Here is a 54,990-nt window from a genome sequence, read left to right as displayed (position 1 = left end):
TTTGTGCTCATGCCGCCTTCGAAGCCACCCGGTCCGGCATCCAGCAAGGCATTCAGCAGCTTGCGCTGGCGCGGAGCGAGTTCTTTGTCGCGATGCGCGAACCAGAATCTGGCCTTTGCCAGCGACTCGTCAATCACCAGCGAAGCCTGCTCGCAGGCGATCCGGACCTGCGTCACGAACCAAGTAACCCAGCCGGTCACATCCAGGCTGCCATGCTGCGCCAGTTCCAGCTGCCGGTAATAATCGTCGCGCTGTTCCTGCAGGCGTTGCGAGATACGGATCAGGCGACTGCTGTCGCCGCTGTCGCGCGCCAGCACCAGGTCGATCAGCACGCGGCCGACACGGCCGTTGCCGTCCTCGAAAGGGTGGATGGTTTCGAACCAAAGGTGGGCCAGGGCAGCCTGGACCAGGCTGTCCGCTTCCTGCTTGCGATTCAGCCATGCGAGCAGCTGCTGCATTTCAGCCGGAACCGTCGCCGAGGGGGGCGCTTCGTAATGGATGTTTTCGTGGCCGAGGCGGCCGCTGACGATCTGCATCGGTTCGGCGTGGTCGCGGTAAGCGCCGACGTGGATCTTGCTCATGCCGGAAAAGCCGGTCGGGAACAGCGCCGCCTGCCAGGCTTGCAGGCGCGCATCGCTTAAAGGAGCGGCGGCATTGCTGATGGCGTCGTCCATGATGTCCAGCAAGCCATCGACATGACGAGCGGCTTGCGGCCCCTTGCTGCCGGCGACCCCGAGCCGGCGGCCGACCGATGAGCGCACTGCCTGCAAGTCCAGCCGCTCGCCTTCGATGGCGGCGGTGGCCACCGCTTCCTGGCTCCAGGCTTCCGCCGTCAACGCTTGGCGCTGCTCGAATCCCAGCGCCGCCAGCTTGCCTTCCACCATGCCCTGGGCGCGCCTGGCCAGCGCGATTTCAGCGTTGACCCGCAGTTCGTCATAGCGCAGCTGGGGCCAATCGGGTTCTTGCCAGATCAGATGAGGTGAATGCATAGATTTATCGACTCGCTTTCTGAGTCGATTATATTGCATAATCGACTCGAAATATGAGCCGATTGAGCGGCGAAAACGACTCATCGGCTGATGATGGCGGGATTTTATTATTTTTTTTGCAATAAAAAAGCCGCCCGGACATTGCTGTCCGGGCGGCTTTTCCGTGTGCAGCGTCTGGCTTAAATCCGGGTGTTAGTCGAACACCGGAGATTCCACACCCAGGATCTTGTGCAGCTTCGGCGATGTAGTGGTGTACTGCATGTGGATCTTCTTGTCCGGGAAAATGTAAGGCGCAGCGCCGAAGGCGGCCAGGGCGGCTTCATGGAAGCCCGACAGGATCAGCTTCTTCTTGCCCGGATAAGTGTTGATGTCGCCCACCGCAAAGATGCCCGGCACATTGGTTTCGAACTTCTCGGTGTCGACCACGCGCAGCTGCTTGCGCTCGATATCCAGGCCCCATTCAGCGATCGGGCCGAGTTTCGGCGACAGGCCGAAGAACACCAGCAGGGTGTCCAGCGGCAGGCGGCGGGTGACGCCGTCCGGGCCGGTGACCTTGATCTCGCTCAGCTTGCCGTCCTTGGCTTCATGGCCGGTGACCTGCCCTACCAGGAATTGCATTTCATAGGCTTCGCACAGCGCTTTCATCTTGGCGACGGAAGCAGGAGCGGCGCGGAATTCTTCACGGCGGTGCAGCAGCACCACCGATTCAGCCTTGCCGACCAGATCCAGCGCCCAGTCCAGCGCGGAGTCGCCGCCGCCGCAGATCACCAGGTTCTTGCCATGGAACTGGGCTGGATCCTTGACGCGATAAAACAGCTGCGTATTGTCGTACTGGTCGATGCCGTCAACCTTGATGGTGCGCGGCTGGAACGAGCCGACGCCGGCGGCGATGAAAATGGTCTTGGTGATGAAGCGGGCGCCGGCGGAGGTTTCCAGGTCGAAGCGGTTGTCTTCGCGGCGCGCCACCAGCGTGACTTCCTGGTTCAGGTGGAAAGTCGGCTCGAACGGCTCGATCTGCTTGAGCAGGTTGTCGGTCAGTTCCTGGCCGGTGCAGACCGGCACCGCAGGAATGTCGTAGATCGGCTTGTCCGGATACAGCTCCACGCACTGGCCGCCGACGACCGGCAGCGAGTCGATGACATGGGCCTTGATTTCCAGCAGGCCGAGTTCAAAGACCTGGAACAGGCCGACCGGACCGGCGCCGACGATGACGGCATCGGTTTCGATCACGCTGTTGGCAGAGGCGGGTGCGGGTGCAAGTTTGACGGTGGTATCCATACGACGATCTGATTCCTGTTTCAGTTGAGTCCCCCAAAACGCCGTGGCCGGAGTACTTGCGATGGCTGCGACGGCGATTGGATGAAAGTTTCGCGTTGTTGTATCTGGGGCGATAGGTGCTGCGCTGTGGCTGGGGGCAATGGCCTGGCTTTATTGAATAATTTGCGCTGCCGGCATCCTGGCCGCCGATGCTGCGCGGCGGCCCGGGGCTGGCTTAACGTTGCAAAAATTCCAATTTATCTTTGACATCCTTCCATTCCTCGGCTTCGGCCAGAGGGGCGATGGTCTTGGTGATCGACGGCCAGTGGCGCGACAGGTCTTCATTGAGCTTGATGAATTGCTGCTGGTCCGCCGGCACATCCTCTTCAGCATAGATAGCGTTGACCGGACACTCGGCCACGCATACCGCGCAGTCGATGCACTCGTCAGGGTCGATCGACAGGAAATTCGGGCCTTGGCGGAAGCAATCAACCGGGCATACATCCACGCAGTCGGTATAGCGGCAGCGAATGCAAGATTCGGTCACAACGTGGGTCATAACAACAGTCCTATCTGTAAATAATGGTCTTGATGCGGGTCTTGAGGCGGCGTCTGGATAGTGTGGGGCCATGCTTGCCCTACTATATATTTACCCAGTCGCAAAGCCTTGTATTTTAAGGTAATTCGGGTTTTCTCACAAACTGCTGTTATATAGAATCCATATAAGCAAATGTGAAATTCACATTAGCGGAAAATCTCCCGATTCCGTAGTTTTACCATATCCGGCGCAATGGCTTTCCGGCGCGGACGGATTGCTTGCATGAACTTGCCAAACTGGCTATCGTTACTGCCTTTGTTGCTACGGATTAATTATGTCATCTTCCAATGAGGGCTCCACCAAAGCCATCTTTTATGCCTTGGGCGCCAATGGCGGCATCGCGCTGGCGAAATTCGCCGCGGCCGTCTATACCGGCTCGGGGGCGATGCTGGCGGAAGCGATCCACTCGCTGGCCGACTGCACCAACCAGGTGTTCCTGCTGATCGGCCTGAAAGAGGCCAAGCGGCCGGCCAATGCCTCGCATCCCATGGGTTACGCGCGGGTGGTGTATTTCTGGGCGATGATGGTGGCCCTGCTGCTGTTTTTTGTCGGCGGCGCATTTTCAGTGATGGAAGGGATCGAGCACCTGAAGCATCCGCAGCCGATCAGCACTCCCTGGATTGCGCTTGGCGTGCTGGGCGTGTCGGTCGTGCTGGAGGCCTTCTCCCTGCGCGGCGCGCTGGTGGAAATCCGCAAGATTGCGCAAGGCAAGCCGTTCATGCAGTGGTTCCGCGAAACCAGGCAGTCGGAGCTGATGGTGGTGGCAGGGGAGGATATCGCCGCGCTGGCCGGGCTGGCGCTGGCCTTTGTCGCGGTTTCCCTGACCGTGGTCACCGGTAATCCGCTATGGGATGCCTGCGGCACGATTGCGGTGGGCGTCTTGCTGATGATCGTCGCGGTGCTGGTGATCCGCGAAGTGAAAGCCATGGTCACCGGCGAGTCTGCAGCGCCCGAGGTGCACGCCGCCATCAAGGCCTACATCGAAGCCGATGCCGAGGTCGCCGGCGTGCGCAACCTGATTTCCATGCAATGGGGCGAGCAGGTCATGATCGCGGTGCAGGCGGTGATGCGGCCGCAGCCGTCCGATGTGGCGCTGGTGGACGCCATCAACCGTATCGAAGCCGGCATCCAGCAGCGCTGGCCGCAGGTGCATTGGTGCTTCTTCGAGCCCGACCATGCGCTGCAGGCGCCGAACGCGGCATCAGGCATGTAAAAAATGTACGACGAGCGCAGCAAGCTGGAGGCTCGCTGTCACAGCGGATGCAATAAATAAAGCCGCTGCTGTAAGATGTGGAATCGGCGCAGGCCGCGCCTTGCCTGCACTGGCCATCTTTCATCACCGCCCAGACACCATGATCATTACTTCACTGCTCGACACCGATCTGTATAAATTCACGATGATGCAGGTAGTCTTGCATCATTTTCCGGCGGCGGAAGTGGAGTATCGCTACAAGTGCCGCAACCAGGGCGTGGATCTGCGGCCGTATGTCGATGAAATCCGCGACGAGATCGCCGGCCTGTGCCGTTTGCGTTTCCAGGAGCAGGAGCTGGCTTATCTCAGCGGCATGCGCTTCATCAAGAACGACTTCATCGATTTCCTCAGTCTGTTCCACCTGCAGCAGAAATACATCAGCGTGCAGCCGTCGGCGGCCGACAACGGCGAGATCGATATCACGGTCAAGGGTCCCTGGCTGCATACCATCCTGTTTGAAGTGCCGGTGCTGGCGATTGTCAATGAAGTGTACTTCCGCGCCACCCGGAGCGCGCCGGACCTTGTGGAAGGGCGCAGCCGCCTGCAAAGCAAGATGGCGCTGATCCGCGACAATCCGGCCATGGCCGGCTGCAAGGTGGCGGACTACGGCACGCGCCGGCGTTTTTCCCGCAGCTGGCACGAAGAAGTGGTGCAGACGCTGCAGCGCGATTTTTCCCAGCATCTGGTCGGCACTTCCAACGTTTATTTCGCCATGAAATACGGCATGACGCCGCTCGGCACCATGGCCCATGAATACCTGCAGGCCTGCCAGTCGCTCGGCCCGCGGTTGCGCGATTCGCAGATCTACGGCTTTGAAATGTGGGCCAAGGAATACCGCGGCGATCTCGGGATCGCCTTGTCCGACGTCTACGGCATGGGTGCCTTCCTGCGCGACTTCGACCTGTATTTCTGCAAGCTGTTCGACGGCGCCCGCCACGACTCCGGCGATCCCTTCGATTGGGGCGAGCGCCTGATCAAGCATTACCAGGACAACCGCGTCGATCCCTCGACCAAGACGCTGGTGTTTTCCGACAGCCTGGATTTCGCCAAGGTCAACGAGCTGTACCTGCGTTTCAAGGACCGCACGCGGGTCGCTTTCGGGGTCGGCACCAACCTGACCAACGATCTGGGCTATACGCCCTTGCAAATCGTCATGAAGATGGTACGGTGCAATGGCCAGCCGGTGGCCAAGCTGTCCGATACGCCGTCCAAGAACATGTGCGACGACCAGCCTTACCTGAACTACCTGCGCCAGGTTTTCGAGATCGCCGAGCCGGTCAAGGCGGCCGGCCAATAGTGTTCATTTGTTATTTATTCAACATTGGTTTCCGATTAAAATGACCTGCATTTTTTGTTCGTTCACCTTATCCGGAAGACTACATTGCATAAAAAAATACTTGCCGTCCTGATCGCCTGCCTTCCCGTCGCGGCGCAAGCCGCGGAACTCGACGGCGCCCAGCTGTCCGCCTGGTGGGGCGTGCCGTTCATGGGCCTGCTGCTGTCGATTGCGCTTGGCCCCTTGCTGGCGCCGGCGTTCTGGCACGATCATTTCGGCAAGATTGCAGTGGCCTGGTCGCTGGCTTTCCTGATTCCCTGCGCGCTCGGCTTCGGCGTGCCGATCGCCGCCGCCGGCGTGGTGCATGCCTTCCTGGCCGAATATTTCCCCTTCATCATCCTGCTGACCGCCTTGTTCGTGGTGGCCGGCGGCATCTGCCTGCGCGGCCATTTGCGCGGCACGCCCGCCATGAATACCGGCCTGCTGGCGCTGGGCACCGTGCTGGCCAGCCTGATGGGCACCACCGGCGCCGCCATGCTGCTGATCCGGCCGGTGATCAACGCCAATGAAAACCGCAAGCACACGGTGCACATCGTCGTCTTCTTCATTTTCCTGGTGGCGAATGCCGGCGGCGCGCTGACGCCGCTGGGCGATCCGCCGCTGTTCCTGGGTTTCCTCAAGGGCGTGGATTTTTCCTGGACCTTCAAGAACATCTTCGGCCAGACCATGTTCATGTGGGGCACGCTGCTGGTGATTTTCTACCTGCTGGACAATTACTATTTCCACACCAAGGGCGAGGTGCTGCCTCCCAAGCCGGACCCATCCACGCCCGGCGTCAGGCTGCATTTCGAAGGCAAGTTCAATTTTTTCCTGCTGGCGGTAGTGGTGGGGCTGGTGCTGATGAGCGGCTTCTGGAAGCCGGGCGTCAGCTACAACATCTATGGCACCGTGGTCGAGTTGCAGAACCTGCTGCGCGACGGCCTGCTGCTGGTGGTGATCCTGCTGTCGCTGTGGCTGACGCCGAAGATCGCCCGCGAAGGCAATGACTTCACCTGGGGACCGATTCTTGAAGTGGCCAAGCTGTTCGCCGGCATCTTCGTCACCATCGCGCCGGTGATCGCCATGCTGCGGGCCGGCGAGCTCGGTGCTTTCGGCATGGTGGTGCGCGCGGTCACCGGCGCCGACGGCCAGCCCAACAACGCCATGTATTTCTGGGCTACCGGCGTCTTGTCGTCGTTCCTCGACAATGCGCCGACCTACCTGGTGTTCTTCAATACCGCTTCCGGCGATGCGGCCGAGCTGATGACAAAGCTGGCGGCGACGCTGGCGGCGATTTCCTGCGGCGCGGTCTTCATGGGCGCCAACAGCTATATCGGCAACGCGCCTAACCTGATGGTCAAGGCGATTGCGGAGGAGCGCGGCATCAAGATGCCATCGTTCTTCGGCTACATGGTCTGGGCGTGCGTGGTGCTGCTGCCGCTGTTCGCGGTGATGACCCTGATATTTTTCCGTTGAACCGAACTGACGTCGGATTGCAAATGAAACCAAAGATATTGATGGCGCGGGCAGTGTTCCCGGAAGTGATTGCCAGAATGGCGCAGTATTTCGAGGTTGAGAGCAACCAGGAAGACCGCATCTTCAGCGCCGCCGAACTGGCTGAAAAGCTGAAGGACAAGGATGGCGTCATCGCCACCGCCAGCGAACGCATCTCGGCCGCGTTGCTGCAGTCCAGCCCGCGCCTGAAGGCGGTCTGCAATCAAGCCGTCGGCTACAACAATATCGACGTGGCGGCAGCCACCAAGGCCGGGGTGATGGTCACCAACACGCCGGACGTGCTCAACGAAACCACGGCCGATTTCGGTTGGGCCTTGCTGATGGCGACCGCGCGCCGCGTCACCGAGGCCGAGCACTGGCTGCGCGCCGGCCACTGGAAGCAGTGGCGCTACGACAGCTTCCTGGGCGCGGACGTGCATGGCGCCACGCTGGGCATCATCGGCATGGGCCGCATCGGCCAGGCGATTGCGCGGCGTTCGATGGGCTTCGACATGCAGGTGCTGTATCACAACCGTTCGCGCCTGGCGCCTGAGCTGGAGGCGCGCGCCAACCAGGCGCGCTATGTCAGCAAGGAAGAATTGCTGGGCGCCGCCGACCACGTGATCCTGGTGCTGCCGTATTCCCAGGAATCGCACCACACCATCGGCAGCGCCGAACTGGCCCTGATGAAACCGGGCGCGACCCTGGTCAACCTGGCGCGCGGCGGCATCGTCGACGACCTGGCGCTGATCGCCGTCTTGCGCGACAAGAAGATTGCCGCGGCAGGGCTCGACGTTTTCGAGAACGAACCGGCGCTGCATCCGGATTTCCTGGGTTTGTCGAATGTGGTGCTGACGCCGCATATCGCCAGCGCGTCGGAGCCGACGCGGCGCGCCATGGCCGATTGCGCGGCGGACAACCTGCTGGCGGCCTTGCTGCCGGATAAGGATCGGATGTATCCGCCCAACCTGCTCAATCCCGAAGTGCTGGGCAAGGTGACGCTGGCGAAGCCATAAAGTCCTTCAAAGAAAAAAAGGCGCGAAACAGAAACCTGTTTCGCGCCTTTCGTGTTTTTGTGGAGCAGGACTTAGTCTTTCAAGCCTTCGACCAGGTCGATGTACTGCTGCTGCGCTGTTTCCTGGCCAGTGCCTTTCAGCTCGTTCCAGGCATCCCATTTGGCGCGGCCGACAAAGTCGGTCATGCCTGGGCGTTCGCCTTGCACGTCGCCGCTGCTGCCTTGCTTGAACAGCGCGTACATCTTCAGCATGGTCATGTTGCCAGGACGCTCGCTGAGTGTCTTGGAGTCGGCCTGGGCTTGTGCGAATTGGGCTTGGAGTGTCATAAGAATCTCGTAGGGATGAAGGGAGAAAATCGGATCAGTCGGGAGTGACGGCGCCGACCACGGCGGAGCCGGCTTTGACGGTGCCTTCCACCACGGTAGAGGCAACGCTGACAGCTGCGCTGCCGACGCTGACGCCGGCGCTCACTGCGCTGCCGGCCACGCTCACCACGGTGCAGCCGCCCAGCAAAGGCGCGGCCAGCAGCAACGCTGCCATCCAGCGTGTCATTGGGGTGAAGTCAGGAAAACGGAAATGTTTCATCGGGTGGCAGCGTCAGGTTTCGGCAGGGCTTATACGCCCAGCAGTTCAACTTCAAAAATCAAGGTAGCGTTTGGCGGAATCACGCCACCGGCGCCGCGCGGGCCGTAACCCAGCGCTGCCGGAATGATCAGCTTGCGCACGCCGCCGATTTTCATGCCTTGCACGCCTTCGTCCCAACCCTTGATGACATGGCCGGCGCCCAGCGGAAACTCGAACGGGTCGCCGCGGTCCTTGCTGGAGTCGAATTTCTTGCCGGCGCTGCCGTCCGGATTCTGCAGCCAGCCGGTGTAATGCACGGTCACGTGATTGCCGGCTTTTGCTTCGGCGCCGTCGCCAACGGTGACGTCGTCGTACTGCAGGCCGGAAACGGTAGTGGTGGTCGACATGGGAATCCTCTTTTAAGTGAGATAAAGTTATAAAATGATTAAATATTTGCGAGTTGCTTCATCCGCAAAAAATAACCGGGCGCAGCTGAAGCGCCCGTGGTTCGTCAGGTAGTGCAGTGTAAACGAAAATCCGGCCGGCAAGCTGTGTCCGCAGGCAATCTAGTGGGATGCCTCGCTACGGCGGTAAAGTCATTTAAATCTATAGGTGTCATTCATGCGCGGTAAAATGCTTCCTTTTGCTTCTCAGAGTTTAGTCATGTCCGTTTTTGTACGTCGTTCCATGGTCGCCGCTTGCGGTTTGTTGACAGCATTTTCCACTTTCGCGGCAACACCGCCGGCCGCTGCTCCGCAAGCGTCGGCCGCCGGCAATACGGTAGTCATCCTGAATTCGCGCGACGCTACCATCACTTTGCTGGACCAGGCGACCTACAAGGAAATCGGTACTTTCCCGGTTGGCAAGGAACCGCACCACCTGATGCCGACGCCGGACAACAAATCGCTGATCGTGGCTGCGGCCACCGGCAATTCGCTGCTGTTCCTGGACCCGAAAAGCGGCCAGATCCAGAGCCAGGTGAAAGACATCGTCGATCCTTACCAGATCGGCTTTTCTCCCAATCAGAAATGGTTCATCGCCAACGGCCTGCGCCTCGACCGCATCGATATCTACGGTTACGACGGCAAGAACCTGAAGATCGCAAAGCGCCTGCCGCTGCCGTCCATGCCTAGCCATATGGCGTTCACGGCGGACAGTGCGCTGGCCTTCATCAGCCTGCAGGGCAGCGATGAGCTGGCGGCGGTCGACCTCGCCACCCAGAAAGTCAAATGGACCATGCCGGTTGGCAAGCAGCCAGCCGGCGTCTACATGACGCCCGATAACAAATACCTGCTGGTCGGCGTGATGGGCAGCGACTATGTCGCCGTGATCGACTGGCGCACCCAGAAGATCGTCAAGAAGATCAAGACCGGCGACGGCGCCCACAATTTCCGTCCGCAGGGCGACAACCGCCATGTTTTCGTTTCCAACCGTGTCGCCGGCACCATCAATGTGCTGGATTTGAACACGCTGGAAAGCGTCGGCAGCATCAGCGTCCCGGGCGGTCCGGACTGCATGGAAATCACGGCTGACGGCAAGACCATGTGGGTCACCCAGCGCTGGGTCAAGAAGGTGTCGGTGGTGGACCTGGCGACACGCAAGGTGATCAAGTCGATCCCGGTGGGCCGTTCGCCGCACGGCATCTATTTCAACAACCGCGCTTCGGAACTGTGATGCGTCTCCTGTCCCTGGTCAAACCCGGCCTGGCCGCCACGGCGGTGCTGGCAGCCGGCCTGGCGCTGGCGCAGCCGGCGACGTCAGCGCAGGCGTGCAGCGCCGGCACCATCTACCTGACCTTCGATACCGGCAGCCAGTCGCAAGCCCAGTACATCGCCCAGACCTTGCGCCGGCATCACATCAAGGCGACGTTTTTCATGGCCAATGAAAAGACCGTGAACGGCGACTACACCCTGGATCCGTCCTGGGCGCCGTTCTGGAAATCGCTGGTGGCCGACGGCCACGCATTCGGCAGCCATACCTTCGACCACGTCTACGCCAAGCGCGACCTGCCTGAAGGCAAGATCGAAGTGAAGCCGCAGTTCGGCGCCAACGCGGGCAAGCTGGCGGCCTGGAGTCCGCAGCAATACTGCGACGAGATCAAGCGCGTCGATCAGCGTTTCTACGAACTGACCGGCAGCCATGTCGATCATTTCTGGCGCACGCCGGGCGGCCACACCACGCCGCATACGCTGGCGGCAGGGGGAGCTTGCGGCTACAAGCACGTGGCCTGGGCCGACGCCGGTTTTTCCGGCGATGAACTGCCTAGCGACAAATGGCCGAACCAGATGCTGCTGGAGCGCGCGCTGAAGAACCTGCGCGACGGCGATATCGTCATGGCCCATCTGGGGATCTGGTCGCGCAAGGATCCGTGGGCGCCGGCGGTGCTGGAACCCTTGATCGGCGGCCTGGAGAAAAAAGGCTTTTGTTTCGCCACCCTGCGCGACAACCCGGCGTACCTGCCGGGGCAGGCGGACAAGCTGCATCGGCGCGGACTGAACGGCAAAGGGTAGTGACAAATCATGATCGATACCTTGATAAACTGGTTTGCCACCGTCCAGGCCTGGTTGTTTGAAACCGTGGTGCAGCCGCTCATGTTCCATGCCGGCTTCAGCGAATATCTGGAAGATGCCTTCGACGGCACCGAATGGTTCCTGATCGGCGTCTGCGAGCTGATCCTCCTGTTCCTCGTCCTGCGTCCGCTGGAAGCCTGGATTCCGGTGCATGCCTTCAACGACAGGCGCGCGCGCTGGACCGATTTCCTCTATACCGTGCTGTACCGCCTGGGCGCTTTCTCGGTCCTGGTGTTTTTCCTGGTCGATCCCTTGATGGCCAAGGCCACCGAGCTGCTGCACCTGGAAGGGATCAATCCCTTCAACCTGGAAAACCTGCTGCCCGGGATCAGCGACAAGCCGCTGGTCACCTTCCTGCTCTATCTGCTGGTGCTGGACCTGTGCGAATACGGCTACCACCGCGCGCAGCACAGCGTCGGCTGGCTGTGGGGCTTGCACAGCCTGCATCACAGCCAGCAGAACATGAACCTGTGGAGCGACGACCGCAATCATCTGCTCGACGGCGTCATCCACGATGTGGTTATGGCGCTGGTGGCGCTGGCCATCGGCGTCGAACCGGCGCAGTATGTGCTGCTGGTGTCGGTCACGCGCATGCTGCAAAGCCTGCAGCATGCCAACGTGCGTATCCATTTCGGCCGGCTGGGCGATGCGCTGCTGGTGTCGCCGCGCTTTCACCGCTGGCACCACGCCATCGGCATCGGCCACGAAAGCAAGGGCCAGGGCACGCTGGGCGGCCATAATTTCGGCGTGCTTTTTTCGTTCTGGGATATCTTGTTTCGCAGCGCTCATTTCGGCAAGAGCTTCGAGCATACCGGCATCCGCGACCAGCTTGCGACGGCCGGAAGGCCGGCGCGCGACTACGGCAGCGGTTTCTGGTCGCAGCAATGGCTGGGCCTGAAACGCATGGTTGAATTTTCCAGAAAGAGGTCACGCTGATGCGCCCGGTACTGGTTGCCTTCGGCCGGGCGCTGTTGTCACAGCTGCATTACCGCATGCTGATGCTGACCTTGCTGCCGTTCGTGTTGTCGGTGCTGCTGTGGGGGCTGGCGCTGTGGTGGGGTTTGCAGCCGATGATCGACTGGCTGCAAAGGAATTATTTTGCCGGCAACGACGGCCTCGGCATCGCCAATTACATCCCGGCCTGGCTTGGCCTGGGCGTGCTCAAGACCGTCATCATTCCCTGGCTGGCGCTGTGGGCCTTGCTGCCGCTGATGATCCTGACCGCCTTGCTGTTTGTCGGCGCCTTCGCCTTGCCGGCGACCGCGCGCCACATCGGCCGCCGCCACTTCGCCGCTCTCGAAATGCGCAAAGGCGGTTCGCTGCTCGGCAGCATCTGGATCTCCTTGTCGGCCTTCGCCGTTTTCTGCGTGCTGTGGCTGCTGACCTTGCCCTTGTGGCTGATCCCGCCGTTCGCCTTCCTGATCCCGCTGGTGCTGTGGGGCTGGCTGACTTACCGCGTGTTCGCCTATGAAGCGCTGGCCGCGCATGCCGACAAGGATGAGCTGCGGGCGATCCTGAAGATCCACCGCTGGCCCTTGCTGCTGATCGGCGTCATCACCGGCGCCCTCGGCGCCGCGCCTACCATGCTGTGGCTGGGCGGCGCGCTGTGGCTGGTGGTGTTTCCCTTGCTGGCGGCCGGCTCGATCTGGCTGTATGTGCTGGTATTCGTATTCACCGGCCTTTGGTTTGAGTATTATTGCCTGGCCGCACTGGCGAAATATCGGGCAGCGTCCGAGGCTGCTATCATTATGGCTAAACGCGATGACGGGCAGGCGATTCATCAATTGCCCGATACTTCGCAGCGTTAAAGGTTTTTGTCATAATTTCATTTATCCTCAGGGATCCTCATGGCAATCGGACTTATCATCATCGGCGACGAAATCCTGTCAGGCAGGCGAGTCGATAAACACTTTCCGAAAATACTGGAAATGCTGACGGCGCGCGGTTTGGCGCTGAGCTGGGCCGAATACATAGGGGACGATCCGGCGCGCATCACCGCCACCCTGAAACGCACGCTGGACAGCGACGATATCGTATTCTGCACCGGCGGCATCGGCGCCACGCCGGACGACCACACGCGCCAGTGCGCCGCCGCCGCGCTGGGCGTGCCGCTGGTGTTGCATCCTGAGGCGCGCGAAAAAATCCGCGAGCGCATCGCCGATACCGCGCGCGATGCCGGCCTCGCGCTGGATTACGATACGCCCGACAACCAGCACCGGCTGAAAATGGGGGAATTCCCGCAGGGCGCCGACATCATTCCTAATCCTTTCAACAAGATCCCGGGCTTCACCGTCCGTCACCAGGGCGCCGGCGCGCATCATTTCGCCCCAGGCTTTCCGGTCATGGCCTGGCCGATGTTCGAATGGGTCCTGGATACCTATTACGCCGACCAGTTTCATCAAAATCCGCAGCTGGAGCAATCGGTGCTGGTGTTCGAAGCCATGGAGTCGACGCTGACGCCGCTGATGGAAGCGATTGAAGCGGAGTTTCCCCTGGTGAAAGTATTCAGCCTGCCGCATGTGGGCGAGGGCGGCGTGCGCCGCCACATCGATCTCGGCGTCAAGGGCGAGCCGGTGCAGAGCGCCGCGGCGTTCGCCAAGATGCTGGCCGGACTCGACCAGTTGAAAGCCGAATACCGCCCCGCTTAAATTGCCCGGTAAATAATTCCTCCAATTCCTTCACCTAAACCACTGTGTAAAGCCGTTAGCGATTAACGGCGATCTGCACCCATCTGATTGATAATCACATGTTCGGATTTCTTTTCAAGCGCACAGAGCGTGCCGCGCCCCAGCCCGCAGTTGCTCCTCCGGCCGCGCTGCGCGCGGAAGCCAAGCAGGTTTCGGATCAGGCCCGGCAGCAAGCGCTGCAGCAGGCGCAAGCCTTGAGCGATGAGGCTGCCGCGGTGGCCTTCATCCTGCAATCGACGTTTGCCGACGCCCGCCTGGCGGCGGCGCAGCTGGTGCAGTCGTCGCCGGCGCTGGAGCAAGTGCTGCAAGCCTGCCGCAACACCGATCGCCGCGTCGCCAAACTGATGCAGGCGCGGCTGGACAGCGTGCGCCAGCAGCAAGCTATCGCCGGCAAGGCGGCTGCCTGCATCGCTCAGGCCCAGCGCCTGCAGCAAGAGCGGCAGCTGATGCCGAACCAGGTGGCGGAGCTGGACCGCAGCTGGGAAGGCAAGGATGTGCCGCCCGATTTGCTGCAGCAATTCACACAGTTGCGGGCTGCGCTGGCCGAGCGGCTGAGCGCGCAAGCGGTGTTGCAGCATGATGCCATCGGTTTGCTGAGCCAGGTGCGCGCCATGCATCTGCAAGCCAAGACCGGCCTGACCGATGCAGCTCCGGCGGCGCTGGATGCACTGGAAGCGCAGATGGCCAGTTGCGTCAGTCATTCTGAAGCCTTGACCTTGCCGCGCCACCTGGCGAGCGATTTTGCTCAGGAAGCGCAAGGCCTGCGCAAGCTGCTGCAGGATCTGCAACAACATCAGGCGGCGCTGCAGGCGCGCAATGAATTGCTGTCCAACTGGGAAGCGGCGACCGAGGCGCAGCAGCCGGAAGCCTTGAAAAGCGCATGGTCCGCCTTGCCAAAATTGCCGGTGGCTTTGCTGGACGATGGCCTGGAACAGCGGTACCAGGCATTGCTGAAACAGCATGCTCCGGTGGTCGTGCCCAAGCCGCAAAAGATTCAGTCCGAAGCTAAAGTTGCCGAGGCTGGCGAGCGTCCGCAAATCGCAGAAGCCCTGGATGGCCTGGAAAAAGCACTGGAAGACGGCGCACTGCAACAGGCAGTGGATTTTGACAAGCTCCTGCGAGCGATGGATTTCAAGCAGCACAAGCCGAGCGCCACCCAGACTAGCCGCCTGGCGCAAGCCCGCGGCGAACTGACTCGGCTGCAAGGCTGGGCGCGCTGGGGCGGCAACGTCTCGCGCGAAGAGTTGACCAAGGCAGCGCTGGAATTGCCGGCGCAGGAGCTGGCGCCGGCGGAACTGGCAAAGAAGATCGGCAGCTTGCGGGCGCGCTGGAAATCGCTGGATGTCAGCTCCGGTTCGGCGCCCAAGGCCTTGTGGGAAGGCTTCGACGCTGCCTGCACCGCCGCCTATGCGCCGGTGGCTGCGCATTTCCAGCAGCAGGCTGAACAGCGCCAGGCCAACCAGGTCAATGCCCGCGCCTTGATCGACGAGGTTCAGCAGTATGCGCAAAGCGCGCTGGCGACCGATGCGGCAGGCGCGGCGCCGGACTGGAAAATCATTGCCCAGTTCTGCCAGCAAAAGCAGCAGGCCTGGAAAACCCTGGGGCCGATCAACCGCAGCGAGAAAAAATCACTGGACGGCGCTTTTGCCGCCGCGCTGCAAAGCCTGCAAGGGCCGCTGGCGGAGCAGCAAGCGATCGAAGTCGGCCGCCGGGAAAAACTGATCACCGAAGCCGCGCAGTTGCCGGCCAACCAGCGCGACACCGCGGATCGCGTGAAGGAATTGCAGGCGCGCTGGCAGGAGCAGGCCAAGGCCTTGCCCTTGCCGCGCCAGGAAGAGCAGGAACTGTGGCTGCGTTTCCGCAGCGCCTGCGACGCCATCTTTGCCCAGCGCAAGGAAGCCGCCTCCAGCGCCGATGCCGAGCGGCGCGACAATCTGCGGTTGCGTGAAGAGCAATGCGCGGCGCTGGAAGCCTCTGTGACCGAGCCTGCGGCCGGATTGGCAAAAATATTGCAGCAGGCCCAGCAAGACTGGAACCGCGGCGGCCAGGTGCCGCGTGCGGCCGAGGCGCAAATCGATGCACGCTTCCAGGCCGCCGTAGCGGCAGCGCAGGCGATACTCGAACAGAGCCGGCGCCAGGCAGCGCTGGCGCAAGCCGATGCCTTGCGCGGCAAGCTGGCCCTGTGCCAGAAAATTGAAACGGCAATCGCCGGCGGCGCCAATGACAGCCCTGGCGAGTCCGACTGGCGCGGCGAGTGGCAAGCATTGCCTGCGCTGGCTCCGGCATTTGAAAAAATCCTCGCTGCCCGCTTTGAACGTGCCGTACAAAATGGCAGCGGCTACGCCGCCAGGCTGGAAGCCGGCCGCCCGTTGCTGCAGCAGGAGTTGCTGCGCGCCGAAATCATGGCCGGCAGCGACAGTCCGCCAGCGCTGTCGCGCGAGCGCCTGCAGTTGCAGGTGGAAGTCTTGCAAGCTTCGCTCAAGGCCGGCGGCGCCGCGAAAAATATCGAACAGCAGCTGTTGCATATCTGCGACTTACCGGCTTTGATGGACGACGCCGCGCTGCTGCGTTTGCTGAAACTGGTCGCCCTGGCCAAAGCGTGATGCCGGCCCGGATCGCACACAATGCGTCCGGGCAAAAAAATACCCCGGCGATCCGGGGTAAGTAACGATACCAGCGTTGCAGGTACCGAGGAGACCAGAAGCCGGCACGCGCTAGCGCGCCGGCAAAGAAGAATTACTTCTTGGTAGTAGTACGGGCAGCGCTCTTGGTAGCAGCTTGCGACAGTTGGTCGACTGCGTTGTTGACGTTGGTTTCCAGTGTTTCCACAGCTTGCTTGGTGCTCTTGGCAAACTGTTCGTAACCGGCGTTGGCGCTGCCGATTGCCGATTTGACGAAAGCAACTGCGCCTTCTGCGCCTGGAGGAACCGATTTCGACGCCTGGTCAACGAATTCGATGACTTTACGCTTGGTTTCCGCAACCTGGGCTTCAGCAGCCTTGGCCAGTTCGGCTTGGGTGCTGGAAGCGATGCTGGCGAAATGACGGCCGTAAGCGATGGCTTTTTCAGTGTTTGGCTGGGCCAGCGCTGCGCTCAGCGAGAAAAATTCCTGTGGGTCTTTCGCCGCAAACAGTTTCTGGGTAGTCGCGTTCGAATCTTCCAGCGAAGCCTTGGCGGCGTTCAGGTTGAGGTCGATCAGTTTTTCCACGCCGGCAAATGCCTTGTTGGTGAAATCGGTGAACAGCGCCAGATTAGCTTCGAAATTGGCTTTGGTAGCGGCTGAAAATTGTTCTGCAACGGTAGACATGGCTTCTCCTAGGATTCGATACGGTAAAAAAACGAAATTGGTAGGGCAACTAAGGGTGGCTAATCGCTAGCCGTTGATTACGTCTGCCAGTACGTTTGATACGCATTGTGCGACGCAACAATTTGATTGTAAATTATTCTGAAATCGTGTCAAGCGAATTTTTGTGCGCTGCAATATAAACTTGAGATTATTTAAGACTAAGCTTATGAAAAGCGCTTGTTTAAGCCGTTTTTGCTTGTTTATTTGTTATGTTGGCTGTCAAATTTACCAGTAACGCCTGTCATATTTACCAGTGTTAGACTGTTGTTTTATTGCACCTCGTCAGGCCCGCCTTGAAAGCCTTTTACAGCGATCATTTCGTCTTGCCTTTGCCGGCCGGCCATCGCTTCCCCATGCAGAAATACCGGCTGATCCACGAAGGCGCGCTGGCGACCGTCGCCGGCATCGATTTCCATGAAGCGCCCAGCACCAGCGACGGCGTGCTGGCGCTGGCGCATCATCCGCGCTACATCGCCGAGGTCAGCAGCGGCACACTGGCGGACAGCGTGCAGAAAGCCATCGGTTTTCCCTGGACGCCACAGATGGTGGAGCGTTCCAGGCGTTCCGCCGGCGCCACCATCGCCGCCTGCCGCGCAGCGCTGGCCGGGCCGGAACCGGTCGCGGTCAACCTGGCGGGCGGCACCCATCACGCCTTTGCCGACCAGGGCGCCGGCTTCTGCGTCTTCAACGATGCCGCCATCGCTGCCAGGCTGATGCAGGCGGAACGGCGGGTGCAGCGGGTCGCGATCGTTGACCTGGATGTCCATCAGGGCAACGGCACGGCGTCCATCCTGGCGCACGACGATTCCATCTTTACCTTGTCGTTGCATGGCGCCCACAACTATCCTTTCAGCAAAGAGCAGAGCGATCTCGATGTCGCGCTGGAGGATGGCACCGGCGACGAGGCCTACCTGGATGCCTTGCAGGGTGCGCTGGCAACCATGCTGGCGCGCTTTTCTCCGCAGCTGATCATTTTCCTGGCAGGCGCCGATCCGCACGAGGGCGACCGGCTGGGGCGGCTGAAGCTCAGCTTCGAGGGCCTGGCCCGGCGCGACGCCATGGTGCTGGAGACCGCCGGCCGTCTGTCGATACCGGTGGCGATCAGCATGGCCGGCGGCTACGGCAAGAATATACAAGACACGGTAGCGGTACACCTGCAAACTATCGCGCTGGCGGCAAGTTTTGCCAAAGACTTCGCTCTGCAGCGCCCGGCTGCGGCGCCGCTCACCCAACCCGGATAATTCCATGTCTTCAGCCAGTTCCTCGCCGGCGGCGCCTGTCGCCCATCCTTTGCTCGCGGCCATGCCGATGGTGTTCGTGGTGCTGTGGAGCACCGGTTTCATCGTCGCCAAGTTCGGCTTGCCGTATGCGCCGCCGCTGACGTTCTTGCTGCTGCGCTTCGGCGGCGTGCTGCTGGTGCTGCTGCCATTGGTGCTGCTGATGCGCGCTCCCTGGCCGCGCGGAAAAATCGCGCATATCGCGTTCGCGGGGATCTTGCTGCAGGGCGGCTACCTGGCGGGCGTCTGGTGCGCCATCAAGCTGGGCATGCCGGCCGGCCTGTCTGCGCTGATCGTCGGCATGCAGCCTATCCTGACGGCGTTCGCCGCGCCCTTGATCGGCGAATCGGTCAGGCCGCGCCAATGGCTGGGCCTGGTGCTGGGGATTTGCGGAGTAGGGCTGGTGGTGGCCGCCAAGATTACCCTGGTCGGCCTGTCCTGGACCAGCATCGGTTTATGCTTGATGGCGCTGCTGTCGATGACGGCCGGCACTCTGTACCAGAAGCGCCACTGTCCGCATTTCGATCTGCGCAGCGGCACCGTCATCCAGTTTGCCGCCTCGGTCGTGGTGCTGCTGCCATTTGCCATGTTCTATGAGCACCTGACGCCGGCGCTGGATACGGTGCAATGGACGCCGCGCTTCATCGGCGCCTTGCTGTGGTCGATCTTCGCCTTGTCGATCGGCGCCATCTTCCTGCTGTTCGCCCTGATACGCAAAAGCGCGGCCACCAGCGTCACCAGCTTACTCTACCTGACGCCGCCCACCACGGCGCTGATGGCCTGGCTGATGTTTGGCGAAGTCTTCAACCTGCTGGGCATTGCCGGCATGGTAGTGGCGATACTGGGCGTGGTCTTTGTCATGAAAAAATAAGCACGGCCATCAGACCGGCAGCAGCATCACCAGCTTCAGCTCAGGCCGGGTGGCGACCCGCAGGTTGACCTGGCGGTAAGCCAGCCGGCCCAGCGTCGGATGGGTAAAGCGGCGTTCGCCGCCTTCCTTTTCCACCACATCGTGCAGGTTCCAGGCGCGCTGGAACGCCGCGCTGGCGCTGCTCAGGCGCGCCACCAGCTGGGCAATTTCCGGGTCGTCCAGATACATGCCGCAATCGGCGCGGAACTCCGCCGCCAGGCGGCTGGCGCGCTGCTCCCAATCGCTGATCAGGAGTGCCGCCTGCGGCGCGCAGTAGGTATATTCGAGCAGATTCCTGCGGCTGTCTTTCTGGTCCAGCCAGCCGACGAACAAGGTCTTGGCGGCGCGGTTCCAGGCAACCGCGTTCCAGTGGCGGTCGAGCAGATAGGCCGGCGTCTTGATGCTGCCGGTGACGGCCAGGATTTCATCGGGAATGGCCTCGGCCTGCGAATCCTGCGCCTGCGGATCCTTTTTGCCGGACAGTTCAAACAGATAAGCGCGCTTGGCGCGCGACAAGTGCAAGGCTTCGGCGATCCTGGCCAGCGCCGCTGCCGAAACCGAGACGGTGCGTCCCTGTTCGATCCAGGTGTACCAGGTGACGCTGATATCGCATAGCTGCGCGACTTCTTCGCGCCGCAGGCCGGGCGTGCGGCGGCGGGTGCTGCCGCCCAGCCGCAGTTCGGCTGCCGAGAGCTGGGTGCGCTGGGTCCTGATGAATTCGCCCATTGCCTTGCGTTTGCCTGCTTCATCCATGGCGCGCTTTATCCTGTTGGTGGAGGTAATAGTATAAGCACTAGACTTGTAACAGGATACGGAATAATTACACTGGTGACTCGCCTACAGCCCTGGCCGCAAAATCCAAGCTGCGCCCGGGGCTCGGGTTTGTATGAACGCCCGTTACCTATTTCTGAGGAGAAGCTTATGAGCACTGTACGTAACCACGACAAGGTCGTGTCGGAACAATTCGGCAGCACTGCCGCGGCCTACCTGAGCAGCACCGTCCACGCCCAGGGCGCCGATCTGCAGCAGCTGGCGGCTTACGCTCAGCAATTCCGCCAGGGCAAGGCGCTGGACGTCGGCTGCGGCGCCGGGCACGCGGCGTTCGCCATGGCGCCGCATATCGGCACCGTGATCGCCTACGACCTGGCGGCGGAAATGCTGGCGGTGGTGCAGGGGGCCGCTGCCGAGCGCGGCCTGAGCAACCTGCATGTGCAGCAGGGCAGCGCAGACCAGTTGCCATTTGCCGATGCTTCTTTCGAGCTGGTCTGCACCCGCTACAGCGCGCATCACTGGAAAGACTTGCCGCGGGCGCTGGCCGAGATGGCGCGGGTATTGAAGCCGGGCGGCAAATGCATCGTGATCGATACGGTGTCGCCGGAAGATGTTCTGAGCGATACCTATTTGCAGTCGATAGAGCTGCTGCGCGATGCCTCGCACGTGCGTAACCGCAGCGTCCCGGCCTGGCGCCAGTTGCTGGCCGACGCCGGTCTGCGGCCGGCAGCTGACCAGAGCTGGAAGCTGCCATTGCAGTTCGATATCTGGGTCGCTCGCATGCGCACTCCGCCGGAACGGGTGGCCGCGATCAAGTCCTTGTGGGACAGCGCGCCGTCGGAAGTGTCGGCTTACTTCGGCCTGCAGCAGGATTATTCATTTAATATCGATGCAGCCCTTATGGAATGTTACAAATAGTCCTATGCTAAAGGAAATGTCTGGCCGTCGAGTTGCGGTAAAATCTAGCTCGCAAATCGTCGTCCAGACATCGAAAGTCGTTTAATTTAGTGCGCTAACTATCTAATTCTCTTGCGATTTTTCTGGTATTTGCCTACACTGCCACAAAGTTATAGATCGTCGCATATTGGAGCCGCAAATGGGCAAATCCGCGTTAATTGTTTTTTTGTCATTTTTCCTCGTGCTCGCGATCGCGCCCGCTGCTCCTGCTTCTGCCCAAACTAGTCAGTCCACTGCAAAGAAATCCGCGAAAAAAGCCGCGGCTGGCAAGGCTGCAACTGCCAAAGCTACTTCCTCCCACAAGAAAGCCGTCGCCAAGGCCGGCTCCAGAAAACACACCGTGATTGCCGCCCGCGGCCGCAGCAGCACTGTGGCTTCGCTCAACAAGAACGAAAAGCTGGTGAAAAAAGTGGTGATGGTGCATGGCCGCCGCAAAGTGACTTATCAGCGCGTAGCGTTTGCGCCGGTGGTGCCTGCCTTGCCGCCGGTGCTGTCGGCTGGCGAACAAGCCGGCCTCAACCTGACGCGCGATCCGCTGGAACTGAAGTCCAGCGTGGCGCTGGTGCTGGATCAGAACAGCTCGGAAGTGCTGCTGGATAAGAATTCGCAGGTGGCATTGCCGATCGCCTCGCTGACCAAGCTGATGACCAGCATGGTGGTGGTCGAATCGAAACAAGACATGAACGAAGTGCTGGCCGTGACCGATGACGACATCGACCGCGAAAAGCATAGCGGCTCGCGCCTGCGTGTCGGTTCGCAGTTGAGCCGGTCCGACATGCTGCATATCGCCCTGATGAGTTCCGAGAACCGCGCCGCATCCGCGCTGGGACGCAACTATCCGGGCGGCTTGCCAGCCTTTGTGATCGCCATGAACGCCAAGGCCAAGGCGCTCGGCATGACGGAAACCCATTATGTCGATTCAACCGGCCTGTCGCACCTGAACGTTGCCAGCGCCCGCGATTTGTCGCGCCTGGTGATGGCCGCGTATCAGCATCCGATCATCCGCCAATATTCAACCGATTCGAAATACGTAGTGGAGCCGGGCGGCCGTCCGCTGCAATATTCCACATCCAATCATCTGGTCGAAAATCCTGAGTGGCAGATCGGTCTGCAAAAGACCGGCTACATCAATGAAGCAGGGCGCTGCATGGTCATGCAGACCACCATCGAAGGCCGCCAGATCGTCATGGTGTTCCTCGATTCGCGCGGCAAGTATTCGCGCCAGGCTGACGCTGACCGCGTCCGCAAATGGCTGGCTGATTCGCACCCTGCTACTTTGACGCGGGTGAAGATCGCCGACGGCCAAAGCTGAATCTGATTGTCCGCCGGCGCCATCCAGCCGGCATCTGAAATTGAAAAAGAGTTTATTCATCGCTGAATAAACTCTTTTTTTATGTGCCGCCGCCTGAGGATTGGCGCGCCGCTATTGCTGCTGCGAGGCGTATCCCAGCACTGCGGAAATCTGGTTCGCGGTGCTGATCAGATCCTCCACCCATTCCTCTTGCAAACGGTCCGCCGGCGCCGAAATCGACAGGCCGGCGATCATCTTGCCGGAATCGTCGCGGATGCCGGCCGCCATGCAGCGCACGCCCAGTTCCAGTTCTTCATTGTCGCGCGCATAGCCTAGCGCGCGCACCAGGCTCAGCTCGCGTTCCAGTTTGCCGAGATCGGTAATGGAATTCTTGTTGTGTCCGGCCAGGCCGGTGCGAGTGGCGTAGGCGCGCACCATTTTCGGATCGTCGATGGAGAGGAACAGCTTGCCGGTCGAGGTCAGGTGCAAGGGCGCGCGGCCGCCGATGGCGCGCACCACCTGCATGCCGGAGCGCTCGGAAAACGCGCGGTCGATGTAGACGATTTCATCGCTCTGGCGCACCGAGAGATTGACGGTCTGGTTGGTCTTGCGATGCAGGCCGCGCATGAAATCCAGCGCGGCTTCACGCACATTGAGCCGGCTTTTCACCACATTGCCCAGTTCCAGCAGGCGCATGCCGAGCCGGTAGCTGCCCGGCTCGGAACGGTCGACAAAGCGCTTGACCACCAGATCGTTGAGGATCCGGTGCGCCGTCGACGGATGCAGGCCGGTCACCGCCGACAGCTCTTTCAGGCTGACCGGATCAGGGTAGAGCGCCAGCGTATCCAGCAGCGAGATCATGCGCTCGATAACCTGGATCGAAATCTTGTCGGCGTCGTCGGGAGTAGCTGTTTTCATTGATTTAATGGTGCATTGCAATGGAATGTTTATATCATAATGTGAAAAGCCGTGCATTGCTATTGTCATCGATTAGAGCGCTGCCACAATCGCCAATCGTTGATAAACCGTATAAAAAGAGCGATGAAAGCGCAAGCGTGCACTGCAGCAAGGCTGTTAAAATGCAAGGATTAAAGTGCAAGCAATCTGCATTTCCATCATCGCAAGCCAGCCTTGCCTTCAAGATCAGTACAGCATGAGCGAAAAACCGCAATCCACGCAGTCGCCGGCGCAGGAATCCCAGCCGCAACCGATTAGCGAATTCAAGAGCACCAGCGGCTTCAAGAGAATTTTCTCGGCTTTCTTTTATTCCGCCGAAGGCTTCCGCTCCGCCTGGAAAAACGAGCATGCATTCCGCCAAGAGCTGCTGATCGTCGTTCCCGGGATTATCGTTGCGCTGCTGCTGCCGGTGTCGGCGCTGCAAAAGCTGATGCTGATCGCGGTGCTGATCTGGATCATCATCATCGAACTGATCAATTCGGCGATCGAAGCGGTGGTCGACCGGGTGTCGCTGGAGCGCAACCCTCTTTCCAAGAATGCCAAGGATTTTGGCAGCGCCGCAGTGCTGCTGACGTGCGTGCTGGCGGTTGCTACCTGGGCCGTGATTCTTTACCCCGTCCTGATGTAATCCCGAAGTAGTCCCAAGCGCAAGGCCAATGCCGGGAAACAGTCCCGGCAGCGAATACCCATCAATACGCTTGCCCATGTTTGCACGTTTGTGTATATTTGTACTTGTTTATGCATGATGTGAGCTCATATGACTACCGCGAATCTGCTGCTCAAGGAACGTCACGCGCTTATCAGGCAGCGGCTGCTGGCTGACGGCCGGGTGCTGGCGCTCGATCTGGCGCAGCAACTGAACGTTTCCGAAGACACCATCCGGCGCGACTTGCGCGACCTGGCCGCGGCCGGCCTTTGCACCAGGGTTTATGGCGGCGCCTTGCCGCCGTCGCCCGCGGCTGCGCCACTGGCGGAACGGCGCATGCAGGCGCCGCAACGCAAGGCGCGGCTGGCGCAGGCAGCGGTTGCGCTGGTGACCGCCGGCGACGTGCTGTTCATCGATGCCGGTTCAACCAACCTGGCGATTGCGGAGGCGTTGCCGCGCTGGCCGCTGACGGTGGTGACCAATGCCGCGGCGGTCGCGCTGGCCTTGCTGGAGCGGCCGGAGATCGCGCTGATCATGGTCGGCGGCCGGGTCGATGCGCGCAGCGGCGCCAACCTCGGCGCTGCGGCCTTGCGCGATGCCGAACGGATGCGGCCGGACATTTTCTTCCTCGGCGCTTGCGGCGTCGACGCCGAGGCGGGACTCAGCTGCTTCAACTACGAAGAGGCCGAATTCAAGCGCAGCCTGGCCGCCGCCAGCAAGGCGGTGCTGGTCGCCGCTACCCGGGAAAAATTCGGCACGGCGGCGCCGTTTGCGGTGCTGCCCGCCGCCCACTTGACGCATCTGGTGCTGGAACATGACGCCGACAGTAAGCAGGCAGCGCAATTCAGCCGCCAGGGCGTGCAGCTGCTTTACGCCGCCGCCGTGTGATGAACGATCCTGAAAGCCATGCCATGAATCCTGTCGGCCCGAAACAGCGCTACGCGACCCGGCTGGCGTTTCTCTGCGCCGGTCTGGCGATGTCGGCCTGGGCGCCGCTGGTGCCGTATGTGAAGGCGCGCCTGGGGGCCGGCGAAGCCGAACTCGGGTTGCTGCTGCTTTGCCTCGGCGTCGGCTCGCTGCTGTCCATGCCGGTGACCGGCATGCTGGCGGCGCGTCTCGGTTGCCGCCGCGTGATCCTGAGCGCCGGCATGCTGGCCTGCCTGATTCTTCCTTGCCTGACGCTGGCGGCCAGCCCGCTTCAGCTGGGCATAGGCCTGTTCTTTTTCGGCGCCGCCATCGGCACGCTGGATGTCGCCATGAACGTACAAGCGGTGATGGTGGAAAAAGCCAGCGGCGGCGCGCTCATGTCTGGCTTCCATGGCATGTTCAGCGTCGGCGGTTTTGTCGGCGCCGGCGGCATGGCGCTGCTGCTATGGCTGGGCCTGAGTCCGCTGACGGCCAGCGGGGCGGCGGCGCTGGTGGTTGCCGCGCTATTGATCGCGGCTGCGCCGCACCTGCTGCGCGAGCCGGAAGCGGCCGGACGCGGTGCGCTGTTCGCGCTGCCGCATGGCGCCGTGATCTTTATCGGCGTGCTGTGCTTTATCGTGTTTCTGGTAGAGGGGGCGGTCCTGGACTGGAGCGCATTGTTCCTGACCGCCACGCGCGGGCTGGCTGCCAGCCAGGGCGGCCTCGGCTATGCCGCTTTCGCCATCGCCATGACCTGCGGCCGCCTGACCGGCGACCGCATCGTGCGCCGCTTCGGCGGCAAGCGCGTGCTTTTGCTGGGCGGCCTGTGCGCCGCCGGCGGCTTCTTTGTCGCCGTTGCGGCGCCGAACGCCGCAACGGCGCTGGCCGGCTTCGTGCTGATCGGCCTGGGCGCTTCCAATATCGTGCCCATCCTGTTCAGCGCCGCCGGCAACCATGGCGCGATGCCAGCCAGCCTGGCGATTGCCGCCATCACCACCATCGGCTATGCCGGCATCCTGGCCGGTCCGGCCTTGATCGGCTTCGCGGCGCACGCCAGCAGCCTGAACAGTGCGTTCGCCGGGCTTGGCTGCGCCTTGCTGCTGGTGGCGGCCAGCGCTCGCCTGGGGGCGGCGGGACGTGCTAGCGAAACTGCGCCGCGCTGATGAACTGCGAGTAGGTCTCGCACCAGATCACCACGGTGTTGTAGCGCGACAGGTCGACCGGCTGCTGCGACATGTCGACGATGAAGCGCTCGAAAGTCTTTACCTCGCCCACGCGCAGGGCCTGCTCCTTGATCTTCAGGAATTCTTCCTTGGTGCCGACGTAGCCGGAAGTCAGGTACACCTTGTAGTCCGGACCGGGCGCGATCTTGCCCTCGAATGCGATCGCATCTTCGCTGACGGCCACCGTTCCTTGCGCCCAATGCAGGAAGTCGCTGCCCGGCAAATCCTTTTTGAATACCGCGGTGTATTTTGCCTTGCCGGCGGCTTGCGCCAGCTCCGTCGCGCTCGGGCCATCGCCCGCAATGAGTATCGGCAGGAAGTAAACGCCGGCGCCAAAGCCGATGGCGAGCGCGAGCAAATGCGAGGCGAGATAGGCAAGGATTTTTTTCATGAGGTCTCCGATAGGGATCTGATCAAGCGTGCTTGTCTTTTCTAGTCGCCCCATATCGTGATTCCTTACAGTCAGGGCTCCCGCTTTATGCCAAATCGGCTTGGATATCCCGCCTCCTTATTCATCGGTCAGGTCCATACATATCTGTTTTCTGCATAAGGAGAGAAGAAAGTATTCGTTCTGTTTTCCAGGCGGCCTCATTAATCTGTATTCCTCAAAACAAAAAACATTCACAAGGGAAGAGGAATATGTTGAAGAAAATCGTCAGATCGGTCATCGCCATCGCCCTGCTAGCCCAAGGCGCGCAGCTGGTGCACGCAGCGGATGTGTCGCTGCTGAATGTTTCATATGATCCAACGCGCGAGCTGTACCAGAAGTACAACAAAGCCTTTGCCAAGTACTGGAAAGAAAAGAGCGGCGACAACGTCACGCTCAAGGCCTCGCATGGCGGTTCCGGCAAGCAGGGACGCTCGGTGATCGACGGCCTGGAAGCCGATGTGGTGACTCTGGCGCTGGCTTACGATATCGATGAGATTTCCGAAAAGGCCAAGCTGCTGCCGGCCGACTGGCAAAAGCGCCTGCCGCACAACAGCACGCCTTACACCTCGACCATCGTGCTGCTGGTGCGCAAGGGCAATCCCAAGGGCATCAAGGACTGGGACGACCTGGTCAAGCCTGGCGTCTCGGTGGTGGTGGCCAATCCCAAGACTTCCGGCGGCGCGCGCTGGGCCTATCTGGCTGCCTACGGCTATGCGCTGAAGAAGAACAATAACGACGACGCCAAGGCGCGCGATTTCATCACGCGTCTGTACAAGAATGTGCCGGTGCTGGATTCCGGCGCCCGCGGCTCGACCGTGACCTTTGCCGAACGCGGTGTCGGCGATGTCTTGCTGTCGTGGGAAAACGAGGCCTATCTGGTGGAAGCGGAATTCGGCAAGGGCAAGTTCGACACCGTGTTCCCATCATCGAGCATCCTGGCGGAACCGCCGGTGGCAGTGGTCGACAAGGTCGTGGACAAGCGCGGCACGCGCAAGGTGGCGCAGGCTTACCTGGAGTATCTGTACTCGCCGGAAGGGCAGGAAATCGCCGCCCACAATTACTACCGTCCGATCGATCCCAAAGTCGCCGCCAAATATGCCACCAAGTTTCCGAAGCTGAGCCTGTTCACCATCGACGACACTTTCGGCGGCTGGAAGAATGCGCAGAAGACTCACTTCAGCGACGGCGGCGTGTTCGACAAGATTTACCAGCCTGGCGCGAAGTAGCCCGCCAGATCGTATTTACCCCAGAGGCTCTGCGCAGCAGAGCCCGTTTCAAGATTGCACTAGATGACTATTCTGTTGTTGGCCGGCAGCCCGTCGGCGCCTTCGCGCTCCACCCGGCTGTTGCACTACACAGGCGACAAGCTGGCGCTGCTGGGGCATCGCTACAGCAAGCTGGATGTGCGGGACCTGCCGGGCGATGCCTTGCTGCGCGCCGACTTCGGCCACCCGGCGATCCAGGCGGCGCTGGCGCTGGTAGCGCAAGCCCGCGCGGTGGTAGTGGCGACGCCGGTCTACAAGGCGGCCTATAGCGGCGCGCTGAAAGCGTTTCTCGATGTGCTGCCGCAGTTTGGCCTGACCGATAAGCTGGTGCTGCCGCTGGCCACCGGCGGCAGCCAGTCGCACATGCTGGCGCTGGATTATGCCTTGCGGCCGGTCTTGTCGTCGCTGGCGGCGCGTCATGTCCTGCCCAGCATTTACGCTACCGAGGCGCAGGTGCAGTGGTCGGAGCAGGAAGGCTTGAGCCTGGACCAGAATGTGTTCCAGCGCATAGCCGAGGGTGTGCAACAGTTGTCGGACAGCTTGCTGGCGCTGCAAAAGGTCGGCACCCATGAGTTCAACCCGATTCCATTTTCACAGGTGCGATGTAGCGTATAGCGCATCCGGCTAATTTAGATCCCGCTCCCGCTTGATTGAAATCCGCTTTAGCCAGCGGAGGGGGAGCGCTTTGCCCAAAGAAACAGCTATCTATCAGATATCAGAAAGCCAGCAATGACCGATACGATCAAGAACAGACACACAAGGCGCCACGTGCTTGCCATGCTCTCCGCAGTCGCAGCTGGCGCACTAGTGGCCGGCGCGCCGCAACTGGCGCAAGCCGAAAGCAGGCAGCTGCTGCGCATCGGCTATCAGAAGGCGGCCAGCACGCTGGTGCTGCTGAAGGCCCACGGCACCCTGGAAAAGCGGCTGGCCGCGCAAGGCATTGAAGTGAAATGGGCCGAGTTTGCCGCCGGTCCGCAATTGCTGGAAGCCTTGAATGTCGGCTCGGTCGATTTCGGCTATGTCGGCGAAGCGCCGCCTATTGTCGCCCAGGCGGCCGGCGCCGATTTTGTCTACAGCGCTTATGAGATCCCGACGCCGGAAGCGGAAAGCATCCTGGTGCCGAAAAATTCTCCCATCAAATCGCTGGCGGAATTGAAGGGCAAGAAGATCGCCTTCAACAAAGGCTCGGATGTGCATTGGCTGGTGATCAGCCTGCTGAAGAAAGGTGGCGTCGGCTACAGCGAATTCCAGCCTATCTATCTGGCGCCGGCCGATGCGCGCGCGGCATTTGAGCGCGGCGCGGTGGATGGCTGGGCGATCTGGGATCCGTTCCAGTCCGCTGCGATCAGGCAGATCGACGCCCGTGTGCTGGCCAACGGCAGCGGCGTGGTCAGCCATCATCAGTTTTTCCTGAGCGCGCGCAAGTACGCCGAGAAAAATCAGGCGGTGGTGAATGCCATCCTGGAAGAAGTCGGCAAGGAAGGCCAGTGGATACGCGCCAACTACAAGGAAGCGGCGGCGCAGCTGGCGCCTATCCAGGGTCTGGATCCGGACGTGATCGAAACGGGCCTGCGGCACTATGCCCACATCTACAAGCCGGTCGACAGCAAGGTGCTGGACGAACAGCAGAAAATCGCCGATACCTTCTACGAGCTGAAGCTGATTCCGAAAAAAATCTCGACGCACGATGCCGTGCTGTCTGACAAGACCTGAGGCGCCAGATCATGACAGGCACATCGAATTTCCGCCGCCAGTTGCTGCTGTTGCTTGCCATGGCGCTAGCCGTGCCTGTCTTGCATGCGCAGGCGGCAGCGGACAAGAAAGCGCCGGAACAGATACGCATCGGTTTCCAGAAGAGCGCGGTCAACCTGGTGGTGCTGAAACAGCGCAGCACGCTGGAACAGCGCTTCAAGAACAGCAAGATCGTCTGGCTGGAGTTTCCCGCCGGCCCGCAACTGCTGGAAGCGCTGTCGGCCGGTAGCCTGGATTTTGGCCTGACCGGCGACAGCCCGCCGGTATTTGCGCAAGCCGCCAACAAGGATTTGCTGTACGTCGGCGCGGAGCCGCCGAAGCCGGAAAGTTCCGCCATCCTGGTGCAGAGCGCGTCATCGATCAAGACCCTGGCCGATCTGAAGGGTAAGCGGATCGCCGTGCAAAAAGGCTCTAGCGCTCATTTCCTGCTGTTGCAGGCGGTGAAAAAGGGCGGGCTGGCGTGGAGCGATATCCAGCCTATCTATCTGGCACCGGCCGATGCCCGCGCCGCGTTTGAGCGCGGCAGCGTCGATGCCTGGGCCATCTGGGATCCGTATTACAGCGCCGCCGAGCTGGGTTTCAAGCCGCGCGTGCTGAGCACAGGGCGCGGCCTGTCGAACAATAATTCCTTCTACCTGGCCTCGCGCGCATTTGTCGAGAACTACCCGGCCACGATCCTGACGCTGCTGGATGAACTGACCAGGGCCGATCGTTATGTACAGCAGAATCGCAAGGAAGTGACGCAATTGATCGCCGACGTCAGCGGCCTTGACCCGGTCACCGTGCAGCTGTTCCTGAGCCGCCGCGCCAGTCCGTCGCCGACCACCGTGATCGATGCCGCCATGGTGGCCGATCAGCAGCGCGTGGCTGACAGTTTCAAGGAAATCGGCTTGATTCCGCGCGCGATCAAGGTGGCCGATATCGTCTGGCAGCCGAAGACTACGCCGGTGGCAAAGCAGTAGATCCGTATATGCATTTACACACATGGAAGCAGTCATGAACGTTTTCTGGTTTATTCCGACGCACGGCGACAGCCGTTACCTGGGCACCTCGCAGGGCGCGCGTCCGGTCAATTTCGACTACATGAAGCAGATCGCGGTAGCCGCCGATACCCTCGGCTATGACGGCGTGTTGCTGCCGACCGGCCGCTCTTGCGAGGATGCCTGGGTAGTGGCATCCAGCCTGCTGGGCTTCACCCAGCGCCTGAAATTCCTGGTGGCGATCCGCCCCGGCCTGAGCACGCCGGGCCTGGCGATCCGCATGGCGTCGACTTTCGACCGCCTTTCCAACGGCCGCCTGCTGATCAATGTCGTCACCGGCGGCGACCAGGCAGAGCTGGAAGCGGATGGCCTGTTTGCCGAGCATGCCGAGCGCTACGAGATTTCCTCGGAATTCCTCAAGGTCTGGCGCGGCGCCTTGTCCGGCGAAGGCGGCGAGGGCGGCTACAACTTCATCGGCAAGCATATCAAGGTGAAGGGTGCGAAGACTTTGTATCCGCCGGTGCAGAAACCGTACCCGCCCTTGTATTTCGGCGGCTCTTCGGAACCGGCGCACGAGCTGGCGGCGGAACAGGTGGATGTCTACCTGACCTGGGGCGAGCCGCCGGCAGCGGTCGCCGAAAAGATTGCCGATATCCGCGCCCGCGCTGCCAAGCACGGCCGCACGGTGCGCTTCGGTATCCGTCTGCACGTAATCGTGCGCGAGACCAACCAGGCTGCCTGGGCGGCTGCGGAAGACTTGATCAGCCATGTCGACGACGATGTGATCGCCCGCGCACAAGCCGCATTTTCCAAGATGGATTCGGAAGGCCAGCGGCGCATGGCGGCGCTGCACGGCGGCCGCCGCGACAAGCTGGAAGTTTCGCCCAACCTGTGGGCCGGCGTCGGCCTGGTGCGCGGCGGCGCCGGCACCGCGCTGGTGGGCGACGCGGAAACCGTGGCGGCACGCATGCAGGAATATGCCGATCTTGGCATCGATACTTTCATCCTGTCCGGCTATCCGCACCTGGAAGAATCCTATCGTTTCGCTGAACTGGTGTTTCCGCTGCTGGGCAAGGGCCGGGCAGCGTCCGGCGAGCAAGCTCTGACCGGACCGTTCGGCGAAGTCATCGCCAACGGCTTGCTGCCGAAAGCATCGCAAAGCTGAGGAGGCTGTATGAGCGCAGTAATTCATAGCACGGCGGCCGCACCGGCGCTGGCGAAAAAGCCACAAGCCGGCGCCGCCCGCAAGGGCAGCGCGCTGCACATCTGGAAAGAGCGGCTGCTGCCATGGCTGCTGCCGTTGCTCCTGATCCTGGGCTGGGAATTCGCCGCCAAGGCCGGCTGGCTGTCGAGCCGGATCTTGCCGGAGCCGTGGGCGGTGGCGCGCGCGGCTTGGTCGCTGACGGTGTCCGGCGAGTTGTGGACCCATGTCCGCATCAGCGCCTGGCGGGCGATTTCCGGCTTTGCGGTGGGCGGCGGCCTGGGCTTGCTGCTGGGTTTGCTGACCGGGACTTTCAAGCGGGCGGAAACCTTGCTCGACACCAGCATCCAGATGATACGCAACATTCCGGCGCTGGCGTTGATTCCGCTGGTGATCCTGTGGTTCGGGATCGACGAGTCTTCCAAGCTGTTCCTGGTGTCGATCGGCGTGTTTTTCCCGGTGTACCTGAATACCTTCCATGGCATCCGCTCGGTCGACAAGGGCTTGATCGAGATGGCCAGGAGCTACGGCTTGTCGGGCTGGCCCTTGTACCGCGATGTCATCCTGCCGGGCGCCTTGCCGTCGATCCTGGTGGGCGTGCGCTTTGCGCTGGGACTGGTGTGGGTTTTGCTGATCGTCGCCGAAACCATTTCGGCGCAGGCCGGCATCGGCTACATGACCATGAATGCCCGCGAATTCCTGCAGACCGACGTGGTGCTGGTCGGCATCCTGCTGTACGCCTTGCTGGGCAAGCTGGCCGACATGCTGGCGCGCGACCTGGAGCGCTACTGGCTGCGCTGGCATCCCGGCTATCAGTAAGCAGTCATTGTGTATTACGAACGAATGTTGTCTAGGGTGGATCTGAACATGCAAATTGATCTTGTTGAAAATGCTGAAGTAGAAGCCGCTGCCCGCACTGCCGCGCGCGGCATCAGCATCCAGGTGCGCGCAGTTTCCAAGGCGTACGGCGAGCGCGAGGTATTGAAGACATTGGATGTGGAGATCGCGGCAGGCGAGTTCGTTGCCATCGTCGGCCGCAGCGGCTGCGGCAAAAGCACCTTGCTGCGCCTGATCGCCGGGCTGGAGCAGCCCAGCCAAGGCCGCATCGGCTTTGAGGGCGGCGGACAGCGCAGTGGACAACACGAAGGTGCGCCAGAGATCCGCATCATGTTCCAGGATTCGCGCTTGCTGCCGTGGAAGCGCGTGCTGAATAACGTCGGCCTGGGTTTGCCGCGCGCCTCGCAGGCTTTGGTAAAGGCCTTGGCGCAGGTTGGCCTGGAAGACCGCGCCCATGAATGGCCTGCGGTTCTGTCCGGCGGCCAGCGGCAGCGGGTGGCGCTGGCGCGGGCGCTGGTGCATGAGCCGGAATTGCTGCTGCTGGATGAACCGCTGGGCGCACTGGATGCCTTGACCCGCATCGAGATGCAGCAGTTGATTGAATCGCTATGGAAGAGCCGCGGCTTTACCGCTGTGCTGGTGACGCATGACGTGCAGGAAGCGATTGCACTGGCCGACCGTGTGCTGCTGATCGAAGACGGGGAGATCACGCTGGATGAGCGGATCAGCCTGGCGCGTCCGCGCGCTCGCGGCAACCTGGCTTTCGCCCAGCTGGAAGAACGGATCCTGGCGCGTGTGCTGAAACATCCGGCGGCGCAGCCTGATTCCGTGCTCGGCGACCTGTCGCTACAGCGTACTTTCAGTCAGGTTAGCTGGGCTGTCTAGAAGAGTGTAAAAATATTTTCGTATGTAGGGTGGGCACGCTTTTGTGTCCACGCGGATACCGATACAGCGTGGGCACAAAAACGTGCCCACCCTACCTCTGAATTTTTGACCTAACCGCATGACCAAAGGAGAAACCATGAGCATCCAGGCAATTAACGTCCGCAACCAGTTCCGCGGCAAGATCCACACCATTACCGAGGATGAGGTTTTGTCCCTGCTCGATATTGAAACCCCGTCCGGCATCGTGTCGTCGGTGATCACCACGCGCTCGGTGCGCGACCTCGGGCTGGTGGTCGGATCCGAGGTAGTGGCGCTGGTGAAAGCCACCGAAGTCTCGATCGCCAAACTCTGATTTTTACAGTTCGCCAGCAACATCCATTTATCTCGTTTTTTTTCAGGAAAATATCATGACTATCCAAGCCATCAATGTACGCAACCAGTTCAAGGGCAAGATCAAGGCCATCATCGAAGGCACCGTGGTGTCGGAAGTCGACGTCGAGACGCCGGCCGGCATCGTCACTTCGGTGATCACTACCCGTTCGGTCAAGGACCTGGGGCTGGTGATCGGCACCGAGGTCGTCGCGCTGGTGAAGGCGACCGAAGTGTCGATCGCCAAGATCTGATGTCCCTGTCTTGACCACGGAGATGCCATGACCTTTCCCGCCCTGGAGCAATATCTCGCCCGTTTGCACAGCGTCAATCACGGTGGCGCGCACGCCGAAGTCCGCAGCGATTGCCGGGTCTGGCTGGATGCCGACGGCCGGGCCCAGGGCCGGTATTTCAACACCACGCTGACCAGCGTGTTCCAGCCTGTGCGGCAGATCGATACGCTGGCCGGCAAGGGCGCCATCATCGGCCATGAAGGCTTTGCCCACAGCTACTCTTCCAGCGACAACGGGCTGTATCTATGGAAGCTGCTGGACCATGCCGCCAGCGACGACGAATCGATCGAGCTGGACCGGCTGTGCCGCATGCTGCATTCGATCAATTTCTATCGGCAGCCCGAGGCCGAGGCGGGCGATCTGTACCTGAGCGTGCATGCGCGCTTGCTGGCGGCGGTCGACAGCAACCACGGCATGGCGTTTCGGCGTATCCTGAACCTGCTGCAGCTGCCGCATGAAAAAATCGTGCTGCAGCTGCCGACCATTACGGAAAACCAGGGCTGGCTGCTGAACTACGTGCTGGATAATTACCGGCGCAACCACTTCCGCCTGGCGGTGAATGCCGACGATGTAGCGCAGGCCGCCGCTTTGCTGGAGAAGGTGAGGCCGGATGTGATCAAGATCGATGCGCGCGGCGTCACCCATGACGAACAAACCACGCGCCTGCTGGAGCAATGCGCGGCGCGCGGCATCCAGGTGATTTTCAAGCGCCTGGAAAAGGCGCGCGACCTTGAAGTGTTGCAGCAGCTGGCAAGAATATCGACGCTGCCACTGCATGCGCAAGGGTTTCTGTGGGATCTGCCGCAAGCCGCATTGCATGCTTTTGCCGCGTCTGCCGAGGCGCAACCGGACGGTTTGCCGGCAGCGAGCGTAGACCTTGGAGGTGACTGATCATGGCGACGCTGTCTTCGTTTCGTGTGCTGGTGGTGCCCGGGCTGTACAACAGCGGTCCGCAGCATTGGCAATCGCGCTGGCAGCGGCTGTATCCGAACTTCGAACGGGTCGAGCAGGCGCACTGGGATGCGCCGGTGCTGGAAGTCTGGTCGCAGCGCTTGCAGCAGCAGTTGCGCGGCACGGACCAGCCGACCCTGGCGATCGCCCACAGCTTCGGCTGCCTGACGACCATCCACAGCGCCTTGAACGATGCGCCGAACCTGGCCGGCGCGCTGCTGGTGGCGCCGGCCGATCCGGACAAGTTCGACGTCAGCGCAGAAGTCAACGGCCGGCTGCCGGTGCCGGCGATCGTGGTCGGCAGCCTTAACGATCCGTGGATGGAAAGCGGCCGCGCCCGCCACTGGGCCAAGATCTGGGGCGCCGACTATATCGACGCCGGTGCGCTGGGACATATCAATGCCGAGTCCAACCTGGGCGACTGGATTTATGGCCAATCGCTATTGCAACGATTGGTTGCTCTCTCCAGCGAGCCGCAACGGCAAGCGCATAAGGCGCTTTCCATCGCTACCCGCTAATGTCATCTGAGGGCAACGTCATCTGGGGGCAGGAGTCATGTGGGGTCAGAGTCGACTTTCGCGGTGCTTTTTCGCGAAACTCGACTCTGACCCCACATGACGGATTCGGAGAAAGACAGAACGCGCTACATGGTTTTGTTTTTCAGCGCTGAGGCATGTACTCCGTGGCCCGCTAAGTGGGGTCGGAGTGAAGTTTCTGCAAAAAGCACGCAGAAAGTTCACTCCGACCCCAGTTAGCTGCATATGTCGGCGCGATGAAAACCCGGATGGTTAGGCGAATTCGCCGATCTTCTCAACCACCGCATTGCGCACCGAACCGCTGACCACAAACGATTGCGCCACCGCGATATCGTTGTGGAACCAGCGGTCGCCGTCCAGGCAAGCCGGGATCTGGCGGCGGATTTCCTGGTAGGCCGCCTGTGTGCCTGTGCCCAGCACAAAGCCCGGCAGCAGGTCTTCCGTCATGGTCAGCGCCTGCGCCGCCAGCAGCATTTCGACGCCGATGATGTACTGCGTGTTGGCCACCACGGTGGCGGCCTTGCGCGCGCACCAGGTCGAGTTCGAGACGTGGTCTTCGCTGTTGCCCTTGGCCGGGATGCTGTCGACGCTGCCCGGCATGCACAGGGTGCGGTTTTCCATCACCAGCGAACTCATCGAGCATTGCACCACCGGATAGCCGGTATTGACGCCGCGCACGCCGCTCATCAGGTTGCGCGGCAAGCCCCACGACAGGGTCGGATCGATCAGGCGGGCGATGCGGCGTTCGCAGATGCTGCCCAGATCGGCAATCGCAATCGCCAGCAAGTCCATCGCCTGCGCCAGATACTGGCCGTGGAAATTGCCGCCGGAGATGATCTCGAAGCCGCCGCCTTCTTTGTCAAAGATCAGCGGATTGTCGGTGGCGGAGTTGATTTCCTTGTCGACGATGTTGTCGATATAGTCCAGCGCATCGAACACCGGGCCGTAGACCTGCGGCGAGCAGCGCAGCGAGTAGACGTCCTGGATCCGTGAGCTGTAAGGGATATCGGTGCGGCGCGATTCTTCCGGAAACTGCACCGAACGCGCTTCATGCGTGGTGCGGGTGGAACCGGACAGCAGCTTGCGGATGATGGCGGCGGTCTTGATCTGGCCGGCGTGCGGACGGGCTTGCTGGATGCGGTGGTCGAAGGCGGCCATTTCGGCGCGCATCGCTTCCAGCGTCAGGCCCAGCGACAGGCAGGCATCGCTCAGCAGGTTGCGCGCATCGTGCGCCACCAGCACGGCGACCGCCAACGAGGCGGTGCAGCCGTTGATCAGGGCCGATGCATCCTTGGCTTTCAGGTCGAACTTGACCTCGCCGACGCCGGCCTTGATGATCGCCTCTGGCGCGCTCATGCGCTGGCCCTGGTACATCACTTCGGCTTCATCGAAACCGGCGATCGCCGCCGCCAGATAGGACAACGGCGCGAGGTCGCCGGAGGCGCCGACCGAACCCTTTTGCGGCATGATCGGATGGATGCCGGCATTCAGGAAAGCCAGCAGGCGGTCGACTACTTCCACGCGCGGCGCCGAGTAATTGCTGGCGAAGGCATTGGCGCGCAACAGCATGGTGGCGCGGCTGACTTCTTCCGAGAACGGCTCGCCCAGGCCGGCGCAGTGGGCCTTGATCAGCTGGGTCTGGAACAGTTCGATGTGCTCCACCTTGATGCGGGTGTCTTTCAGCAGGCCGACGCCGGTGTTGAAGCTGTACATCATCGGCGCTTCGTCGTGCATCCAGGTCGACTCGATGTAGTCGCGGCTTTCCTTGAGGGCGGCGCGCGAAGAGTCGGCCAGCGTGACCGCCAGGTGCGGTGCGCGGGCGACGTCGACGACTTGCTGCGCAGTCAGGTTGAAACCGTCGATGGTGATGGTGGTAGTAGTCATGTTGAGATCCAAAAGTGGTCAGTTCTTAAAATTTTCGACAAAGCGGCTGAATACCCGGGCGCCGAGGGCGGCGTCGGCGGCGCTCATGATTTCATCCGGATGGTGGCTGATGCCGCCGTTGCCGCAGCGGACGAACAGCATGGCGACGTCGGTGATGGCGGCCATCGCCATGGCGTCATGGCCTGCCCCTGAAGGCAGATGGCGCAGCGCTAACCCGCACTCTTCAATGGCGCCGGCCAGCTGCTGTTGCAGCCGGGGCGCGCAGGGTACGCTGGCGGCCTCGTGGGTCTTGCGGGTCTGGATCGCGACATGGCGGCGCGCGGCGACCTGTTCGATCCGCGCCAGCACATCGCTTACCGCCGCCTGGCGTATCGGGTCCTGTTCGGCGCGGATGTCGATAGAGAAGACGGCTTTTCCCGGTACCACGTTGGCGGCGCCGTTCGGCACATTGAACTGGCCGACGGTGCCGACCAGCCCGCGCGTGCCGCCGCAGCGCTGTTCTATATACAAGCCGATTTCCGCAGCCGCCATGGCGGCATCGCGCCGCATTTCCATCGGCACCGTGCCGGCATGGCCGGCCAGGCCTTCCACTTCCACCATGAAGCGCGAGGCGCCGGAGATGGCGGTCACCACGCCCAGCGGCAAATCGTTATTGAGCAGCACCGGGCCTTGTTCGATATGTACTTCGACAAAGGCCAGCACGGCCGCCGGCGCATAGGCCGCCTTGCCCAGTCCGCTGGCGTGGAAGCCGGAAGCGGCCATGACCTCGCGCATGCTCTGGCCGCTATCGTCCAGGTTGTCCAGCACGCTGAGGTCGAAGGTGCCGGCGGCGGCGCGGCTGCCGAGCAGGGTGGCTTTGAAGCGCACCCCTTCTTCTTCGGCAAAGCCGATCACTTCCAGCGCAAAGGAGAAGCGCTTGCCGGCCGCATGCCATTGCCCGATGCAGGCGATCGGCAGCAGGATGCCGAGGTTGCCATCGTACTTGCCGCCGTTGCGCACCGAATCGAAATGCGAGCCGGTGACCAGCGCCGGGGCGTCGGCAGTCAAGCCTTCGTAGCGGCCGATGACATTGCCGGCCATGTCGCGCCGCACGCTCATGCCGGCGGCGCACATCCATTCCGCCAGCTGCGCCGCCGCCGCGTGGTGCGCGGCAGTCAGATAAGTGCGGGTGAGCATGCCGGGTGCTTCGCTGTGCTGGGCCAGCTCGTCGGCCCAGGCCATGATCTGTTCGCCACAGCCGTTCCAGGGTTCTTGCATGGTTGTCTCCTTGCTAAGTAGTTGTTTTTTACTGCCGATCAGCTTGCTGTTATTGGTTTTTTTGCGATCATACGCTTAAATTAAGTTGAATTCAATTATTGCATACAATAAGTGAATGCATTATATTGAATCCGGGATGCAGGCTATTTCATCCAGGCCTGACAGACCAAAATTGGTATAAACCAAACAAAACAATCAGGAGACAGACGTGCGGCGCTTTTATAAATCACTGTTTGGCCAGGTGCTGATAGCACTTGTGATCGGTATTGCGGTTGGGGTGCTGTTCCCCAAATTCGGAGAAAGCCTGAAACCGTTGGGGGACGGCTTTATCAAGCTGGTCAAGATGATCATTCCAATGATCGTGTTCTGCGTCGTGGTGCATGGCATCTACGGCGCGGGCGAGCTGAAGAAGGTAGGGCGGGTCGGCCTCAAGGCCCTGATCTATTTTGAAGCGGTCACTACCGTGGCGCTGGTGCTGGGGCTGCTGCTGGCGTTTGTCTTTCATCCCGGGGTTGGCATGAACATCAATCCCGATACGCTCGACGCGAATGCCTTGTCGGGCTATGTCGAGACCGCCAAGCAGGTCAAGGGCATGGGTTTTGCCGACTTTGTCATGAAGATCATCCCGAATACCGTAGTGAGCGCGTTTACATCTGGCGACGTGCTGCAAGTGCTGCTGTTTTCCGTCATTTTCGGTTCCGCCCTCTCGCTGATCGGCGAGAAAGCGGCGCCGATCGTCACCATCGTGCACAGCATGTCGGAAGCCTTCTTCAAGTGCATGTCCTTCATCATCCGCCTGGCGCCGCTGGGCGTGTTCGGCGCGATTGCCTTTACCGTCGGCAAGTACGGCGTCGGTTCGCTGCAGCAGCTGGGCTTCCTGGTGGTTCTGTATTTCTTTGCGGTGGTGGTTTTCGTGTTTGCCATACTCGGCACGATCTTGCGCCTGGCCGGTTTCAGCATCTTCAAGCTGATCAAGTACCTGCGCGCGGAGCTGCTGGTGGTGCTGGCGACGGCGTCCTCGGACAGCGTGCTGCCGCAGATCATGCGCAAGCTGGAATACATGGGCATCAAGGGTTCCACCGTCGGCCTGGTGATCCCGACCGGCTACTCGTTCAACCTCGATGCCTTCTCCATCTACCTGACCCTGGCAGCCGTATTCATTGCGCAGGCCACCAATACGCCGCTGGCGGTCACCGACCTGCTGGCGATCCTGGCAGTAGCGCTGATCACTTCGAAAGGAGCGCACGGCGTGCCGGGTTCGGCCATCGTGATCCTGGCAGCGACCTTGTCCGCGATCCCGGCGATTCCGGTGGTCGGGCTGGTGCTGGTGCTGTCGATCGACTGGTTCATGGGGATTGCCCGTGCGCTCGGCAACCTGCTCGGCAACTGCGTCGCCACCGTGGTGGTGGCGGTATGGGAAAAGGATATCGACCGTGCCCGCGCCCATGCGGTGCTGAATGGCGCTCGGCCGCCGCTGGAAGACGACCTGCCGGCGACGCTGCATGTGGCGGGCGACAGCCGGCCGGCATAACAGGAAAGCAGGGCGGCCGGCTGCGCTTATTGCCGGCCGCATCGGACTCTTATTTTTATAATATAAGGTGTCGCATAGTACAATTTTGGACTTTAGAACCACGCTTCAAGGAAATCGAGAACATGAGCCTGTCTCCCAGCCCACCCGGCGCCGACAGTTCTGACGATATCGCCGCCGACATCACGACGGCGATTGCCGAGCAGCGCCTGCCGCCCGGCACCAAGCTGCGGGAAGAAGCGCTGGCGCGCCTGTACTCCGTCAGCCGCACCAAGATCCGGGCAGCGCTGGTGATGCTGGCCAAGGACAAGCTGATCGACCTGGTGCCCGACAAGGGCGCCTTCGTCAGCCGCCCGACCGAAGAGGAAGCGCGCCAGATATTTTTCGTGCGGCGCGTGCTGGAAGCCGCGCTGGTGCGCGAATTCGTCGCCAAGGCCAGTGCTGCCGATTATGCGACGCTGGAGCAGCACCTGCAGCAGGAGCGCGAGGCGCTGTCCAAGGAAAACCCGCAAATCCGCTCGCGCCTGCTGAGCGATTTCCACATCCTGCTGGCGCGCGTCGTCGATAACCAGGTGCTGACCGACGTCCTCACCAAGCTGGCCGGCCGCAGCTCACTGATCACCATGCTGTACCAGTCCACCCGCGATGCCACCTGTTCGTCCGACGAGCATGTTGAGTTCCTGCAGGCGGCGAAGTCCGGCGATACCGAAAAAGCCGTCGATCTGATGCTGCATCACCTGCATCACGTCGAGAAGGCGCTGCAGTTCGAGATACCGCCGCCCGGCGACAAGAAAGATTTTGTGAAAGCGCTGCTGGCCTGACAGGCTGGGGATGATGGTTGCTGTCCGGCTTCGTCCTACACCGTTTTGCATTATTGAGATGGCAATTCTGCGTCGGGCTGATTAACAAAGAGCAGTACGCCAATGATCGTCAGATAAAACTTGAAGGCCGCTTCCTGGCCATTCCAGTCGGCGGACTGCCACATCAGGAACCACTCGCCGCCGATCACCATGAAGCCAAAAAACCAGGTGATGAAACCCGCGGCGGCGCCGGCGTAAATCCATTTTTTTGCACGATAAAATTGCGGCGCGGATGCGCGGCGCTTGCGCCACAGCGACAGCGTGCCGCATAGCAGAAGGACTGCCGTCAATCCTTCCGCGGCAATGATCAGCCAGTAGCAGGCATGCCATAGGCCCTCGATATCGATGGCGCGATGCCGCAGCCGATTGTCCGGGAAGACCGTATCCATGCTCATGACATGCCGGATGAATTGGTAGTTGCTGTCGTAATCGGTAATGTTGTTAAACGTCACCGAAATGGCGAATATCGCCACGCACAGACTCATCGCTATCTTGCAAAGACGGGGCATCATCATATCTGTCACCTTTTCTGTCATTACCATGTCGGATTGCGAACAGGACCGCACCAGCGGCCGCTCACGCTGATGTGAGTTTTTTTGTCGCGGTATTGTTCTTCAGGTAATGCTTAAGGTGGCTAAATTGCTGCCAGGATGTGAAACCGGTCTGGCGAGACCCATGCGCGTATGGACGCGCGGCCACCGGCTGCGGCCGGCAGCTGCAGACTACATCTGCTTGAACAGATGGATGAAGCTGCGGCTCACTTCCAGCTTTTCCGTATGTCCCTTGACCAGCACCTGATGGCGGCCGCGCATGTCGCGCGTGATGCCGTCGATGGCGTTCACGTTCACCAGCGTGGCGCGGTGGATCTGCCAGAACAGGTCGGGATCGAGCTCCTCCGCCAGGTCGCGCACCGGCTTGCGGATCAGCGCTTCGTAGGTGGCGGTCTGGACGCTGGTGTATTTTTCGTCGGAACGGAAAAACAGGATTTCCTGCACCGGAATCAAGCGCAGCTGCTGGCCGATGCTGGCCTGTATCCATTGCAGGTAAACCGGCTTGGTGGCGATCCCCATCTGCTTGGCCAGCTGGGTCAGCATCGAGCTCATGTCGGTCGGCGCCGTACTCGTGCTCAGGCGTGCCTTGAGGCGCGTGACGGTCAGCGCCAGGCGTTCCGCCTCGGCCGGTTTCAGGATGTAGTCGACGGCCCCATGTTCGAAGGCTTCGATGGCGTATTCGTCGTACGCCGTGATGAAAACGATGTGGCTTTTGCTGCCGATTTCCTGCGCTGCCTGCAAGCCGGTCTTGCCGGGCATGCGGATGTCGAGGAAGGTGAAGTCGGGCTCCAGCTGGTCGACCAGTTCGATGGCTTCATCGCCATTCTTGGCTTCGCCGACGATCTCCAGTTCCGGCCATGCCTGGCTCAGGCGCAGGCGGATCTGGTCGCGCATCAGGCGCTCGTCATCGGCAATGATTGCAGTAGGCATGGGTGGATTCTAACAAGTATTCAGCGTTTCTTGACGGAGCCGGAACCCATGATGCTGGAGCGCACCTGCGGGTCGCCGAGATAGGATACATCGCCCGAGCCGGCGGTGGAAACCGACAGCTGCTTGCTGGCATAGACATGGGCATCGCCGCTGCCGACGATCGACACATGGGTGCTTTCCGCCATCAGGTCGAAGCCGTCGTAGTCGCCGCTGCCGGCGATCGAGACGCGCAGGTCGCGGGTCTTGCCCTTGACCTTGATATCGCCGGCGCCGGCGATGGAGGCATTGACGTTAGGCGAATTCAGCTCGCCGCTGACGGAACCGGAACCGGCGATCGAGATCTTGATGGCGTCCTTCGCGCTCAGCTTGCCGACCACCTTGAGATCGCCCGAGCCAAAGATGCTGAGGCCGTTGACGTCAGGGGCGGTGAGGTAGACGTTGATGTCGTGATGGCTGCTGCCGCTGAAAATCACTTTCAGCACCGAACCGCTGACATCCAGCCGGACCCGTGAAGCGAGCCCGTTTTCTGCTTCGATCACGGCCGGCTTGGCCGGTCCCTGGGTCAGGTAGACGTTCACTGCGTCCATGATTTCGACCTGCTGGAAACTGCCTACCTGGCGTTCCGTCCTGGTCACGTCCGCAGCCGCGCTGGAGCTGTAGCCGAGCAATGGAATCATTGCGGCGGCGGCCAGTGCAAAAAAGAGGGCAAAACGTGATGGCGCTTTCATATGTGCTCCTGTTGCTTCTGTGGCGAATTTGTGTTGTAGGCTTATGCTTTCTTGCCGTTGCCGACGACCTGGTAAGGCACTTCAATCGTCGAGCATACGCCGCTCGGTGTGTTGGGTGCAATCTCCAGCTGTGCGGCGTTGCCGTGCAGCAGTTTGAGGCGATCGCGGATACTTTGCAATCCCAGGCCGGTGCCGTTGCTGGTGACGGCGCCGAAACCGAGGCCGTCATCGGTCACGCTGACGCGCAGCTTATTGTCGGCGACTTCCGCCTTGATGCGCAAGGTGCCGCCGTCAGTCTTGCTTTCCAGTCCGTGCTTGATGGCGTTTTCCGCCAGCGACTGCAGCATCATTGGCGGGAAGGCGGCGCTGCGCAGGCCGTCGGAAACCTGGATGTCGACGATCAGGCGTTCTTCCATGCGCATCTTCAGCAAGTCCAGGTAAGCCCGCACGATGTCGACTTCGCGGCCGAGCGTGGTGACGGTGGCGGTTTCCCGCATTTGCGGCAGCACTGCCCGCAGGTACTGGATCAGGCGTTTTTGCATGGCCGAGGCGCGCGGCGGATCGGTTTCGATCAGGTAGTCGACCGAGGCCAGGGTGTTGAACAGGAAATGCGGTTCCACCTGGGCCTGGATCATCTGCATCTTGGCTTCCGATACTTCGCGCTGCAGGTTGGCGTGCTCGGCGGCGGCGTTTGCCGCCTTGGCACGCGCTTCGGCGCGCTTCTTGCCGCCCATCAGCGCCTTGGTGCCGAACAGGCCGATCAGCAGCAGCAGCACAAAATTCACAAACCATTCCGACGATTTCTTCTGGTAGCGGGCGACCTGCTGTTCGGCTTTTTCGGCGGCGGCTTCATGGATCGCGGCCACGGCGTCGTTGATCGCCTGATTGACATCCTGGGCGGCATCCGGCGGCAGCTTCAGGTCCAGGCTGGCGGCGTTGGGAGCAACCGGCGCGGCCGGCGGCGCAGGCGGTGCGGGCGGTTCCTTGGGTTCTTGCCCGGAGTCGGAAACCAGCGGCGCTGCCGGCGCCGCCGCCTTGTCGCCGGCGTTGCCGTTTTCGGCGGATGCGGCGCTGGCGGCCGTTGCAGCCGAGGCCGGCGTGCTGGCGGCGTCGTTGCTGTCGTCGTAGGTATATGCCTTGATATGGACGCCGCTGCCGTCGATACGGATGTCGGCATTGCCCTTGCCGGCCTTGGCCGCTTTGCTGGCTTTGCTGTCATGCCGGCTGACGCGGTCGATGATCACCACGTTTTCATTCGAAGAGAACAGCGTTTCCTGCAGAATGCTGGCGCCGATCATGACCAGTATCGCAAACAGTAAAAACTTCCACCATGAGAGTTGCGTCACCCAGCTCGCTATCTTGTCGAAGGTCTGCGACAGATAGACTGTGGCAGTGGAAGCATTTTTCTTCAGTGAGTCTAGCGATTCAGGAGTCATAGAGTGGCAAACCAGGTTGTGCGGCAACTTTCAAAGTTGCCGTCATTTTAAACGGAACCGACACGGCAGTCTGGTCGTTTTGCTATACGGAATTAGGTGTCACAGCGCGCTGAGCGCGGTAGTTGCGTTTTTCTTGCGTGCTATTTTCTTCATGTTCTGCGCGCGGTCCTGCGCTGCATACATGGCTTTTTCTTCCGCCGTCAGGCGCTTGCCGATGATGACGATGGGCGGCATCAGCAGCGGGATGTCGTCCGACTTGGCGGCGGCTTGCCTGGCTGCTCCGGCGGCCATGGCTGGTGCTGTGCTCATGCTCAGGGTCGCTAGCAGGGCAGCGGCGGCCAGCAATGTAGATGATGTGTTCATTTGCATTCTCCGGGATGGATCTGCGACTAAACGATGTTCAAGTGGCAGATAAAGGTCTTAGATGACCGCTTTCTTGTGATTGCCTTCTTGCTGCGCCATGACTTTCGGTTCGCGGTTCAGGCGTTTGCCGATGACGGTGACGGTTGGCAGGCAGTCGTCCTGTTGCGCCAGCGCCAGCTTTTCTTGCGCTGTCAGGCGCTTGCCGACGATGGTCACGGTTGCCAGCAGGTCGCTGTGGACCGGACGCTTGCCGATGATGGTGATGGTTGGCAGCGTCGAGACTTCCGCTTGCTGCGGTGCCGCCTGTGCCGAGCTGACGCCGACAGCCAGGGTAGCGATGGACAGGATGGCGATCAGGGCTTTGTTTGCTGTGTTCATTTGTATTCTCCGTTAAGTGACTTGATGACTTGCTTAGGTGGCTGACGTTGTTGCATGTCGTCACTTTAGGGAGGGGCAGGACAAGTCGCCAGCTGCTTGCGACAAGTTGCAGGAAATGCGGGACAGAATACAAAAAAGCGGGACTGGACTGCATCGGGTTTTTCTTACTTTTGGCGGCCTGAGCATCGGCTAGCCCCGCAAAAGCTGGTTTTGCAGGAAAATCTTGGTGTTTTTTAGTTGCCTTAAAAGCAGCCAAATAAGCAGCCAAATATGCGCTGAACAGCGATATTCGGTATTTCTCTTATGCAAATTGATTCTATGCACATGCAAAAAAGTTCGTTCTCTTTATAACAAACCGATGAGAATATCATCGTTCTTTAGCCGTATTTGTAATAAGAGGACGATGCATGAGCGCCGCCGTTTTTCCCGCCAACAACCTTGCCAAGCCAGCCGCACCGTTCCGGGTGATGCCCGGGTTCCGCCTGTCGCTCGGGTTTACGCTGTTCTACCTGGCCCTGATCGTCTTGATCCCCTTGTCGGCCGTGTTCCTCAAAACCTTCACCCTGAGCTGGGACGGCTTCATCGCCGCCGTCACGTCGGCGCGGGTGATGGCCTCCTACCGCCTGACTTTCGGCGCCTCTTTATTAGCTGCGCTGCTGAATGCCTTTTTCGGCGGCATCGTGGCCTGGGTGCTGGTGCGTTATGAATTTCCCGGCAAGAAGCTGATCGATGCCCTGGTCGACCTGCCGTTTGCCCTGCCCACCGCGGTGGCCGGCATTGCCCTGACCGCGCTGTATTCCAGCAATGGCTGGATCGGCCAATACCTGGAGCCGCTCGGCATCAAGGTTGCCTTTACTCCGCTGGGCGTGCTGGTGGCGCTGACCTTTATCGGCTTGCCGTTCGTGGTGCGCACCGTGCAGCCAGTGCTGGAAGATGCCGAGAAAGAACTGGAAGAAGCCGCTGCCAGCCTGGGCGCCAATCATTGGCAGACTTTTGTCCGGGTGATTTTCCCGACCGTGTTCCCGGCCTTGCTGACCGGCTTCGCCTTGTCTTTCGCCCGCGCCACCGGCGAATACGGTTCGGTGATCTTCATCGCCGGCAATATGCCGATGGTGTCGGAGATCACCCCCTTGTTCATCATTACCAAGCTGGAGCAATACGATTACGCCGGCGCTACAGCGATCGCTGTCGTCATGTTGACAGTGTCGTTCCTGCTGCTGCTGGCGATCAATGTCTTGCAAGCCTGGACCCGCAAGCGCGGCCAGTCGGCGCAAGCATAGGAGCCTGACGTGAGCGCAACCGCCAGCAATTTCAATCCTGCCGCCGTCAATACAGCGGCGCCGAGCGCCAGGCCGCAGCCGCGCGGCGAACCTGTCCATGTGCCGAATGCAACGCTGGAGCCGTTGTGGGTGAGGGCGCTGCTGATGACCGTGGCGCTGCTGTTCCTCACCTTGTTCCTGGTGGTGCCGCTGCTGTCGGTATTTGCCGAGGCCTTCAAGAAGGGCTGGGAAGCTTACCTGGCGGCGATCATCGAACCGGATGCGGTCAGCGCCATCAAGCTGACCTTGCTGACGGCGGCGATTGCGGTCCCGCTCAACCTGGTGTTCGGCATCGCCGCTTCCTGGACCATCGCCAAGTTCGAGTTCCGCGGCAAAAACATCCTGCTGACCCTGATCGATCTGCCGTTCTCGGTGTCGCCGGTGATTTCCGGTCTGATCTATGTCCTGCTGTTCGGCGCCCAGGGCTGGTTCGGCCCATGGCTGCGCGAGCACGACATCAAGATCCTGTTTGCCGTGCCGGGCATCGTGCTGGCCACCGTGTTCGTGACCTTTCCGTTTGTCGCCCGCGAGCTGATTCCGCTGATGCAGGCCCAGGGCAGCGAGGAGGAGGAAGCGGCGCTGGTGCTGGGCGCTTCCGGCTGGAAGACCTTCCGCCATGTCACCTTGCCTAATATTAAGTGGGGTTTGCTGTACGGCGTGATCCTGTGCAATGCGCGCGCCATGGGCGAGTTCGGCGCGGTGTCGGTGGTGTCCGGGCATATCCGCGGCGAGACCAACACCATCCCCTTGCAGGTCGAGATCCTGTACAACGAATACAACTTCCAGGCCGCCTTTGCGGTGGCTTCATTGCTGGCGTTCCTGGCGCTGCTGACGCTGGCGCTGAAATCGTTCATCGAATGGCGCTTGCGTGAAACGGCGCCGTTGCTGCATCAGCCGGCACATCAATCAGGACAGGAGCAGGCATGAGCATCCAGGTAAGCAATATCAACAAGCGTTTCGGCGAATTTGTCGCCCTCAACAATGTATCGCTGGAATTCCCGACCGGCGAATTGACCGCGCTGCTGGGACCGTCAGGCTGCGGCAAGACCACCTTGCTGCGGATTATCGCCGGCCTCGAAGCGCAGGACAGCGGCCAGGTCTTGCTGGAAGGCGAAGACGCTTCCGCGCGCCATGTGCGCGAGCGCCAGGTCGGCTTTGTGTTCCAGCATTACGCCTTGTTCAAGCACATGACCGTCTTTGAAAACATCGCCTTCGGCCTGCGCGTCAAGCCGCGCGCCCAGCGTCCGAGTGAAGCCGCGATCCGCGACAAGGTCACGCGCCTGCTGGAGCTGGTGCAGCTGGACTGGCTGGCCGACCGCTATCCGCCGCAGCTGTCCGGCGGCCAGCGCCAGCGCATCGCCCTGGCGCGCGCGTTGGCGGTGGAGCCGCGCGTGCTGCTGCTGGACGAGCCCTTCGGCGCGCTCGACGCCAAGGTGCGCAAGGAACTGCGGCGCTGGCTGCGGCGCCTGCATGATGAGCTGCACGTCACCAGCATCTTCGTCACCCACGACCAGGAAGAGGCGCTGGAAGTGGCGGACCAGATCGTGCTGATGAACAAGGGCAATGTGGAGCAGGTAGGCGCGCCGCAGCAGGTCTACGACAATCCGGCTTCGCCTTTCGTGTATGGATTCCTGGGCAACGTCAACCTGTTTCACGGTCGCGTGCACCAGGGCGTGCTGGACAGCGGCGGCATGCGTTTCGCCGCGCCCGACCATGCCGAGGCCGACGATGTGCAAGGCATCGGCTATGTGCGTCCGCATGACCTCGAGATCGACCGCTACAGCGCTGGCGGCGAGGGCATCGTGGTGCAGCTCAAGCGCGCCCACGCCATCGGCCCGCTGGCGCAGCTGGAACTGCAGCGCAGTGACGGCAGCGTCAATGACGGCGGCGACGCCGGCCTGATCGAAGCCGTGATATCCAGCGAACGCTTCCAGCAACTCAATCTGAAAGATGGCGAAACCTTGCTGGTGCGTCCGCGCCGCCTGCAGGTGTTCGTCGATCAGCCTTCCATCCGCTAAGGAGAATAGAATGAATTTCCAGCAATTACGTTCCATCCGCGAAGCCGCCCGCTGCGGCTTCAACCTGACTGAAGTGGCCAATGTCCTGTTCACCTCGCAACCCGGCGTCAGCCGCCAGATCCGCGAACTGGAAGAAGAGCTCGGCGTCGATATCTTCATCCGCAACGGCAAGCGCCTGATCGGCCTGACCGATCCCGGCAAGGGCATCCTCAAGATCGTCGAACGGCTGCTGCAGGAAGCAGAAAACCTGCGCCAGGCCAGCCAGGAATATTCCGGCGAAACCAGCGGCACCCTGACCATCGCCGCCACCCATACCCAGGCGCGCTACGCCTTGCCGCGCGTGGTGCAGGGTTTCCGCGCCAGTTTCCCGGATGTCCGCATCGCCTTGCAGCAGAGCTCGCCGGAACATATCGCCGACTGGGTCATCTCAGGCAAGGCCGATGTCGGCATCGCCACCGAGGGCCTGACCCAGTTCAAGGAACTGATTTCCTTCCCTTGCTACGAATGGCGCCACGTGCTGGTGGTGCCGGAAGGTCATCAGTTGCTGGCGGTCGACGGACCGATCAGCCTGGCCGACCTCGCTGCCTATCCCTTGATCACCTACGACGTCGGCTTCACCGGCCGCGGCCACATCGACGACGCCTTCCGCACTGCCGGCATCACGCCGGACATCGTGCTGACCGCGATGGATTCCGACGTCATCCAGCAGTATGTGGCGCTGGGACTGGGGATCGGCCTGGTGGCGTCGATGGCGACGGAGCACAGCAGCCAGAACGGTTTGCGCACGATCGATGTGTCGCATCTGCTGGCCTCCAATGTGACGCGGCTGGCGGTGCGGCGCGGCGCCTATCTGCGTTCGTATACCTATGATTTCATCTTGCAGTTTGCACCGCAGCTCAAGCGCGAAGACATCATCGAAGCGCTGCATGCGGAGCCGCACAGCGGCGGCAGCAGCGTGCACAAGGTGGATTTTGAAGAGCGCGTCCTGAAGATCGCCTGATCCGAGAACCTGCTCTAAACAACGGTCGACGGCGCCCAGGTCACGCTGCCGTCATATTGGAACGCTACGATTCGCCTGTCTCCTCCGAATCCCTCTCTAGGTTCGGATTCAGCCCGCTGCCGCAAGGCCTGGCGGGCTTTTTTTTGCGTGTTTCCGTACCAGCGGCAGAAAACCCATACAGATCAATGACTTGATCGTTAGGCGATGGGGTTATCCACAGGCATGTTCACAATTTCTGTGGGTAACTTGTACAGGGCGCTTGCCGCCTGCCGCAACTCATCTGCCCTGCATTGTTGGCTATAATCGATAGCTTGGATGTCCGCTGTAGCGCATGATTATCAAGCCAACCCCTCAAGCCCAGCCCGTCAAGCCCGCCCCCTCATTGGAAAACAAACAATTTATGGCCTCATCCCCGGAAAACCTCAGCATGGCAGTGTTCTGCGACTTTGAAAACGTCGCGCTCGGCGTGCGCGATGCAAAATACGAAAAATTCGACATCAAGCCGGTGCTGGAGCGGCTCCTGCTCAAGGGCAGCATCGTCGTCAAGAAGGCTTACTGCGACTGGGAGCGTTACAAGGAATTCAAGGCCACCATGCATGAGGCCAATTTCGAGCTGATCGAAATCCCGCATGTGCGCCAGTCTGGCAAGAATTCAGCCGACATTCGCCTGGTGGTGGACGCACTCGATCTCTGCTACATGAAGTCGCACGTCAATACCTTCGTCATCATCAGCGGCGATTCCGATTTCTCGCCGCTGGTCTCCAAGCTGCGGGAGAACGCCAAGCAAGTGATCGGCGTCGGCGTCAAGCAATCGACTTCCGACCTGCTGGTCGCCAACTGCGACGAATTCATTTTCTATGACGACCTGGTCCGTGAAAGCCGGCGCACGGCCGCCAGGCGCGGTACGCGGGAAACGCAGCCGGCGGCCAAGCGTTCGCCGGACGAAGAAAAGGGTCGCAAGGCAGAGCTGGAGGCGCGCAGGAACCAGGCGATCGACATGGCGGTCGAGACTTTCGATGCCTTGGTATCCGAACGCGGCGACAGCGGCAAGATGTGGGCATCCGTGTTGAAAGAGGCGATCAAGCGGCGCAAGCCCGATTTCAGCGAGTCATACTACGGCTTCCGTGCCTTCGGCAATTTGCTGGAAGAAGCGCAGGCGCGCGGTCTGCTCGAATTCGGCCGCGACGAGAAATCGGGGACTTACGTGTATCGAAGTAGTGGCGGCAGTGGCAGTAGCAGCAATAATGGCGCCACGATTGCCGGCGAAGTCGCGGCGGAACAGCCGGCGGAAGCGCCGTTGCCGCAGCCGAAAGTGCCCGAAGCCACGACGGCATTAGCAACAGCGGCAGCTGCGGCTGAAGTTGAAGACAACGGCGCCAAACCGGAAACCCGCCGCAAGGGACGCGGAGGCCGCAAGCCGGCTGAAAAGAAAATCGCAGCGGCTGTGCCGCCAGTTGTCGCGCCGGAGGTCAATTCTGCGCCGGAAACGCCGGCAGCTGCCGAAGCGCCGGTTCAGGCGTCGGAGGAAGCAGCGGTCAAGCCGGTAAAAGCCCCCCGCAAGCCCGCCGCGCGCAGCCGTCGCCCGCGTAAATCGGAAGCGAAGCCGGACGAGGCTTGACGAAGGACGGCGGCGATCTGATGTCTCTGCGGTAGCGCTTACACCGCTACCTCGCTGGCGTCAGCTTTTCTGGCGCAGCGCCGCCGCGCATTCGCGCACCAGCGCAGGGCCGCGATAGATCAAGCCGCTATACAGTTGCACCAGCGATGCTCCCGCAGCGATCTTGGCTTGGGCATCGTCGCCGCTGAAAATCCCGCCGACGCCGATGATCGGCAGGGCATCGCCCAGTTCGCCGTGCAGCTGCCGCACCACGCTGGTCGACAGCGCCAGCACCGGTGCGCCGGACAGGCCGCCGGCTTCGTTTTCGTGCTGCAGGCCGCGCACGGCGTCGCGGCTGATGGTGGTGTTGGTGGCGATGACGCCGTCGATCTTATGCCGCAGCAAGGCATCGGCAATGGTCTTGATCTGCTCGGCATCGATGTCCGGCGCGATCTTCAGCGCGATCGGCACGTAGCGCTTGTGCAGGCCGGCCAGCCGTTGCTGGGTTTCCTTCAGCTGCGCCAGCAGGGCATCGAGTTCGGACGCGCCTTGCAGCTGGCGCAGGTTCTTGGTGTTGGGCGACGAAATATTCACCGTCACGTAGCTGGCGTAGGGATAGACCTTTGCCAGGCAATACAGATAGTCTTCGGCGGCGCGCTCGATCGGCGTATCGGCGTTCTTGCCGATGTTCAGCCCGAGCACGCCCTGGCGTTCCTGGTAAAAGCGCGAGGCCTGGACATTGGCGATGAAGGCGTCGACGCCGCCATTGTTGAAACCCATGCGGTTGATGATGGCGTTGGCGGCCGGCAGGCGGAACATGCGCGGCTTCGGATTGCCGGGCTGGGCGCGCGGCGTCACCGTGCCGATTTCAATCGAGCCGAAGCCGAGCGCCGCCAGGCCGTCGATATAGGCGCCATCCTTGTCCAGCCCGGCCGCCAGTCCGACCGGATTGGGAAAGGTGACGCCCATCACGGTGCGCGGATCGGCCGCGGGCTTGCCCAGCAGCGAGGTCAGCCCCAGCGCGGCGGCGCGGCGCAGGGCCGGCAAGGTCAGGTTATGGGCGGCTTCCGGATCGAGGGAGAACAGGGCGGGGCGGGCGAAGGCGTACAGGAGTTTGGCGGGCACGATAGAGGCAGCTGTAAAAAAGGGTGCAGATTGACGGGAAATTGGCGAAAAGACAGCAGCGCAAGCCAAGCTTGCGCGCGCCGCGATCCGCGGCGGCTATTCTAACGCACTCCATTGCCCTTGCTGTAGCGCTTCCAGCGGCTGGAAGTTGACCTTGTAGGCCATTTTCGGGCTTTCTTCTATCCAGTAGCCGAGGTAGACATAGGGCATGCCCAGCTGCCTGGCCTGGCCGATCTGCCACAAGACGTTGTAGGTGCCGTAGGAGGCGCCGGGCACATCGGGATCGTAAAAGGTATAGACCGATGACAGGCCGTCATTCAGGACATCGATGATGCTGACCATGCGCAAGGTGCCGTCGGCTTCCCGGAATTCCACCAGCCGGGTATTTACCTTGCTTTGCAACAGAAACTGCGCGTACTGGTCGCGGCTGTCCTGGTCCATGCCGCCGCCGCTGTGGCGCGCGGTCTGGTAGCGCAGGTAGAGATCGTAGTGTTCGTTGACGTAGGCCAGGTTGGTGACCAGCGTGGTCAGATGGCTGTGGCGGTCCCAGGCGCGGCGTTGGCTGCGGTTGGGCTGGAAAGAGTCCACCAGCGTGCGCACCGGCGTGCAAGCCTGGCAGCCGTCGCAGTAAGGGCGGTAGGTAAAGATGCCGCTGCGGCGGAAACCGTTCTTCACCAGTTCGGAATAGACGTCGGCGTTGATCAGGTGCGACGGCGTCGCCACCTGCGAGCGCGCCTGGCGATGTTCCAGGTAGCTGCATGGATAGGGCGCTGTGGCGTAAAACTGCAGCGTCGAAAATGGCAGATCTTTTAAGTGCGTCATGTGCATTCCGGCTGAACTGAATCTTTAATGTTCATCTCGTTTGGCTGTCTGGCTGGATAAACGTAAAGTAGCACTTTCATTGCGGTCCTGACACTAGTAATTTACACCGTAATTCCAGTTTGCATAAGGACTTGCAATTGATTAATCGTGAAACAGCGGCAGCGGCTGCCAGTGGTGGATTTGCGGATGGTTGGCGGCTTGCCGCAAGTGCTGCAGAAACTCGCTGCGCGGGATCGGCAGCGCGCCCAGCGATGCCAGGTGGCCGGTCTCCTGCTGGCAATCGATCATGCCGACTTCATGCCGGCGCAGGAAATGCACCAGATAGGCGAGGGCGATCTTGGAAGCGTCGCTGACCCGGGTAAACATCGATTCCCCGTAGAACATGCGGCCGATGCTGACGCCGTAAGCGCCGCCGACCAGTTTGCCGTCCAGCCACACTTCCGAAGAGTGCGCGTAGCCGAGCTTGTGCAAGCCGCGGTAGCCGGCCACGATATCTTCCGAAATCCAGGTGCCGGCGCCGTCGCGCCGCGGCGCCGCGCAGGCGCGCATCACCTGCTCGAAGGCAAAGTCGAAACGCACTTGCCAGCGGCGGTCGCCATGAGGAGAGTGCATGCTGCGATGCACCTTGCGCAAGGTCTTGTGCAAGCTGGCGGAGATGGCGAAGCGTTCGGTCCACAGCACCATGCGCGGATCGGTGCTCCACCAGAGAATCGGCTGGTTTTCCGAGAACCAGGGAAAAATGCCATGGCGATAGGCATCCAGCAGGCGCCGCGGCGACAGGTCGCCGCCCGCCGCTAGCAAGCCGCTGGCGCCGTCCTCCTCGGTGAGGGCAGTGCTGACGTCGGGAAATGGACTGTCCAGCTCAAGCCAGGGGATCATGGCGGCTCCGGCGCTATGCGTTATTTCGGCGCCAGGCCTGGGCGCATGGGTTTGAAAATATCCTGCGTATGCAAGCTGAAATGGCCGCCTTCCTGGCGGATTTTTTTGACGTCGGCGAAGAAGGCGCGCAAGGTGATCTCGACAGTCGGAAAGGCGATATCTTCCCACGGGATTTCAGCTTCCGTGAACAGGGCGACTTCCAGGCTTTCGGTGCCGGCGGCGTAGTCGGTATCGAGCAAAGTGGCGCGGTAGAACAGGTGCACCTGGTGCACATGCGGCACGTTCAGCAGGGAGAACAGCTCGTGCAGCTGGATGCGCGCACCGGCTTCTTCTTCGGTTTCGCGCTGCGCCGCGGCGCCGGTGGTTTCGCCGTTTTCCATGAAGCCGGCCGGCAAGGTCCAGAAACCGTATTGCGGTTCGATCGCGCGTTTGCACAGCAGCACGCGCAATTCGCCATTCCGTTCCCAGACCGGAATCGAGCCGATCACCATTTTCGGGTTTTGATAATGAATGGCGCCGCAATTGCCGCAGACATAACGCATGCGGTTGTCGTCCGGCGGGATTTGCAGACTGACGGGATGCGCGCATTCGGAACAGAATTTCATAGACACCGGTAATTAGTTTGATCGGTCGGGAAGCGGGTTCCTGATCGTGTTGATTGGGAATAATGTCTAGCATAACAGGGTAGTTGAGGAGTTTAGCATTGGCCAATCCCCATATGCTTTCTTAATGCCATTGTCAGTATCTGTTGCATTGCAGTGCAATACGTTATATACTTTCATTCTTCAGAC

General features: G+C 61.1%; 57 protein-coding genes (1 of these 57 running past the window's edge). 35 read left to right on the top strand and 22 right to left on the bottom strand.

All coding sequences use genetic code 11. The annotated features are described in order from the left end of the window. From AC07V8_RS03990 to fdxA, 3 genes are all read right to left on the bottom strand, one after another. Positions 1-989, bottom strand: the 5' portion of a protein-coding gene (locus AC07V8_RS03990; RefSeq protein ID WP_494677373.1) for a Fic family protein. It extends 145 nt beyond the left edge of the window; 989 of the gene's 1,134 nt are visible here — the first part of the coding sequence; it begins with the start codon at positions 987-989; its stop codon lies beyond the left edge, outside the window. A 192-nt stretch (positions 990-1,181) separates the two neighbouring features. After that, positions 1,182-2,267 (bottom strand): NAD(P)/FAD-dependent oxidoreductase, encoded by a 1,086-nt coding sequence (locus AC07V8_RS03985; protein ID WP_211444314.1) that lies wholly within the window; start codon positions 2,265-2,267, stop codon positions 1,182-1,184. Positions 2,268-2,481: 214 nt separating this feature from the next. Further along, the gene (fdxA, locus tag AC07V8_RS03980) at positions 2,482-2,805 is read right to left on the bottom strand and encodes a ferredoxin FdxA (RefSeq protein ID WP_061938706.1); all 324 of its coding nucleotides are present in this window, start codon (positions 2,803-2,805) and stop codon (positions 2,482-2,484) included. Positions 2,806-3,118: 313 nt separating this feature from the next. Between fdxA and AC07V8_RS03975 the strand changes: the two genes are divergently transcribed. The 4 genes from AC07V8_RS03975 (at position 3,119) to AC07V8_RS03960 (ending at position 7,921) form a co-directional block, all read left to right on the top strand. Beyond that, positions 3,119-4,057 (top strand): cation diffusion facilitator family transporter, encoded by a 939-nt coding sequence (locus tag AC07V8_RS03975; RefSeq protein WP_494677372.1) that lies wholly within the window; start codon positions 3,119-3,121, stop codon positions 4,055-4,057. Between the two features lie 139 nt (positions 4,058-4,196). Further along, positions 4,197-5,393: a nicotinate phosphoribosyltransferase gene (gene pncB / locus AC07V8_RS03970; protein WP_494677371.1), complete on the top strand. Its 1,197-nt coding sequence runs from the start codon at positions 4,197-4,199 to the stop codon at positions 5,391-5,393. A gap of 84 nt (positions 5,394-5,477) precedes the next feature. Beyond that, on the top strand, positions 5,478-6,887 hold the full coding sequence (locus tag AC07V8_RS03965) for a sodium:proton antiporter (protein ID WP_494677370.1): 1,410 nt from the start codon (positions 5,478-5,480) through the stop codon (positions 6,885-6,887). 23 nt (positions 6,888-6,910) lie between these two features. After that, positions 6,911-7,921: a 2-hydroxyacid dehydrogenase gene (locus AC07V8_RS03960; protein ID WP_494677369.1), complete on the top strand. Its 1,011-nt coding sequence runs from the start codon at positions 6,911-6,913 to the stop codon at positions 7,919-7,921. 71 nt (positions 7,922-7,992) lie between these two features. Here the strand turns inward: AC07V8_RS03960 and AC07V8_RS03955 are convergent, their stop codons facing one another. The 3 genes from AC07V8_RS03955 to AC07V8_RS03945 are packed head-to-tail and all read right to left on the bottom strand — an operon-like array spanning position 7,993 to position 8,892. Further along, positions 7,993-8,247, bottom strand: a complete 255-nt coding sequence (locus AC07V8_RS03955; RefSeq protein ID WP_494677368.1) for an acyl-CoA-binding protein — start codon at positions 8,245-8,247, stop codon at positions 7,993-7,995. Positions 8,248-8,281: 34 nt separating this feature from the next. Continuing rightward, positions 8,282-8,506, bottom strand: coding sequence for a hypothetical protein (locus AC07V8_RS03950; RefSeq protein WP_233212537.1), 225 nt, complete (start codon positions 8,504-8,506; stop codon positions 8,282-8,284). A gap of 29 nt (positions 8,507-8,535) precedes the next feature. Beyond that, the gene (locus AC07V8_RS03945) at positions 8,536-8,892 is read right to left on the bottom strand and encodes an FKBP-type peptidyl-prolyl cis-trans isomerase (protein WP_494677367.1); all 357 of its coding nucleotides are present in this window, start codon (positions 8,890-8,892) and stop codon (positions 8,536-8,538) included. A gap of 256 nt (positions 8,893-9,148) precedes the next feature. Here AC07V8_RS03945 and AC07V8_RS03940 point away from each other — a divergent pair, with 256 nt between their 5' ends. From AC07V8_RS03940 to AC07V8_RS03915, 6 genes are all read left to right on the top strand, one after another. Then, complete coding sequence (locus AC07V8_RS03940) at positions 9,149-10,159, top strand: YVTN family beta-propeller repeat protein (protein ID WP_494677366.1); 1,011 nt, start codon at positions 9,149-9,151, stop codon at positions 10,157-10,159. Further along, positions 10,159-10,995, top strand: coding sequence for a polysaccharide deacetylase family protein (locus AC07V8_RS03935; RefSeq protein ID WP_494677365.1), 837 nt, complete (start codon positions 10,159-10,161; stop codon positions 10,993-10,995). Before AC07V8_RS03940 ends, AC07V8_RS03935 begins: the two co-directional genes overlap by 1 nt. 9 nt (positions 10,996-11,004) lie before the next feature. Then, on the top strand, positions 11,005-11,991 hold the full coding sequence (locus tag AC07V8_RS03930) for a sterol desaturase family protein (protein WP_494677364.1): 987 nt from the start codon (positions 11,005-11,007) through the stop codon (positions 11,989-11,991). Next, positions 11,991-12,863 (top strand): EI24 domain-containing protein, encoded by an 873-nt coding sequence (locus AC07V8_RS03925; protein ID WP_494677363.1) that lies wholly within the window; start codon positions 11,991-11,993, stop codon positions 12,861-12,863. Before AC07V8_RS03930 ends, AC07V8_RS03925 begins: the two co-directional genes overlap by 1 nt. A 39-nt stretch (positions 12,864-12,902) precedes the next feature. After that, the gene (locus tag AC07V8_RS03920) at positions 12,903-13,703 is read left to right on the top strand and encodes a competence/damage-inducible protein A (protein ID WP_494677362.1); all 801 of its coding nucleotides are present in this window, start codon (positions 12,903-12,905) and stop codon (positions 13,701-13,703) included. Between the two features lie 98 nt (positions 13,704-13,801). Beyond that, positions 13,802-16,345, top strand: a complete 2,544-nt coding sequence (locus AC07V8_RS03915) for a DUF349 domain-containing protein (protein ID WP_494677361.1) — start codon at positions 13,802-13,804, stop codon at positions 16,343-16,345. 133 nt (positions 16,346-16,478) lie between these two features. Here the strand turns inward: AC07V8_RS03915 and AC07V8_RS03910 are convergent, their stop codons facing one another. After that, positions 16,479-17,048, bottom strand: coding sequence for a phasin family protein (locus tag AC07V8_RS03910; protein ID WP_494677360.1), 570 nt, complete (start codon positions 17,046-17,048; stop codon positions 16,479-16,481). A 332-nt stretch (positions 17,049-17,380) separates the two neighbouring features. Here AC07V8_RS03910 and AC07V8_RS03905 point away from each other — a divergent pair, with 332 nt between their 5' ends. Both AC07V8_RS03905 and AC07V8_RS03900 read left to right on the top strand, forming a co-directional pair. Continuing rightward, complete coding sequence (locus AC07V8_RS03905; protein WP_494677359.1) at positions 17,381-18,328, top strand: histone deacetylase family protein; 948 nt, start codon at positions 17,381-17,383, stop codon at positions 18,326-18,328. A 4-nt stretch (positions 18,329-18,332) separates the two neighbouring features. Further along, positions 18,333-19,235, top strand: coding sequence for a DMT family transporter (locus AC07V8_RS03900; protein WP_494677358.1), 903 nt, complete (start codon positions 18,333-18,335; stop codon positions 19,233-19,235). A 9-nt stretch (positions 19,236-19,244) separates the two neighbouring features. Here AC07V8_RS03900 and AC07V8_RS03895 read toward each other — a convergent pair whose 3' ends face one another. After that, a complete protein-coding gene (locus AC07V8_RS03895) occupies positions 19,245-20,027 on the bottom strand; it encodes a helix-turn-helix transcriptional regulator (protein ID WP_494677357.1) in 783 nt (260 codons plus the stop codon). A 168-nt stretch (positions 20,028-20,195) separates the two neighbouring features. On the opposite strand from AC07V8_RS03895, the gene AC07V8_RS03890 reads away from it, so the two are divergent. Together AC07V8_RS03890 and pbpG are read left to right on the top strand one after the other, a co-directional pair. Further along, a complete protein-coding gene (locus AC07V8_RS03890) occupies positions 20,196-20,963 on the top strand; it encodes a class I SAM-dependent methyltransferase (protein ID WP_494677356.1) in 768 nt (255 codons plus the stop codon). Positions 20,964-21,141: 178 nt separating this feature from the next. Continuing rightward, positions 21,142-22,314, top strand: a complete 1,173-nt coding sequence (gene pbpG, locus AC07V8_RS03885; protein WP_494677355.1) for a D-alanyl-D-alanine endopeptidase — start codon at positions 21,142-21,144, stop codon at positions 22,312-22,314. Between the two features lie 111 nt (positions 22,315-22,425). On the opposite strand, the gene AC07V8_RS03880 is transcribed toward pbpG, so the two are convergent. Beyond that, on the bottom strand, positions 22,426-23,211 hold the full coding sequence (locus AC07V8_RS03880) for an IclR family transcriptional regulator (RefSeq protein WP_098496079.1): 786 nt from the start codon (positions 23,209-23,211) through the stop codon (positions 22,426-22,428). Positions 23,212-23,446: 235 nt separating this feature from the next. Between AC07V8_RS03880 and AC07V8_RS03875 the strand changes: the two genes are divergently transcribed. The 3 genes from AC07V8_RS03875 to AC07V8_RS03865 all read left to right on the top strand — a co-directional run bounded on the left by AC07V8_RS03875 (position 23,447) and on the right by AC07V8_RS03865 (position 25,965). Beyond that, positions 23,447-23,878: a diacylglycerol kinase gene (locus AC07V8_RS03875; RefSeq protein WP_211444331.1), complete on the top strand. Its 432-nt coding sequence runs from the start codon at positions 23,447-23,449 to the stop codon at positions 23,876-23,878. 129 nt (positions 23,879-24,007) lie between these two features. Next, positions 24,008-24,784 (top strand): DeoR/GlpR family DNA-binding transcription regulator, encoded by a 777-nt coding sequence (locus AC07V8_RS03870; RefSeq protein WP_494677354.1) that lies wholly within the window; start codon positions 24,008-24,010, stop codon positions 24,782-24,784. Next, positions 24,784-25,965 carry an MFS transporter gene (locus AC07V8_RS03865; protein ID WP_494677353.1) on the top strand — a complete coding sequence of 394 codons (1,182 nt, stop codon included), beginning with the start codon at positions 24,784-24,786 and terminating at the stop codon, positions 25,963-25,965. The genes AC07V8_RS03870 and AC07V8_RS03865 overlap by 1 nt, the downstream gene beginning before the upstream one ends. On the opposite strand, the gene AC07V8_RS03860 is transcribed toward AC07V8_RS03865, so the two are convergent. Then, positions 25,943-26,416 (bottom strand): DM13 domain-containing protein, encoded by a 474-nt coding sequence (locus tag AC07V8_RS03860; RefSeq protein WP_494677352.1) that lies wholly within the window; start codon positions 26,414-26,416, stop codon positions 25,943-25,945. The genes AC07V8_RS03865 and AC07V8_RS03860 overlap by 23 nt on opposite strands. 248 nt (positions 26,417-26,664) lie before the next feature. On the opposite strand from AC07V8_RS03860, the gene AC07V8_RS03855 reads away from it, so the two are divergent. The 11 genes from AC07V8_RS03855 to AC07V8_RS03805 all read left to right on the top strand — a co-directional run bounded on the left by AC07V8_RS03855 (position 26,665) and on the right by AC07V8_RS03805 (position 35,506). Continuing rightward, positions 26,665-27,681 (top strand): sulfate ABC transporter substrate-binding protein, encoded by a 1,017-nt coding sequence (locus tag AC07V8_RS03855; RefSeq protein ID WP_494677351.1) that lies wholly within the window; start codon positions 26,665-26,667, stop codon positions 27,679-27,681. A gap of 63 nt (positions 27,682-27,744) precedes the next feature. Next, positions 27,745-28,335, top strand: a complete 591-nt coding sequence (gene ssuE, locus AC07V8_RS03850) for an NADPH-dependent FMN reductase (RefSeq protein WP_494677350.1) — start codon at positions 27,745-27,747, stop codon at positions 28,333-28,335. Between the two features lie 114 nt (positions 28,336-28,449). Then, positions 28,450-29,433 (top strand): sulfonate ABC transporter substrate-binding protein, encoded by a 984-nt coding sequence (locus AC07V8_RS03845; protein ID WP_494677349.1) that lies wholly within the window; start codon positions 28,450-28,452, stop codon positions 29,431-29,433. Between the two features lie 11 nt (positions 29,434-29,444). Next, positions 29,445-30,434: a sulfonate ABC transporter substrate-binding protein gene (locus tag AC07V8_RS03840; RefSeq protein WP_494677348.1), complete on the top strand. Its 990-nt coding sequence runs from the start codon at positions 29,445-29,447 to the stop codon at positions 30,432-30,434. A gap of 34 nt (positions 30,435-30,468) precedes the next feature. Then, positions 30,469-31,617 (top strand): FMNH2-dependent alkanesulfonate monooxygenase, encoded by a 1,149-nt coding sequence (gene ssuD / locus AC07V8_RS03835; RefSeq protein WP_061938786.1) that lies wholly within the window; start codon positions 30,469-30,471, stop codon positions 31,615-31,617. A 9-nt stretch (positions 31,618-31,626) separates the two neighbouring features. Further along, positions 31,627-32,472, top strand: coding sequence for an aliphatic sulfonate ABC transporter permease SsuC (gene ssuC, locus AC07V8_RS03830; protein ID WP_494677347.1), 846 nt, complete (start codon positions 31,627-31,629; stop codon positions 32,470-32,472). A 48-nt stretch (positions 32,473-32,520) separates the two neighbouring features. Continuing rightward, on the top strand, positions 32,521-33,375 hold the full coding sequence (locus tag AC07V8_RS03825; protein WP_494677346.1) for an ATP-binding cassette domain-containing protein: 855 nt from the start codon (positions 32,521-32,523) through the stop codon (positions 33,373-33,375). Between the two features lie 136 nt (positions 33,376-33,511). After that, a complete protein-coding gene (locus AC07V8_RS03820; protein ID WP_098496090.1) occupies positions 33,512-33,727 on the top strand; it encodes a TOBE domain-containing protein in 216 nt (71 codons plus the stop codon). A gap of 55 nt (positions 33,728-33,782) precedes the next feature. Continuing rightward, positions 33,783-33,998: a TOBE domain-containing protein gene (locus tag AC07V8_RS03815; protein ID WP_014007003.1), complete on the top strand. Its 216-nt coding sequence runs from the start codon at positions 33,783-33,785 to the stop codon at positions 33,996-33,998. A 27-nt stretch (positions 33,999-34,025) separates the two neighbouring features. Next, positions 34,026-34,928 (top strand): EAL domain-containing protein, encoded by a 903-nt coding sequence (locus AC07V8_RS03810; protein ID WP_494677345.1) that lies wholly within the window; start codon positions 34,026-34,028, stop codon positions 34,926-34,928. 2 nt (positions 34,929-34,930) lie between these two features. Then, positions 34,931-35,506 carry an RBBP9/YdeN family alpha/beta hydrolase gene (locus AC07V8_RS03805; protein WP_494677344.1) on the top strand — a complete coding sequence of 192 codons (576 nt, stop codon included), beginning with the start codon at positions 34,931-34,933 and terminating at the stop codon, positions 35,504-35,506. 270 nt (positions 35,507-35,776) lie between these two features. On the opposite strand, the gene AC07V8_RS03800 is transcribed toward AC07V8_RS03805, so the two are convergent. Continuing rightward, a complete protein-coding gene (locus tag AC07V8_RS03800) occupies positions 35,777-37,408 on the bottom strand; it encodes an HAL/PAL/TAL family ammonia-lyase (RefSeq protein ID WP_494677343.1) in 1,632 nt (543 codons plus the stop codon). An 18-nt stretch (positions 37,409-37,426) separates the two neighbouring features. Continuing rightward, positions 37,427-38,665, bottom strand: coding sequence for an allantoate amidohydrolase (locus AC07V8_RS03795; RefSeq protein WP_494677342.1), 1,239 nt, complete (start codon positions 38,663-38,665; stop codon positions 37,427-37,429). A 208-nt stretch (positions 38,666-38,873) separates the two neighbouring features. Between AC07V8_RS03795 and AC07V8_RS03790 the strand changes: the two genes are divergently transcribed. Beyond that, a complete protein-coding gene (locus AC07V8_RS03790) occupies positions 38,874-40,196 on the top strand; it encodes a C4-dicarboxylate transporter DctA (RefSeq protein WP_494677341.1) in 1,323 nt (440 codons plus the stop codon). Between the two features lie 122 nt (positions 40,197-40,318). Continuing rightward, the gene (locus AC07V8_RS03785) at positions 40,319-41,014 is read left to right on the top strand and encodes a GntR family transcriptional regulator (RefSeq protein WP_494677340.1); all 696 of its coding nucleotides are present in this window, start codon (positions 40,319-40,321) and stop codon (positions 41,012-41,014) included. A 50-nt stretch (positions 41,015-41,064) separates the two neighbouring features. On the opposite strand, the gene AC07V8_RS03780 is transcribed toward AC07V8_RS03785, so the two are convergent. The 6 genes from AC07V8_RS03780 to AC07V8_RS03755 all read right to left on the bottom strand — a co-directional run bounded on the left by AC07V8_RS03780 (position 41,065) and on the right by AC07V8_RS03755 (position 45,439). Beyond that, positions 41,065-41,568 (bottom strand): DUF2165 family protein, encoded by a 504-nt coding sequence (locus AC07V8_RS03780; RefSeq protein ID WP_494677339.1) that lies wholly within the window; start codon positions 41,566-41,568, stop codon positions 41,065-41,067. Between the two features lie 207 nt (positions 41,569-41,775). Continuing rightward, positions 41,776-42,534 (bottom strand): LytR/AlgR family response regulator transcription factor, encoded by a 759-nt coding sequence (locus AC07V8_RS03775; protein ID WP_494677338.1) that lies wholly within the window; start codon positions 42,532-42,534, stop codon positions 41,776-41,778. 20 nt (positions 42,535-42,554) lie between these two features. Next, complete coding sequence (locus AC07V8_RS03770; protein WP_494677337.1) at positions 42,555-43,262, bottom strand: head GIN domain-containing protein; 708 nt, start codon at positions 43,260-43,262, stop codon at positions 42,555-42,557. Positions 43,263-43,303: 41 nt separating this feature from the next. Next, entirely contained in the window at positions 43,304-44,698 is a 1,395-nt protein-coding gene (locus AC07V8_RS03765; RefSeq protein ID WP_494677336.1) for a sensor histidine kinase, read from the bottom strand. A 99-nt stretch (positions 44,699-44,797) separates the two neighbouring features. After that, entirely contained in the window at positions 44,798-45,061 is a 264-nt protein-coding gene (locus AC07V8_RS03760; protein WP_494677335.1) for a hypothetical protein, read from the bottom strand. 57 nt (positions 45,062-45,118) lie between these two features. Then, a complete protein-coding gene (locus tag AC07V8_RS03755) occupies positions 45,119-45,439 on the bottom strand; it encodes a hypothetical protein (protein WP_494677334.1) in 321 nt (106 codons plus the stop codon). A 407-nt stretch (positions 45,440-45,846) separates the two neighbouring features. On the opposite strand from AC07V8_RS03755, the gene cysT reads away from it, so the two are divergent. The 5 genes from cysT to AC07V8_RS03730 all read left to right on the top strand — a co-directional run bounded on the left by cysT (position 45,847) and on the right by AC07V8_RS03730 (position 51,394). Continuing rightward, a complete protein-coding gene (cysT, locus tag AC07V8_RS03750; protein ID WP_494677333.1) occupies positions 45,847-46,719 on the top strand; it encodes a sulfate ABC transporter permease subunit CysT in 873 nt (290 codons plus the stop codon). A gap of 99 nt (positions 46,720-46,818) precedes the next feature. Next, complete coding sequence (cysW, locus tag AC07V8_RS03745) at positions 46,819-47,685, top strand: sulfate ABC transporter permease subunit CysW (protein ID WP_494677757.1); 867 nt, start codon at positions 46,819-46,821, stop codon at positions 47,683-47,685. Further along, positions 47,682-48,776 (top strand): sulfate/molybdate ABC transporter ATP-binding protein, encoded by a 1,095-nt coding sequence (locus AC07V8_RS03740; RefSeq protein ID WP_494677332.1) that lies wholly within the window; start codon positions 47,682-47,684, stop codon positions 48,774-48,776. The genes cysW and AC07V8_RS03740 overlap by 4 nt, the downstream gene beginning before the upstream one ends. Before the next feature lie 10 nt (positions 48,777-48,786). Then, positions 48,787-49,776, top strand: coding sequence for a CysB family HTH-type transcriptional regulator (locus AC07V8_RS03735; protein WP_494677331.1), 990 nt, complete (start codon positions 48,787-48,789; stop codon positions 49,774-49,776). A gap of 400 nt (positions 49,777-50,176) precedes the next feature. Further along, the gene (locus tag AC07V8_RS03730) at positions 50,177-51,394 is read left to right on the top strand and encodes an NYN domain-containing protein (protein ID WP_494677330.1); all 1,218 of its coding nucleotides are present in this window, start codon (positions 50,177-50,179) and stop codon (positions 51,392-51,394) included. A gap of 60 nt (positions 51,395-51,454) precedes the next feature. Here the strand turns inward: AC07V8_RS03730 and AC07V8_RS03725 are convergent, their stop codons facing one another. The 4 genes from AC07V8_RS03725 to AC07V8_RS03710 form a co-directional block, all read right to left on the bottom strand. Further along, a complete protein-coding gene (locus tag AC07V8_RS03725) occupies positions 51,455-52,498 on the bottom strand; it encodes a quinone-dependent dihydroorotate dehydrogenase (protein ID WP_494677329.1) in 1,044 nt (347 codons plus the stop codon). A 96-nt stretch (positions 52,499-52,594) separates the two neighbouring features. Further along, a complete protein-coding gene (locus AC07V8_RS03720) occupies positions 52,595-53,320 on the bottom strand; it encodes an arginyltransferase (RefSeq protein ID WP_494677328.1) in 726 nt (241 codons plus the stop codon). Positions 53,321-53,461: 141 nt separating this feature from the next. After that, positions 53,462-54,199 carry a leucyl/phenylalanyl-tRNA--protein transferase gene (aat, locus tag AC07V8_RS03715; RefSeq protein WP_494677327.1) on the bottom strand — a complete coding sequence of 246 codons (738 nt, stop codon included), beginning with the start codon at positions 54,197-54,199 and terminating at the stop codon, positions 53,462-53,464. 20 nt (positions 54,200-54,219) lie between these two features. Then, complete coding sequence (locus tag AC07V8_RS03710) at positions 54,220-54,804, bottom strand: NUDIX hydrolase (protein WP_494677326.1); 585 nt, start codon at positions 54,802-54,804, stop codon at positions 54,220-54,222. Positions 54,805-54,990 lie beyond the last annotated feature (186 nt).

It is taken from the genome of Collimonas sp. GW821-FHT02H07, from assembly GCF_059421505.1.
The sequence above is the reverse complement of the archived record's forward strand: the minus strand, read 5'-3'. Positions and strand labels throughout refer to the sequence as shown.

What these genes read in the sequence shown, in the direction of transcription:
- AC07V8_RS03985 (WP_211444314.1), bottom strand. Translation starts at nt 2,267, where the DNA reads ATGGATACCACCGTCAAACTTGCACCCGCACCCGCCTCTGCCAACAGC.
- fdxA (WP_061938706.1), bottom strand. Translation starts at nt 2,805, where the DNA reads ATGACCCACGTTGTGACCGAATCTTGCATTCGCTGCCGCTATACCGAC.
- AC07V8_RS03975 (WP_494677372.1), top strand. Translation starts at nt 3,119, where the DNA reads ATGTCATCTTCCAATGAGGGCTCCACCAAAGCCATCTTTTATGCCTTG.
- pncB (WP_494677371.1), top strand. Translation starts at nt 4,197, where the DNA reads ATGATCATTACTTCACTGCTCGACACCGATCTGTATAAATTCACGATG.
- AC07V8_RS03960 (WP_494677369.1), top strand. Translation starts at nt 6,911, where the DNA reads ATGAAACCAAAGATATTGATGGCGCGGGCAGTGTTCCCGGAAGTGATT.
- AC07V8_RS03955 (WP_494677368.1), bottom strand. Translation starts at nt 8,247, where the DNA reads ATGACACTCCAAGCCCAATTCGCACAAGCCCAGGCCGACTCCAAGACA.
- AC07V8_RS03950 (WP_233212537.1), bottom strand. Translation starts at nt 8,506, where the DNA reads ATGAAACATTTCCGTTTTCCTGACTTCACCCCAATGACACGCTGGATG.
- AC07V8_RS03945 (WP_494677367.1), bottom strand. Translation starts at nt 8,892, where the DNA reads ATGTCGACCACCACTACCGTTTCCGGCCTGCAGTACGACGACGTCACC.
- AC07V8_RS03940 (WP_494677366.1), top strand. Translation starts at nt 9,149, where the DNA reads ATGTCCGTTTTTGTACGTCGTTCCATGGTCGCCGCTTGCGGTTTGTTG.
- AC07V8_RS03935 (WP_494677365.1), top strand. Translation starts at nt 10,159, where the DNA reads ATGCGTCTCCTGTCCCTGGTCAAACCCGGCCTGGCCGCCACGGCGGTG.
- AC07V8_RS03930 (WP_494677364.1), top strand. Translation starts at nt 11,005, where the DNA reads ATGATCGATACCTTGATAAACTGGTTTGCCACCGTCCAGGCCTGGTTG.
- AC07V8_RS03925 (WP_494677363.1), top strand. Translation starts at nt 11,991, where the DNA reads ATGCGCCCGGTACTGGTTGCCTTCGGCCGGGCGCTGTTGTCACAGCTG.
- AC07V8_RS03920 (WP_494677362.1), top strand. Translation starts at nt 12,903, where the DNA reads ATGGCAATCGGACTTATCATCATCGGCGACGAAATCCTGTCAGGCAGG.
- AC07V8_RS03915 (WP_494677361.1), top strand. Translation starts at nt 13,802, where the DNA reads ATGTTCGGATTTCTTTTCAAGCGCACAGAGCGTGCCGCGCCCCAGCCC.
- AC07V8_RS03910 (WP_494677360.1), bottom strand. Translation starts at nt 17,048, where the DNA reads ATGTCTACCGTTGCAGAACAATTTTCAGCCGCTACCAAAGCCAATTTC.
- AC07V8_RS03900 (WP_494677358.1), top strand. Translation starts at nt 18,333, where the DNA reads ATGTCTTCAGCCAGTTCCTCGCCGGCGGCGCCTGTCGCCCATCCTTTG.
- AC07V8_RS03895 (WP_494677357.1), bottom strand. Translation starts at nt 20,027, where the DNA reads ATGGATGAAGCAGGCAAACGCAAGGCAATGGGCGAATTCATCAGGACC.
- AC07V8_RS03890 (WP_494677356.1), top strand. Translation starts at nt 20,196, where the DNA reads ATGAGCACTGTACGTAACCACGACAAGGTCGTGTCGGAACAATTCGGC.
- pbpG (WP_494677355.1), top strand. Translation starts at nt 21,142, where the DNA reads ATGGGCAAATCCGCGTTAATTGTTTTTTTGTCATTTTTCCTCGTGCTC.
- AC07V8_RS03880 (WP_098496079.1), bottom strand. Translation starts at nt 23,211, where the DNA reads ATGAAAACAGCTACTCCCGACGACGCCGACAAGATTTCGATCCAGGTT.
- AC07V8_RS03875 (WP_211444331.1), top strand. Translation starts at nt 23,447, where the DNA reads ATGAGCGAAAAACCGCAATCCACGCAGTCGCCGGCGCAGGAATCCCAG.
- AC07V8_RS03870 (WP_494677354.1), top strand. Translation starts at nt 24,008, where the DNA reads ATGACTACCGCGAATCTGCTGCTCAAGGAACGTCACGCGCTTATCAGG.
- AC07V8_RS03865 (WP_494677353.1), top strand. Translation starts at nt 24,784, where the DNA reads ATGAACGATCCTGAAAGCCATGCCATGAATCCTGTCGGCCCGAAACAG.
- AC07V8_RS03860 (WP_494677352.1), bottom strand. Translation starts at nt 26,416, where the DNA reads ATGAAAAAAATCCTTGCCTATCTCGCCTCGCATTTGCTCGCGCTCGCC.
- AC07V8_RS03855 (WP_494677351.1), top strand. Translation starts at nt 26,665, where the DNA reads ATGTTGAAGAAAATCGTCAGATCGGTCATCGCCATCGCCCTGCTAGCC.
- ssuE (WP_494677350.1), top strand. Translation starts at nt 27,745, where the DNA reads ATGACTATTCTGTTGTTGGCCGGCAGCCCGTCGGCGCCTTCGCGCTCC.
- AC07V8_RS03845 (WP_494677349.1), top strand. Translation starts at nt 28,450, where the DNA reads ATGACCGATACGATCAAGAACAGACACACAAGGCGCCACGTGCTTGCC.
- AC07V8_RS03840 (WP_494677348.1), top strand. Translation starts at nt 29,445, where the DNA reads ATGACAGGCACATCGAATTTCCGCCGCCAGTTGCTGCTGTTGCTTGCC.
- ssuD (WP_061938786.1), top strand. Translation starts at nt 30,469, where the DNA reads ATGAACGTTTTCTGGTTTATTCCGACGCACGGCGACAGCCGTTACCTG.
- ssuC (WP_494677347.1), top strand. Translation starts at nt 31,627, where the DNA reads ATGAGCGCAGTAATTCATAGCACGGCGGCCGCACCGGCGCTGGCGAAA.
- AC07V8_RS03825 (WP_494677346.1), top strand. Translation starts at nt 32,521, where the DNA reads ATGCAAATTGATCTTGTTGAAAATGCTGAAGTAGAAGCCGCTGCCCGC.
- AC07V8_RS03820 (WP_098496090.1), top strand. Translation starts at nt 33,512, where the DNA reads ATGAGCATCCAGGCAATTAACGTCCGCAACCAGTTCCGCGGCAAGATC.
- AC07V8_RS03815 (WP_014007003.1), top strand. Translation starts at nt 33,783, where the DNA reads ATGACTATCCAAGCCATCAATGTACGCAACCAGTTCAAGGGCAAGATC.
- AC07V8_RS03810 (WP_494677345.1), top strand. Translation starts at nt 34,026, where the DNA reads ATGACCTTTCCCGCCCTGGAGCAATATCTCGCCCGTTTGCACAGCGTC.
- AC07V8_RS03805 (WP_494677344.1), top strand. Translation starts at nt 34,931, where the DNA reads ATGGCGACGCTGTCTTCGTTTCGTGTGCTGGTGGTGCCCGGGCTGTAC.
- AC07V8_RS03800 (WP_494677343.1), bottom strand. Translation starts at nt 37,408, where the DNA reads ATGACTACTACCACCATCACCATCGACGGTTTCAACCTGACTGCGCAG.
- AC07V8_RS03795 (WP_494677342.1), bottom strand. Translation starts at nt 38,665, where the DNA reads ATGCAAGAACCCTGGAACGGCTGTGGCGAACAGATCATGGCCTGGGCC.
- AC07V8_RS03785 (WP_494677340.1), top strand. Translation starts at nt 40,319, where the DNA reads ATGAGCCTGTCTCCCAGCCCACCCGGCGCCGACAGTTCTGACGATATC.
- AC07V8_RS03780 (WP_494677339.1), bottom strand. Translation starts at nt 41,568, where the DNA reads ATGATGATGCCCCGTCTTTGCAAGATAGCGATGAGTCTGTGCGTGGCG.
- AC07V8_RS03775 (WP_494677338.1), bottom strand. Translation starts at nt 42,534, where the DNA reads ATGCCTACTGCAATCATTGCCGATGACGAGCGCCTGATGCGCGACCAG.
- AC07V8_RS03770 (WP_494677337.1), bottom strand. Translation starts at nt 43,262, where the DNA reads ATGAAAGCGCCATCACGTTTTGCCCTCTTTTTTGCACTGGCCGCCGCC.
- AC07V8_RS03765 (WP_494677336.1), bottom strand. Translation starts at nt 44,698, where the DNA reads ATGACTCCTGAATCGCTAGACTCACTGAAGAAAAATGCTTCCACTGCC.
- AC07V8_RS03760 (WP_494677335.1), bottom strand. Translation starts at nt 45,061, where the DNA reads ATGAACACATCATCTACATTGCTGGCCGCCGCTGCCCTGCTAGCGACC.
- AC07V8_RS03755 (WP_494677334.1), bottom strand. Translation starts at nt 45,439, where the DNA reads ATGAACACAGCAAACAAAGCCCTGATCGCCATCCTGTCCATCGCTACC.
- cysT (WP_494677333.1), top strand. Translation starts at nt 45,847, where the DNA reads ATGAGCGCCGCCGTTTTTCCCGCCAACAACCTTGCCAAGCCAGCCGCA.
- AC07V8_RS03740 (WP_494677332.1), top strand. Translation starts at nt 47,682, where the DNA reads ATGAGCATCCAGGTAAGCAATATCAACAAGCGTTTCGGCGAATTTGTC.
- AC07V8_RS03735 (WP_494677331.1), top strand. Translation starts at nt 48,787, where the DNA reads ATGAATTTCCAGCAATTACGTTCCATCCGCGAAGCCGCCCGCTGCGGC.
- AC07V8_RS03730 (WP_494677330.1), top strand. Translation starts at nt 50,177, where the DNA reads ATGGCCTCATCCCCGGAAAACCTCAGCATGGCAGTGTTCTGCGACTTT.
- AC07V8_RS03720 (WP_494677328.1), bottom strand. Translation starts at nt 53,320, where the DNA reads ATGACGCACTTAAAAGATCTGCCATTTTCGACGCTGCAGTTTTACGCC.
- aat (WP_494677327.1), bottom strand. Translation starts at nt 54,199, where the DNA reads ATGATCCCCTGGCTTGAGCTGGACAGTCCATTTCCCGACGTCAGCACT.
- AC07V8_RS03710 (WP_494677326.1), bottom strand. Translation starts at nt 54,804, where the DNA reads ATGAAATTCTGTTCCGAATGCGCGCATCCCGTCAGTCTGCAAATCCCG.